The organism is Parafannyhessea umbonata, assembly GCF_900111255.1.
GTDB lineage: Bacteria > Actinomycetota > Coriobacteriia > Coriobacteriales > Atopobiaceae > Olsenella_J > Olsenella_J umbonata_A.
Genome location: NZ_FOGP01000001.1, coordinates 56,009 through 97,217, shown reverse-complemented (window position 1 = coordinate 97,217; position 41,209 = coordinate 56,009). Strand labels below are relative to the sequence as shown.

Annotated in this window: 41 protein-coding genes (1 of these 41 only partly in view); 4 read left to right on the top strand and 37 right to left on the bottom strand. The window is 61.1% G+C overall.

Translation table 11 applies throughout. The features are described from left to right. Positions 1-121: 121 nt before the first annotated feature. The 9 genes from cas2e to BMY31_RS00440 all read right to left on the bottom strand — a co-directional run bounded on the left by cas2e (position 122) and on the right by BMY31_RS00440 (position 11,050). On the bottom strand, positions 122-481 hold the full coding sequence (cas2e, locus tag BMY31_RS00480; RefSeq protein WP_091007334.1) for a type I-E CRISPR-associated endoribonuclease Cas2e: 360 nt from the start codon (positions 479-481) through the stop codon (positions 122-124). Next, complete coding sequence (gene cas1e / locus BMY31_RS00475; protein ID WP_091007331.1) at positions 481-1,461, bottom strand: type I-E CRISPR-associated endonuclease Cas1e; 981 nt, start codon at positions 1,459-1,461, stop codon at positions 481-483. The genes cas2e and cas1e overlap by 1 nt, the downstream gene beginning before the upstream one ends. 22 nt (positions 1,462-1,483) lie before the next feature. Continuing rightward, positions 1,484-2,167: a type I-E CRISPR-associated protein Cas6/Cse3/CasE gene (gene cas6e, locus BMY31_RS00470; protein WP_091008021.1), complete on the bottom strand. Its 684-nt coding sequence runs from the start codon at positions 2,165-2,167 to the stop codon at positions 1,484-1,486. A 25-nt stretch (positions 2,168-2,192) separates the two neighbouring features. Next, positions 2,193-2,945, bottom strand: coding sequence for a type I-E CRISPR-associated protein Cas5/CasD (gene cas5e, locus BMY31_RS00465; RefSeq protein WP_091007329.1), 753 nt, complete (start codon positions 2,943-2,945; stop codon positions 2,193-2,195). A gap of 2 nt (positions 2,946-2,947) precedes the next feature. Further along, on the bottom strand, positions 2,948-4,078 hold the full coding sequence (cas7e, locus tag BMY31_RS00460) for a type I-E CRISPR-associated protein Cas7/Cse4/CasC (protein WP_091007326.1): 1,131 nt from the start codon (positions 4,076-4,078) through the stop codon (positions 2,948-2,950). Positions 4,079-4,106: 28 nt separating this feature from the next. Beyond that, positions 4,107-4,733 carry a type I-E CRISPR-associated protein Cse2/CasB gene (casB, locus tag BMY31_RS00455; protein WP_091007323.1) on the bottom strand — a complete coding sequence of 209 codons (627 nt, stop codon included), beginning with the start codon at positions 4,731-4,733 and terminating at the stop codon, positions 4,107-4,109. 5 nt (positions 4,734-4,738) lie between these two features. Beyond that, positions 4,739-6,457: a type I-E CRISPR-associated protein Cse1/CasA gene (gene casA, locus BMY31_RS00450; protein ID WP_091007320.1), complete on the bottom strand. Its 1,719-nt coding sequence runs from the start codon at positions 6,455-6,457 to the stop codon at positions 4,739-4,741. 142 nt (positions 6,458-6,599) lie between these two features. Continuing rightward, complete coding sequence (gene cas3, locus BMY31_RS00445) at positions 6,600-9,671, bottom strand: CRISPR-associated helicase Cas3' (protein WP_180371312.1); 3,072 nt, start codon at positions 9,669-9,671, stop codon at positions 6,600-6,602. A 347-nt stretch (positions 9,672-10,018) separates the two neighbouring features. After that, the gene (locus BMY31_RS00440) at positions 10,019-11,050 is read right to left on the bottom strand and encodes an ATP-binding SpoIIE family protein phosphatase (protein WP_091007313.1); all 1,032 of its coding nucleotides are present in this window, start codon (positions 11,048-11,050) and stop codon (positions 10,019-10,021) included. Between BMY31_RS00440 and BMY31_RS00435 the strand changes: the two genes are divergently transcribed. Beyond that, positions 11,049-11,333, top strand: a complete 285-nt coding sequence (locus BMY31_RS00435) for a HigA family addiction module antitoxin (RefSeq protein ID WP_091007310.1) — start codon at positions 11,049-11,051, stop codon at positions 11,331-11,333. The two genes, BMY31_RS00440 and BMY31_RS00435, sit on opposite strands and share 2 nt — an antisense overlap. 121 nt (positions 11,334-11,454) lie before the next feature. Here the strand turns inward: BMY31_RS00435 and BMY31_RS00430 are convergent, their stop codons facing one another. From BMY31_RS00430 to BMY31_RS00420, 3 genes are all read right to left on the bottom strand, one after another. Further along, positions 11,455-12,867 (bottom strand): PTS transporter subunit EIIC, encoded by a 1,413-nt coding sequence (locus BMY31_RS00430; protein WP_091007307.1) that lies wholly within the window; start codon positions 12,865-12,867, stop codon positions 11,455-11,457. A gap of 165 nt (positions 12,868-13,032) precedes the next feature. Next, entirely contained in the window at positions 13,033-13,953 is a 921-nt protein-coding gene (locus BMY31_RS00425; RefSeq protein WP_180371311.1) for an alpha/beta hydrolase, read from the bottom strand. Positions 13,954-13,991: 38 nt separating this feature from the next. Further along, on the bottom strand, positions 13,992-14,891 hold the full coding sequence (locus BMY31_RS00420; protein WP_159443949.1) for an alpha/beta hydrolase fold domain-containing protein: 900 nt from the start codon (positions 14,889-14,891) through the stop codon (positions 13,992-13,994). Positions 14,892-14,987: 96 nt separating this feature from the next. Here BMY31_RS00420 and BMY31_RS00415 point away from each other — a divergent pair, with 96 nt between their 5' ends. Further along, positions 14,988-16,025: a LacI family DNA-binding transcriptional regulator gene (locus BMY31_RS00415; protein WP_091007301.1), complete on the top strand. Its 1,038-nt coding sequence runs from the start codon at positions 14,988-14,990 to the stop codon at positions 16,023-16,025. A 32-nt stretch (positions 16,026-16,057) separates the two neighbouring features. On the opposite strand, the gene BMY31_RS00410 is transcribed toward BMY31_RS00415, so the two are convergent. The 14 genes from BMY31_RS00410 to BMY31_RS00345 all read right to left on the bottom strand — a co-directional run bounded on the left by BMY31_RS00410 (position 16,058) and on the right by BMY31_RS00345 (position 28,489). Further along, entirely contained in the window at positions 16,058-16,975 is a 918-nt protein-coding gene (locus BMY31_RS00410) for an ATP-binding protein (RefSeq protein WP_091007299.1), read from the bottom strand. Between the two features lie 143 nt (positions 16,976-17,118). Continuing rightward, entirely contained in the window at positions 17,119-17,409 is a 291-nt protein-coding gene (locus tag BMY31_RS08990; protein ID WP_091007296.1) for a type II toxin-antitoxin system RelE/ParE family toxin, read from the bottom strand. After that, on the bottom strand, positions 17,410-17,679 hold the full coding sequence (locus BMY31_RS00400) for a type II toxin-antitoxin system RelB/DinJ family antitoxin (protein WP_078686320.1): 270 nt from the start codon (positions 17,677-17,679) through the stop codon (positions 17,410-17,412). Between the two features lie 688 nt (positions 17,680-18,367). After that, complete coding sequence (locus tag BMY31_RS00395; protein ID WP_078686319.1) at positions 18,368-18,841, bottom strand: PTS sugar transporter subunit IIA; 474 nt, start codon at positions 18,839-18,841, stop codon at positions 18,368-18,370. A gap of 24 nt (positions 18,842-18,865) precedes the next feature. Then, a complete protein-coding gene (locus BMY31_RS00390) occupies positions 18,866-19,750 on the bottom strand; it encodes a class II fructose-bisphosphate aldolase (RefSeq protein WP_078686318.1) in 885 nt (294 codons plus the stop codon). Positions 19,751-19,812: 62 nt separating this feature from the next. After that, entirely contained in the window at positions 19,813-20,361 is a 549-nt protein-coding gene (locus BMY31_RS00385) for a hypothetical protein (RefSeq protein ID WP_180363863.1), read from the bottom strand. Between the two features lie 109 nt (positions 20,362-20,470). Then, on the bottom strand, positions 20,471-21,886 hold the full coding sequence (locus BMY31_RS00380; RefSeq protein ID WP_091007293.1) for a PTS galactitol transporter subunit IIC: 1,416 nt from the start codon (positions 21,884-21,886) through the stop codon (positions 20,471-20,473). Positions 21,887-21,952: 66 nt separating this feature from the next. Further along, entirely contained in the window at positions 21,953-22,243 is a 291-nt protein-coding gene (locus BMY31_RS00375) for a PTS sugar transporter subunit IIB (protein ID WP_078686316.1), read from the bottom strand. 88 nt (positions 22,244-22,331) lie between these two features. Next, positions 22,332-22,853 carry a YjbQ family protein gene (locus tag BMY31_RS00370; RefSeq protein ID WP_078686315.1) on the bottom strand — a complete coding sequence of 174 codons (522 nt, stop codon included), beginning with the start codon at positions 22,851-22,853 and terminating at the stop codon, positions 22,332-22,334. 3 nt (positions 22,854-22,856) lie between these two features. Next, positions 22,857-23,561: a triose-phosphate isomerase gene (locus tag BMY31_RS00365; protein WP_078686314.1), complete on the bottom strand. Its 705-nt coding sequence runs from the start codon at positions 23,559-23,561 to the stop codon at positions 22,857-22,859. A gap of 333 nt (positions 23,562-23,894) precedes the next feature. Beyond that, positions 23,895-24,653 carry a GntR family transcriptional regulator gene (locus BMY31_RS00360; protein ID WP_091007290.1) on the bottom strand — a complete coding sequence of 253 codons (759 nt, stop codon included), beginning with the start codon at positions 24,651-24,653 and terminating at the stop codon, positions 23,895-23,897. Between the two features lie 148 nt (positions 24,654-24,801). Further along, positions 24,802-26,415, bottom strand: coding sequence for a helicase HerA-like domain-containing protein (locus tag BMY31_RS00355; protein WP_091007287.1), 1,614 nt, complete (start codon positions 26,413-26,415; stop codon positions 24,802-24,804). Positions 26,416-26,561: 146 nt separating this feature from the next. After that, the gene (gene rsmI / locus BMY31_RS00350) at positions 26,562-27,449 is read right to left on the bottom strand and encodes a 16S rRNA (cytidine(1402)-2'-O)-methyltransferase (protein ID WP_078686311.1); all 888 of its coding nucleotides are present in this window, start codon (positions 27,447-27,449) and stop codon (positions 26,562-26,564) included. Further along, the gene (locus tag BMY31_RS00345) at positions 27,446-28,489 is read right to left on the bottom strand and encodes a glycoside hydrolase family 5 protein (protein ID WP_091007284.1); all 1,044 of its coding nucleotides are present in this window, start codon (positions 28,487-28,489) and stop codon (positions 27,446-27,448) included. Before BMY31_RS00345 ends, rsmI begins: the two co-directional genes overlap by 4 nt. 264 nt (positions 28,490-28,753) lie before the next feature. On the opposite strand from BMY31_RS00345, the gene BMY31_RS00340 reads away from it, so the two are divergent. Both BMY31_RS00340 and BMY31_RS00335 read left to right on the top strand, forming a co-directional pair. Then, positions 28,754-29,530, top strand: coding sequence for an SDR family NAD(P)-dependent oxidoreductase (locus tag BMY31_RS00340; RefSeq protein WP_078686309.1), 777 nt, complete (start codon positions 28,754-28,756; stop codon positions 29,528-29,530). A 199-nt stretch (positions 29,531-29,729) separates the two neighbouring features. Continuing rightward, positions 29,730-30,431 (top strand): YczE/YyaS/YitT family protein, encoded by a 702-nt coding sequence (locus BMY31_RS00335; protein WP_078686308.1) that lies wholly within the window; start codon positions 29,730-29,732, stop codon positions 30,429-30,431. A gap of 6 nt (positions 30,432-30,437) precedes the next feature. Here the strand turns inward: BMY31_RS00335 and BMY31_RS00330 are convergent, their stop codons facing one another. The 11 genes from BMY31_RS00330 to BMY31_RS00280 form a co-directional block, all read right to left on the bottom strand. Then, positions 30,438-30,860, bottom strand: coding sequence for a 6-pyruvoyl trahydropterin synthase family protein (locus BMY31_RS00330; RefSeq protein ID WP_091007282.1), 423 nt, complete (start codon positions 30,858-30,860; stop codon positions 30,438-30,440). 71 nt (positions 30,861-30,931) lie between these two features. After that, positions 30,932-31,201, bottom strand: coding sequence for a hypothetical protein (locus BMY31_RS00325; protein ID WP_078686306.1), 270 nt, complete (start codon positions 31,199-31,201; stop codon positions 30,932-30,934). A gap of 250 nt (positions 31,202-31,451) precedes the next feature. Next, a complete protein-coding gene (ricT, locus tag BMY31_RS00320) occupies positions 31,452-32,996 on the bottom strand; it encodes a regulatory iron-sulfur-containing complex subunit RicT (protein WP_091007280.1) in 1,545 nt (514 codons plus the stop codon). Further along, on the bottom strand, positions 32,975-34,129 hold the full coding sequence (locus tag BMY31_RS00315; RefSeq protein WP_091007278.1) for a DNA polymerase III subunit: 1,155 nt from the start codon (positions 34,127-34,129) through the stop codon (positions 32,975-32,977). Before BMY31_RS00315 ends, ricT begins: the two co-directional genes overlap by 22 nt. Then, the gene (gene tmk / locus BMY31_RS00310) at positions 34,119-34,808 is read right to left on the bottom strand and encodes a dTMP kinase (RefSeq protein WP_078686303.1); all 690 of its coding nucleotides are present in this window, start codon (positions 34,806-34,808) and stop codon (positions 34,119-34,121) included. The genes BMY31_RS00315 and tmk overlap by 11 nt, the downstream gene beginning before the upstream one ends. 23 nt (positions 34,809-34,831) lie before the next feature. Further along, positions 34,832-37,414 carry a DNA topoisomerase I gene (locus tag BMY31_RS00305; protein ID WP_091007275.1) on the bottom strand — a complete coding sequence of 861 codons (2,583 nt, stop codon included), beginning with the start codon at positions 37,412-37,414 and terminating at the stop codon, positions 34,832-34,834. A gap of 82 nt (positions 37,415-37,496) precedes the next feature. Beyond that, positions 37,497-38,300: a twin-arginine translocase subunit TatC gene (gene tatC / locus BMY31_RS00300; protein ID WP_078686301.1), complete on the bottom strand. Its 804-nt coding sequence runs from the start codon at positions 38,298-38,300 to the stop codon at positions 37,497-37,499. Continuing rightward, on the bottom strand, positions 38,300-38,899 hold the full coding sequence (locus BMY31_RS00295) for a Sec-independent protein translocase subunit TatA/TatB (RefSeq protein ID WP_078686300.1): 600 nt from the start codon (positions 38,897-38,899) through the stop codon (positions 38,300-38,302). Before BMY31_RS00295 ends, tatC begins: the two co-directional genes overlap by 1 nt. 61 nt (positions 38,900-38,960) lie before the next feature. Continuing rightward, positions 38,961-39,281, bottom strand: coding sequence for an STAS domain-containing protein (locus tag BMY31_RS00290; RefSeq protein ID WP_078686299.1), 321 nt, complete (start codon positions 39,279-39,281; stop codon positions 38,961-38,963). Positions 39,282-39,311: 30 nt separating this feature from the next. After that, on the bottom strand, positions 39,312-40,265 hold the full coding sequence (locus tag BMY31_RS00285; protein WP_180371310.1) for a tetratricopeptide repeat protein: 954 nt from the start codon (positions 40,263-40,265) through the stop codon (positions 39,312-39,314). 107 nt (positions 40,266-40,372) lie between these two features. Beyond that, positions 40,373-41,209, bottom strand: the 3' portion of a protein-coding gene (locus tag BMY31_RS00280; RefSeq protein ID WP_091007269.1) for an aminotransferase class I/II-fold pyridoxal phosphate-dependent enzyme. It continues 450 nt past the right edge of the window; 837 of the gene's 1,287 nt are visible here — the last part of the coding sequence; its start codon lies beyond the right edge, outside the window — the gene reads right to left on this strand; its stop codon occupies positions 40,373-40,375.

The window sequence follows — 41,209 nt, the reverse complement described above, 5'->3', positions numbered from 1 at the left end:
GACCCCCGGGATCATCCCCGCATGTGCGGGGAGCACACTAATTCAACAGCAGATGATATACGAAATTCCCATTTCTAATTCGGTTTTCAAGGTTCATTAATAGCGTATGTTTAAAGCGCTCCTAACAACCATACTTTCGAGCCTTGTGATGCTTACTCGCATTGCTCCATCCCCTAGGGGGTACCCCAACCAAAGAAGTTCTCTCCAAACCGTTGGGGCGTTGGATCAGTTCAACCCCCTCGCAATCGACGGGCTTCCAGTCGGACTGAAGAACCTCAAAAGCAAGACGTTGCTCGTTTTTGGCTGGATAGACCATAATCGCACGTCCACCCTTCACGAGAGAGCAAACGCGCTCCCACAACCTTTCTCTCACGCGAGCGCTAATGCGACCGACAAAGACTCCTGGCGCTATTTCAAGAAGCCATCTTGTTAAATCGCCTCTAAGACCTGGGGGACAGGCTGTGAGAACAAGGACAACCATTACTCCGCTTCCTCTGAATAGGATCTCCCTGATGGAACCTCGCCCAAAGCTTCGTCCCAAAGCGCAACATGATCTCCCTCCGGCAACGAATCGTCCTCATGCGACACTCCCAACAAAGCTTTAATGTCATGAACCATCTTGCGAATGATCTTTTCATCGAAGAACGAATCACGCATGTTTCTTCGGGTCGCCGCCCCAACATCTTTCGGCGTCAGCGCCACCGTCTTAAACGCAACGGGAATCGACGTCTCGGCCTTATATAAATCAGCAATGTCATACACAAACGAGTTTTCATGTCCGGTATGCACAAAGCCCAAGCCCGGAGAGCACCCCATCGCGATTATGACGGCATGGGTCAACCCGTAAAGACATGCATGCGCAGCGGAGAGCGCCTTATTTATATCAGTCGAACTCTCAAACGAGTGGGGATCATAATCTCTTTTGTCCCAAGGGACACTTGTCCTTTGGGACCATTCCCGATATGTCCTTCGAATGCGAGCTCCCTCTCGCCCTCTGAGCTGCTGCATTGTTAGGGAGCTCACGTCCTCGTTGGGAAATCTCATCTGATACATGGAGCGCGCTACGGCTATACGACTGCGCCTGTTTGTCGAAAGCTCCGCTTGTCGTTGCAACAAAGAAGACGAATGGGTTAGAGGCTTGCCCGAAGCATACATCCGTACGCCCCTCTCGCCCACCCACACAACAGTCGACCCACTCTCACTAATGACCGTCATCGCATCATGAGTAACGCTTGTTCCTGGCCCAAGCATAAGAACACTCAAGACGGCAGATGGTATGTGAATCGTGCCGTTCTCGTCATGAACTGTAATAGCGTTGTCAGCTCGATTAATTCGACAATGCTCAAAGTATAGAAAAGAAAGCCGATCATCGACCCTCGCCAAACTTGCAATGTCCGGAGGAGGCGATCCAGATCGCACCAAGCCATCCGCTCCCGAAGTTGAACCATGCGAATCCGTCATAACGCCTCCTCCGAACGGCGGCCTAACCCGCAGATCGTCTTACCGGCGCAATTGTCATGAGGCCGCAGCCGAACCCCTTTGCACGACCAAGGCCATGGCACAAAGCTTGCTTGAAGGCATCCCCGTCAGTCACACGAAGAAGCCCATCGAACCTCGCCGTCGAAAGGGTTACCATTTCGCTCCCTCGAGCGAAACGCTCAATCTTTCTGTGCGATACGTTTACACGAGGCGCGCCAGATTCGCCCTGTAGAACCTCGAATCCATTACGAGCGGCACGGGCGGCAAGCCAGTCAACCTGTTGGCCAACGGTGACATGCCCCATCGTCTTTCCGACGACAGAAGCATTTGATCTCAACCCACAATCTCGCGCGACCCTCCGCGACGGATTAGCCTTAAGGCGAAACTGCCAAACCTGCCCCTCCTGAATAGACGAAATGACGGGCGAGTAGTCCTTACATTCCCACTGCGTTGTCGTGGGCCAGCCAACCTGTTCGCACAGATGCGAGAAATCAGGACGGTCGGGGCTCACGACATAGAGCCATATAACATCCTTATCGTGTGTTGACGCATCGATCCTCCAAAGGATTCGACCATCAGGTGACAGCCGATTCGCGCCTGGGGCAAATGCATGCTCCACCGCAGCGTGAATCCTATAAGGAGAACTAATCAGCCGCATGGCCTGCGCTCTTTCAACATTCAGCGGCATACGAGAAATGAACACAAGAACCCTCCTAGAAAAAGCCCATCGGGTCATGCTCGTCAAACAAATCCCCAGAGGTTACCGAAGACCGAGAAACGCGATTCCCTGACTGCGACTCATCCTCAACGGTGCGATTCGACAAACTTGCCGCATCAACAGAGAACCTGTAAACGGGTCGGTTGGCGTACCGCCTCCCCGTACCGCTATAACTCAGAGGAAAATCAGACTGGCTAACACAAGGTTCTCCATCACGCGCATCAACTGACACTTCAAGCGCATCGCCAACATGAGCTCGTTGATAGCGGCTCGACGCAATCCACGGATGCTTTTTGAGCGCGACGCGTACGTCTTCGAACTCATCGAAGACCCCAATCTTTATTGGGGAGTCGGGAGGGCATGAACGACGCCCAAGAAAAAGCGGCCAAACAGGAGAGTCGAGTGCATCAGCAATCTCGCATAGATGTTCCGGATTGCCCTGCAACGCAACAAGAAACTTTGCATCCGCAAGATAATACCTCGTCGAAAGCGGCATTGTCTTCTTACCGTCAAGAGACCGCTCGGTTTGAAAATCAGAAAGCAACTGCCCCGGTTGATCAGCTCGAACACCAAATTCGAGCGAAGCAATGTCTTCAATTGATTCTTCTCGTGATCTCCCGAGCGCGGCCGCCAATAGCCCCACAACGCCACTTTTCGTTGGCTCTCTACGAGTCGTCCTCATAACAAAACGCGAAGAGTCTCCCCAGGCCTGCATGGGACCAGATAGCCTCAAAAGCAGTACGCTCATTTCTAGTCACCCTCGCCATAAGCCATAACCTCATCTTCAACGGCCGCGAGCATTCCGACGAAATCGGTCTCCTCCCCATAGCTCCTCAGCTGCTCGCCGCCGCCATCAGTAGCAAGCCACATCGCCCTCTTCGGAGACTGACCAAATGAGGTCTCGAACGAACGAATCGAATCCGCCAACTTCTCCTCTGCCTGATGACTGATCGAAGAGTCTGCCGTTGCGCGAACAGGCACTTCGAACGCTGAAACGGCATTGATTGGTCCGCCATTACGAATGGAAACGAGAAGAGCGTTGGGGAGAGTCTTATTCGCAAACGAGTTCTGCTTGCCCGTTGGCATGGATGTCGCAAAGGCCTCAATGAATGCCCTTGCACCACATGCCGCGGCCTTCACATCGCCAAGCTGGCACAGAAGCGAATCAACATTAACTGTTGCGTAGCGATACAGAGTTGACGAATTGAAGCCGTTCGTCTCGATCATCGCCGCGCCGGCGTTGTCCTCTGAAACGCAATCGTCTATAGCAGTAAAGAAGTCATACTCCTGCGTAATCTTGTCGACAGAGATAGCATGCGCCACCTGTGCGGCCGCGTCGACATTCAGGTCGGGCGAATCAGCAAGCATTCGCCCGAAAAGGGCGATATCCAGGGCCTGGGTGCCGTGAAATGCAGCAGAGACCTCTTTCTTGAGCTCCTTGGAAATAGAAGACGGGTCCTCGCCTGCTCCAAAATGATTAACGGCAATGTCAGCAAGCTTGGCAATCTCCGAACGAGAAATAAAAAGAAGGTACTCAGTGACTGGACTACCAGAATCGGACCCAGCCCTCTTCGACTCCTTTACCTTTACCCCTGCAGCCTTTAGGACGGCCTCGGCATAATCCATGGCCCTCTCTGACATCTCTGGAGAAACCTCGGTGATCTTGTCCGCAACCAAGGACACCGCCTTCTTCGTACGCACACCAAGCTCGTCGGCACCAAGCATCGAGGGGAAAGACTCGCGCATCGCACGCTTCCATGCCTGACTTGATACCCTCGCGCGAAGCGCTCCGCCATAGATGGCCGTCTTAGGCGTTCCGGTATCATCGCGGTTGATGTTGCAGGGCGGAACATTCTGAATCGCATAAACATCGATAAACATGATTTCCTCCGGTTTCGTACTAATCCCACTAGTTGCTTGTGTCGCAAGCGTCCTGCTTCCTCGGAACGTAATAGTCGCGGGCCCACCCCATGAACACACGATCCCGAGCAGAGCTTTTCTGAATGAAGTAGATGTCTCTCGCCAATCTCCCGTAGTTGAGTTTCACGCCCTTCGATTTCATTAGTGATATGAGCGCGCGTAGCCCAGCCTCGACCCCCTCGAATCCTGTTGCGGATTCAATCGTCGACATCCTTCGGAGAACACCCGCCTCGCCCTGCGGCTCGCTTCCAACTTGATGCGAGATGAGGTAACAAGCGCGCCCAAACGAACCAGATGTCCAATCCATAGATGAGGGGGGAATTGCGACACCAACCACCTCAGATTGCTGATGAATCGCGTACAGCTTCATCGCACACCTAATTGCTCGAAGCGCGTCTTCCTCGTCGACCCTTGACGTGCAAAGTTCCGGAAGACCGGAGAACACGTCATCTCCAACGACCATCCACGACCCCATGCCGGGCTGGCCTAGCCTTCGAAGGCGCGCGAGTGTAGCTCGGGATGAGGAAGACCCTGCGAGGTAAGATTTCTGCAGCATCAGCACCTTACCGTTCACAAAGCGCTCGACAATGTCTGCAACGGTCTTGCAGTCGTTCACGTCTGTCACTCCCCTTTCGAAGGCTTTTCGTCGCCAGAAGGCGAGCGCCCTTCGGCATCGTCCCCAACGCTAGGCTTGCCAAGTATTTTGCTTAGCTTCGCCATTAACTCGAAGTACGCCCTTCCGACCGACATGTTGTCGTGCATCGCGAACAAGGAGCCGCACGAGGAAGAAACGTAATCCTTGGCCATCGACGCAAGCTTCGCTCGCACCTGGCTACGCCAAGCGTTGCAATAGCTAATCGCGTCTTCATCCTGAGTGAAGGCCACCAGTTTTCTTTTGAAAAGCGCGTCAAGTTCTCCGTACGCCTTTTCTCGAACCGCATCCTGCATGACCCTTATTTCCTTAGGATCAGCTAAGCTGCCAGACGCCCTGCTAGCTCGGGAGACAAAACGTGCGAGCTCGGTAACTGCCTCATCTGTCTGATTGACAACCTCAATTGCCTTCAGGCATTCAGGTGACTCGTAACGAAGCATTGACACGGGAAAGCTGAACTCGTCATCGATGCCATTAACAATGACACTGCTTTGCGTTCCGTACTCTATTCCCTGTGCATGGAGCGAGACAATTGAGCAGCTGTCCTTAATGACTCCACGACGAATTAGTAGGTCAATCCAACGTACGACACCAGGGCGTAGGTCCGTGCCATCTTCGGCACCGCCCGCAACCAAGAGAGATGACATTCCTCGCCATAGCAACTTGGTCGAGTCATGGATTCGCGGCATCAACGGAACGTAAGGCGTGCCAAGCTTTTTTTGTTGCTGCTTACTCTCGCGCCATGCCGTCATGGTCTCAACGTTCTGCTTATCAACCAGCGTTGTAATGTCCCCATAGCAAGAGATTAGATTCGTCACCTTCCCCTGGCGCTCGTCGCGAACCAACCTCATGCGACGCGACTGCCACGTAAATAGGGACACGGGTCCAATCGGTTCGCCGGCGTCGGCATTTCTGAGGTCGGAGCTGGCATTGCTCATCTCCCACGGAGCCCTGTCGTCCTCGTTTCCGAATAACTCAGAGTTCTTTGAACGCTGGGGATCAAAGAGGACCCAATTGAGCATAAGGGTCCGAAAAAGACTGTCCCCTTCGAGATACACTCCGCCCTCGCCCCCAAGCAAGCCTGTTCCAACGGCTCCTTTGGGCGCGTATACCTTTCCGGACTTCGAGTGAGTATTACCTTTTACGGGTGACTTAATCCCAGCTGCGTCATAGGACTGGACAAAGATGAGCCACCTTGCAGCTTCTGCATACGAAATGCCATCAAGCTGATTGCGATTGCGAACTGAAAACAAGTATTTTTCTGGCTTCGGAACATCCGCCAACAGCTCACCGATCGGATCAGGCTCCTTCCCAATGTATTGCAATCCCCGAACTTGGAAGAACGGATTATCCGCGTCGAACAAATCAAAGGCACTCTTGTACTGACTCAAGTAGTCATTAATAACGTCGAGGCTAAACTCGCCTTGATTCCAAATTTCCCGCCACATCTCAATAAGTTCGTCGTCAGATTCGGGTGTAAAGAGATGAGACCTATAAAGGATCGCAACCATCAATCGGACGATAGGCAGTGTCTGCTGCGGCATGTCGCCAGTGATGCATCGAATGCTGGAAGCCCGCTCAAACGCCTCCGTCAGAGACACTACGCCCGCAGACCCATTTGATAGCACCACGGGAATCCATGGCTCCTCAAGCAGATTGAATCCGCGCAATGCTTCAATACCGTCCATGCTTCGTCCTCCTTTCTCCTTAGCTAACCGGACAATCGATCAAACCCCATTTAGATGGGGAACACGTTGACAGGAACATCAACACTGGAGCATTCCACATTAGTGGATGAACCAAGATTAGAACGTGTTAATGTTTCTACCTTCAACTCCCCGCTATTTGGCAGGCAATTCCTCCGCGAGCGGTGTAGGTGACCTTATGGCCATGAATTCGAGCCACAAAGGAACCTGCGCCTTCGTCGAGCGGAAGAACGAGTCGACCAACAAGCCAGGGCGACTCCTGCCAAGCCCCTACATACATCGAGCATGCATCCTCAAGTTCAAGGATGAGACTCTCGAGCTCACCTGCGGGACAGAGGGAAAGAGGAAGACGCACCGAAGACTGCGCCACCACTTTTGCGAGAGCCGGAGGAGGAACGGTGTCGATCGGGACTGAGCCCCCTTTCCGTACGCCATGTCTCTCGTCGCCTACCCACGGAAGAAGAGCCAGCCCATCGCCCGTACGACGAAGCAACAAAACATCGACAGATTCCTGAGTATCGCGTATAGCCCTGCTACCCGCATCAAAATCCGCTTCCAGTTCCGTAGTCGAATGGGTCGCGGCCATTTCTATGAGCGAGTAACGCTCACGTTGCATCCGTGCCGCAGACTGGATGCGACACTGATTGGCCCTGCTCTTCTTTCTGCCGGCGTTCATGTCACGCTTCCGACATGCTTCAACCCACTTCGATTTCCACGCATCTGGAATGAGCGTTCGTATACCCGTGGAATATGCCGTCTGTACAAGATGTGATATGTCCTCTGGAATTGAGATCGTCGTCGTCCGACTCCCCTCGTCAATATCAAGCGCGGCCAACGATTCATAGAGCGACGCGGCGTCATAGACACTTGTAATGCCCGGCTCAAACCGTGGTATTCCACCCCAACCAGATACACCCGTGAGGTAGCACTGCGGCGTACGCAGCGCACGCGGCCTTGACGACTCACCGTTCCCACGAAGATGACGATGCATCCTTCCCATTCTCTGCAGCAGCAAGTCGACGGGCGCCACATCGGTTACGAGCACGTCAAAGTCGATATCCAGCGATTGCTCTAGAACCTGTGTACCGACAACAATAAGAAGCCTGGGCCTTAGCCCATTCTCAATAGTCGATGCTGGGCCAAGCAAACCACGGATTCTCTCCTCTATCGCCATTCGATCGATATCGACAAAGCGAGAGTGATCCAGAATCACGGCATCCTGTCCGAACAACTTACCTAGACGATCGGCCGCATTCTGCGCTCGAGAAACGGTGTCACATATTACGCCCGCGCAACCACCCTCCGAAAGAAGGTTAGACAGCAGCTTCTCAACTGGCATGCTTGCCTCATCGTGAACGAACAGCCTTACATCACAGCGACGCCCTGAAGAAGCGCATCGCGCCCACTCCACCGTGACGTCACTCGTGTAGGTAATGAGGGGATAAGCCTCTTCCGGCAGCTTGTCCAAAGGTCTGCTTTCCGCGTTAGGCGCCTGCCTACATTCCCTTCGCCCAATCTTGTCCTTCCATGACAGGGCAGAACGGCGTGACGTGAGGGGCAATTCAAGTGACGACCGGCGTCCGCGCAGATAGGATTCCGTCATATCAATTCGCTGCTTGTGAGGTAGAGTCGCAGACAAGAGAATGACAGGCGTTCCCCAGTAACCAAGCCATTCCAATGCGCGGCGTAGATACTCTTGCATATAGGCGTCATAAGCATGGCACTCGTCAATAATCACCACTTTGTTTGCCACTGCAATATGCCTCATTGAGAGGTGCCTCATGTTGAGTGCTGCCATAAGAACCTGGTCAACCGTACAAACGACAAAATTTGAAAGCATGCCCTTCTTGCGACCGAACATCCAATCGGATGCAAATGCCGACTCCGTTCGCCATGACCTGTCAGGCATACGAGCCTCTGCATCCCTTGGCTCCGAATGCTCCCAAGCGTCGACGGACAGACATGCAGAGCGGGACCTTTTTACGATTCCGCTGAACTCCTCATTGAGCCGTGACTTCCCATGCGCGAGGAAAAGACTCTTACTCGGCAAGTCACCATGAGGAAGTCGGTCGAGCCAGTTGTGCACCCTCGCAAACATTGCGTCAGTGGTCGCCATGGTAGGCAGCGCAACACAAACTCCGCCTCGACCAAAGCGGGCAGCCAAGATCTCTGCGGCAGCTAGCGCCGCTTCGGTTTTCCCCTCCCCCATAGGCGCCTCGATTAGCATCAAACCTGGCGTCTCGAGGCGTTGAGCGATCTCTATGACTTCTTCTTGGATTGGATGTGGCGTCGCTGAAGCCGGGAGATCAAACCTCTCGAACAGAAGTCTTCCCGAGTTCGTCTCAGGCAGATACTGCTCGCTCCATGCGGGAGCAATAGATAAATCATTCCAAGCCTTGCGTAGTCGGCGCTCAAATGCAGGCCAAAAGCCGTCGTCAGCGTCACCTAGCCCGCCACAATCAAGTGGAATAAGAGGGAAGACTTCTCCGTCACTTGCCATCCAATCGGCCATAATGACGAGCCCCGTAAGCAAACTGGCAATTGGAACGGGTAAGACGCAATTGGAAAGATGGCTAAAGGTCGTCGCATCTAGGCGCGCCACGTTGAGCATAAACTCAACCAGCTCTCGATGTACCGCTTTCCACCCATCGGCCCCCTCCCCCGAGATTCCAAGCTCGACCTCAGACAGACTGGCGTCGCGAACAACACCAGAATCAGGGAAAACGCCGTGATGGGAGCCAATTACCGACGCATAGGAAGCAGCCACGCGCGCATCCCATCCACGGTCGCAAAAGAACTGCTCTAGCAACACCTGCCCTGCAACCGCATGAAGAGGATGGCGAACGCTAGCAAGGTCGGGGCGAATGTACAGACCAGCATGCTCAGGCTTCCAGGCAAGACTGCCGGGAAAACCCTGACCACTCGCGACCGGCTTTGACTGAAAGAGGGGCGTTGCCTTGCCCAAATCATGGACGGCTGACAAAAAAAGATAGGTCTTTCGAGCAAGCTCAAGGTCTCCGCCAACAAACCGTGCAATTGATTCCTTTGTCCCCTCGGGAAGCCATCTATCCCAGAGAAGCCCCGCCACCCCCAAAGCGTCGAGAAGATGGACGTATAACGGCAACCAAGCATCCCCTGACTCGCGGTCTGACTTCGCCCAAAGCGATTTCGCCTTATTAGAAAGAGCCTGTCGCACGCCTACATCGCCTCGCATCTGAAAACCAGATCAGCATGGAACAACAAAACCTGCGCCTGCAGCACTGACTATAGTGCCACCGCGACCGGACATTAATTATTGGCGTTCGTAGCCTAGACATCAGATGTCAAAGCAAGGACCGAAATACCCTCGATCGTCCGAGGGTTTCAAGAATCACCAAAATCTAATTGTTTAAGTGGGTTGCTGCATCAACGCCATCAAGATCTCTTAAGGAGATAATCCAGCCCACAGGAACCGCAGTTTGCAAAAAAAGACTCTCCCGTAATCTGGCAATAGGCAACAAGCGAGGGGCCGTTGCGCATGCAGGCAGCAAAGATTGGGTTCCACTAGGAGAGTACCGCGATCAAGAGAATGTTGAGCCCGTCCTCGTAGCGGTAGCTCACGTCGCTCGCGAGGTCGCGCACGAGACGCATGCCCATGCCGCCGAACTCGAGGTCCTCGAAATCGGGGTCGGGCGCCTCGGCCGTAGTGAGGTCGAAGGCGTCGCCGTCGTCGACGAGGGTCACACTGAGGCCCGCAGGCATCTCCTCCACCGCGTACCAGGCGTGCGTTGCGCCCGAGTACGACACGACGTTCGCGAAGGCCTCCTCCACCGCCAGGGTCGTGCGGCGCTTGAGGGGACCGTCCGCGCCGGTGGCAAAGATCGCCTCCTTGACGATGTCCATCGACGTGATGTCCGCAGGCACCTCATGAGCACCGGCAATGGGGAGGCTCTTCTCGGCGGGGGTTGGAGGCGTGTGAGTGAGGGCGAGGGCTGTGAGGTCGTCGAACTGCTCGCGGCCGGCGGCGTGGGCGTCGACGATCTGGGTCGTGGCGTCGACCACGGACTGGGCCGAGGCGAAGGGCGCGCGGGCGGAGAGGCGCTCGGCGAAGGCGGCGTCGCCGAGGAAGGCCTTGTTCTTGTCGACCGCCTCGGTCACGCCGTCGGTGAAGACGAGGAGGGACTCGCCGGGCGCAAGGGTCACGGTCTCGTCGACGAGCTCGATGTCGTCGAAGAGGCCGAGCAGGGTGCCGTTCTGCTGCTTGAGCGGGCGGGCCGCCTCGCCGACGACGAGCGGCGTGACGACCGTCGTCAGCGCCTCGGCGCACACGAACGACGCCACGGCGCCCACCAAGCCCAGCGCGTGCGTGAGCACCCAGATCAGCGGCAGGTACAGCACGGTGTTCTCGAGCGCGATGAGCGACAGCGCCATCGTGCGGCACTGCACGACGTTGAAGTGGTACAGCAGCACGTAGTTGACGGACATCGGCACGAAGCCGATCACGTACGGGCGCACGAGCCAGTCCGAGCCGGCCACGCCGCCGCGAGGACTATACTTCTGTATGGCAGAAGCATTGCCGATGAAGGAAGGTCTCATGGCCAGCGTTCGCGACTACGCATCCACCCCCGGCGAGGTCCTGCTCGAGGAGTTCCTCGAGCCGAGGGGCATCTCGCAGTACCGGCTTGCCAAGGCGATCCACAAGCCGCAGTCGGCCATCTCCGACATCGTGCACGGCCGCCGCGCCGTCAGCGTCGAGATGGCGTACCTGCTGGGCAAGGCCCTGGGAACGAGCCCGCAGTTCTGGCTGAACCTGGAGATGACATATCAAATCAAGACGTTCGACCCAAAGGGGCTGCCGCCGGTGGAGGCGCTTGCGTAGCGGACAGGGTTGGTGACGACGCCACTGCGCCCACGGCTCATTGCCCTCGAGACGAAAACGGCACCCCGCAAGAATCTGCGGGGCGCCGCCAAAGGGGGGGCAATGTTTTTGGGTCGCTCGGCTACTCGACGTCGAACGCCTCGGAGTCGGAGTCAAACCCGGTGAAGTAGGTCACAGCTGCGGCAACCACGGCGGAGAGGATTGCGCATCCCCAGCCGGCGATGAGGTTGAACTGGGTGCCGCCGGCGAAGGCCAAGGCGCAGACCACGTTGGAAGAGGGCACCAGGCTTGCGGAGACGACGCCGAGGATGCCCGCGACGAGGCCGCCCGTGAAGCCACCGGCGATGAGGCCGAAGAAGGGCCTCTTGTAGCGGGTGCAGATGCCGTAGATGGTCGGCTCGGAGGTTCCCGCGAGGATCGCGGTGATGGCGTACTCAGCCGCGAGCGCCTTCTGCTCCTTGTTCTTGATGCGCAGCATTGCGCCGATGGCGACGCCCATCACGGAGAAACTCGCGAAGACGAGCGCGGGGCCGCCGAAGCCGTCGTAGCCCTGGGTCGCGAAGACCTGGAAGAGGGTGACGATGAGCACCATGTGCATGCCGGTCATGACGAGGATGGGATAGAGGCCGGCGATGATCGCGATGCCGAGGGGGCCGATGACGTTCTGGAGCGCCAGCAAGCCGCCCACGAGGTAGCCGCCCAGGAACGCGCCGGCAGGCCCGAGCACACACAGCGAGATCGGCAGCATCACGAGGATGGTGATCGCCGGGGCGAAGACGCCGCGGATGGAGCTGGGCATCTTGGCGTTGAGGAACCTCTCGATGTAACCCATCACCCACACGGAAAGGATGACCGGGATGATCGTGCTCGAGTAGTTCTGCACGTTGCAGGGGATGCCGAAGACGGTGAACGGAGTGCCCTCGGTGGCCATGGCCACGAAGGTCGGGTGGATGAGAATGGCGCCCATCACGATGCCCAGGACGGGCGTGACGTTGAACTTAACGGCAGCCGTGTAGCCGACGACGCAGGGGAAGAAGTAGAAGGCGGCGTCACCCACGAAGGTGAAGAGCTTCATGAGGTCGCTGTCGGCGGGCAGCAGGTTCAGGAAGTCCGGGCCGAGCAGGCTCGTGATCATCTTGAAGAAGGCGCAGGCGACAATCGCGGGGATGGCGGGGCCCATCGTGCCGGAGAGGCCGTCGAGGATGGCCATCCCGACGCCCTTGGGCGTCAGGCGCTCCTTGGGAGCGTCGAGGTTCTCGTCCACCTCACCCGCGCCCTCGAGGCCCGTGCCGGCCAGGACGGCATCGTAGACGCGATCGACGTCGGGACCGATGACCACCTGAAGCTGGGCGTTGGCGTCGACCACACCCAGGACTCCGTCAATCGCCTTGAGGGCGTCCTTGTCGGCCTTCGCCATGTCTCGTAGGTTGAAGCGAAGGCGAGTGGCGCAGTGGAGCACCTTGGTGATGTTGTCCGCACCACCCACCTGCTCCACGATCCTCTCTGCCAACGCGCAGTAATCCTTGCCTGCCATCGTGTGACTCCTTTGCGAACCAAGACAACGAACCGGTACTGAACCAAACTGCTATTGTGGGAACGTTCCCATGTCATTTATATGTTTCTTGACCAGCAGTGTCAACAACTTTTTGGGGAACGTTCCCATTATTTCGCCACGCACTCTCAGCAGGGGTTTCCTCCCCTATTCGTGGCTGTAGTCCCCCTCGGGGGCACCAAGCTCGAGCCAGCGGCGGCACGCCTCGACCCACGCGGCGTTGTCCGGCCAGACGTCGTCTTCGACCGCAGCGCTCGTGGCGTCGCACAGGCTCGTGCCGTGGGGTCCCCTCTCGTAGAGGTGCAGCTCGCACGGAACGCGCGCCGCCTGCAGCGCCGCGACGAACGCAAGCGTGTCACAGGGGTCGACCACGACGTCCTGCGTGGTGTGCCACACGAAGACGCGGGGCATGTCCTCTCGCACGTGAAGCCTTAGGTCGATGTCCTCGACCTGCTCCGGCGTCGGTGCGTCCGTACCAAAGATGCCCCGGGAGATCATCCCCAGGGTGGGCAGCATCTGCTCGGGAACCTCGTCCGCGCCCCTCAGGAGCGGGCGCGCGCTGATCATGGGGTAGCCCATGACCACGCCCGCAGGACGCGCCTGACCCGCAGTGGCGCCAGCCCTGGCGAGGAGCTGCGGGTCGTCGAAGCGCTCCGCCAGGCTTCCCGCCAGATGGGCACCCGCCGAGAAGCCCATGCAAAAGACCCGGCTCTCGTCTATGTCCCATTCCCGGGCGTGCTCGTGAACGATGCGCATGGCCTTCATGAGGTCGACGAGCTGCTCGGGGACGCGAGACGCCTCGTCGACCTCCGGGTCGCCTCCCGTCTCCTCGGCCCGACGCACGACGTAGTGCTTGTAGCGGACGACGAACGACTGGTAGCCGAGGCCCATCCACCGGGCCGCGACCGGCTCTCCCTCCTTGGTCGCCAGCGTGAGGTAGGCGCCGCCGGGACAGACCAGCATGGCAGGGCGCTTCTTTTTGCGCTGGAGGCGGATCGCGGGGTCGAGGACGTACGCGCAGAGCGTGGCCGTGCCGTCATCGCGGAGCGGGAACTCGAGGTACTGCATCGTCTTCTCCTTGTCTGCGGGGACGTCTGCCCCGCCCCTTAGTGCGCCTTGATAAACCGAGCGATTCGACCCCATGCGTCGGAGGAGTCGTCCGGGCGGTACTCGTTGAGGTCTGCGTGGGTGAAGCCGTGCTCGGCCTGCGGGTAGTTCTTGTAGTCGACATGGGTCCCCCGGGAGACGAGCAGGTCCCGGAAGTCATCGGCCTCGCCCTTGAGCGAGTCGAAGCCCGCGACGTTGAGGAGCATGTCGGGCCAGCACACCTCCGGGCCGGCCTCGGTGGGAGACGCAAGGGGCTCCCCCATCTGGTTCAGGTCGGCATACTCCCAGGCAATGTACTGCAGGCTCCGTTCGTTGGCGATCGCGCGACTCGAGTCGAGGGCCTCGCGGGAGAGGCTCATGCGAAGCACGGGGTAGTTCATCGCGAAACCGACGATGGGGAAGTCGCCCTGGCGGGACGCCATCTGAACCATCGCCGCGGCGATGTTGCCGCCCGCCGAGGAGCCCACGGTCATGAAGCGGCCGCGCGCGATGTCGAGCTCCTCCGCATGGCGGTGGCACCAGACCATGGCGTCGTAGCTGGCGGTGTACGTCATCGGGTACTTATGCTCGGGCGAGCAGGGGTAGTCCACGTTGACGACGACCGCCCCGGACCGGTCGGCCATGAGCCTGCAGTACGGGACGTCGAGCTCCCAGTAGCCAAGGCAGAAGCCGCCGCCGTGGAAGTTGAAGACCACCACGTCGCTCGTGCGCTCGCGAGGGTAGTAGAAGTAGAGGTCGAGCCAGCCCGCGTCGGTCCACACCGAACGCTTCACGCTCGTGTCGTTGACCCGGAGCTCGTTGCAGTACGTCCGGTACCGCAGCTCCTTTCGCATGCGGTATGCGTAGACGTCCTCGTCCTTGACGGACGCGATGTACGACAGCTCGCGCTCGCTTGCCATGCCTCTTCCCCACTCCTCACTGCGCCGTGGCGCCTGATCGCTCTTACAAAATGGGAACGTTCCCATTAATGGCTATCATCGCCGTTGCGGGTAGGGATGTCAAGGCCTCATTGGGAACGTTCCCGGAGGCTATGGTATTATGGCCTCGGACGATCAGGAGAGCCCATGACCATCAATGACATCGCACGCCTCGCTGGCGTATCCAAAAGCACCGTCTCCCGCTACCTTACGGGAGGGAGCGTCTCGAAGAAGAGCGCCGAGAAGATCGCGCGCGTCATCGAGAGCACCGGCTACGTCCTCAACGCCTCCGCCTCGAAGCTTCGCTCACAGCGCAGCAGGCTGGTGGGCGTCCTCGTGGACGGCATCGACGCGCGCGCGGTCACCCGAATCCTGCGCGGCATCAACGACAGGCTCCACGAGCTTGACTACCTCCCCTTCATCGTCATCGACAACCACGACGAGGACCACAAGCTCGCCGGTATGCAGGCCTTGGTCCGCCAGGGCGTCGACGCCATCATCTTCGGGACCGCACAGCTCACCGACGAACACGCCCGCTTCATGCTGGGAGCAGATGTCCCCATCATCGTCTTGGGTCAGAGAAGCGATGCCTTCCCCTTTGCGAAGGTGGACGACTACGCAGGCGGGCGGCTGATGGCGGAGCATGTCATCGAGCAGAAGCCAAAGCACCTGGTTTACCTCGGCTTTCCAGGATACGATCGCGCCGGCCTCGAGAGGTGGCACGGCTTCGTGGACGCGTGCGGCAGCGCCGGAGTCGGCGTCGAGTACCTGGAGTGCGGCTACGAGCGAGAGGCGGGGTACCACCTCGCCGAGCAGGCGCTCGCAAATGGAACCGACTTCATCGTGGGAGCCTCCGACACCATCTGCCTCGGCGTCCTGCGCTACCTCGGCGAGCACGGCATGAGTGCGCCCAAGGACGTGAGGCTCGCGGGTTTCGGCAACTACGAGGAGGGAAGCCTCCCGATGGTCTCCCTCACCAGCGTTGGCTTCGACTACCTCGCCCTCGGCCGAGACGTCGCGCGCAAGGCGGTCGACCTCATCGAGGGCGAGGATGTCCCCCACGAGAGCGTCGACTACCCCATGGAGATCCACGTTCGAAACTCGAGCCTCGCCTAGGCTTCCCCATCACAGGAGACGTACGTCGCCCGCTACCCGAAGCCCTTGCGCAAGCATACGGCTCGCTGCACGGCCGCGCCCATCTCGGCGGCATCTCCCTTCCACATGGTCAGGCAGAAGCGCGAAGAACCTGACTTCAAGTGCGCGGAGCGCATGCCCTGACGACTGAGCGACTCCTGGATTCGCGCGAAACCTGCGCCCCTGTTCCCGACGATGAAGCCGCGCTCGGGGTAGCCCTCGGGGTAGGGCACGCTCTCGAGGATGCGCGAGAGGAACTGGTTGCGGCTGGAGGAGGCGCCGTAGGTGCCGATGTTGTCGACCGTGACCATGCCGTAGAGGCCGCCCGGGCTGATGATCTCGATACGATCGGCGAACATGTTGACCTGCACCTGGGAACCGAGCGCCTCGGGCGAGTAGTCGCGGTGCATGAGGGCGTTCGCCACGGCCTCGCGAACGGCGACCTCGGGGTACTCGGGCACGTCTATGCGCGAGCCGCCGACGACGTAGGAAGCAATGCGCATGTTGCGGCGGACGGACGCGAGGGTCTCGGCGACCATCACGGGGATGGGACCGATGACAGTGCGGGAGTCGAGGAAGCGACCACCCGCAAGCGGATCGGACTTCGGGCCCCAGAAAGCGATGAAGACAATGTTGGCGCGAGGGAAGTGGTCCTGCGGATGGTGGCCAAGTGCCATGAGGCCGGCGAGCGTGGGGCGGACGGTGTCGGCGTCGTCGCGCTTGGCGGCGCCGAGCGCAAGGAGGATGTCCTCGTCCGAGAGGTTTTCAAAGACGTGCGATGAGGTGGCGCGCTCGCGAGCGAGAAAGCCTGACAAGAGGTCAGGGTCAAGCTCGTCGACAGTTGCGTCCGGGACAAGACGAGCGTCATGGGTCGACTGGGTGCGCTCCGCCGTCATGCGGTCGAGCTCGCCTATTCTGCCATGTGCGCTCATGAGACCTCCCCTTCTATAGAAAAGAGACGTACAAGAACTCCGGGGACCACCTTTAACAAGAAGCTGACCCTCAGGTTCATGCGAGGCCAAACAATGGTCTAATTACTCATCGATATAAGAGCGCAGATCCCAAGGCCATCGATTCATTTGAATAGCTCATCGTAAGATCCGGTTCTCTGAAAAACGACAAGGCCGTTACCGATCTTCCAAATTACAAGCCAGTCTCCAGCGTTTGCGACGTGGCACTCATTGCTGCCCGACCACGACCCCCTAAAGGAGTGCATGTTATGCCGCTGCTTTAAAACTCGCTTCGACTCATCGGTATCAGCAAGAACTAGATTGATCACCTCGCCAAGTGGAGCGATGTCACGGTGTTTCCTCACAAGCGCCTTAACATCGCGATTGAATCTTGAGGTGTACCGCGCGCCGAGCAATTACAGGCCCATCGATTCAAACATCTCGGATGCCGACCCATATCCGGCGCCGCCGGCAGCAATAATCTCATCAGCCTCGCGAATCGACTCCAAAGAAGCTGCGTTGGGCTCCGGGTCAGAAAGATTGAGTGGAATTCTGTTTTCGCGAATCATCTGCTTATAGAAAGCGCGCGTAACGGAAGAAAGGTCAAAGCCAAAGTGCTCCGCAATACGTGCGGCATTCTCCTTGATGTCAGAGTCAACCCGAATGGTTACGGACGATGCGGACATGGCGCCTCCGTTTCATGTTGTAATAACAACGTTGTTATAACGCCTTGCATATTGGCACACAAGGAACATCGTACGAGCGGTGCAGCAACTCACTCACGAACCCGTTCAGTTTGCTGACACGCAAGTGCCGCTGCACGATGTCGGCCACCTTGTCGATGAACTCTTCGTCTACATCAGCCAACATGCTCTCCTCCGCAGTAAGAAAACACACCGTACGACAGTGTCGCGACACGCGTGCGACACTATGTCGCATCGTTATCCTGGCCCATGTCGTGCAGCACATACCGATGGGGGTCGCGCGCTCTCTTATACCTGTCACTATGTCGCGACATCAAGTATGCGGTCTGTCGCATTGGTTGGCGCGACGTTCACTCACGGCGGACATCAACAATCAAAGGCGGAACCGGGGAGAAGAGACATGCTCTTCTCCCCGGTTCCTGAGGCGATGGTGCGTCGATGCAATCCCGCGCGGATGGGGTCGCGCGGGTCGCGGCCCATGGAGGAGGGACCGCGATGGGGTGTGCACGGGGTCGTGCAGGCTGGCTGCGATGGGGGGCCACATTGTGCTTGCTGAGGGAACAACCAGTCGAGAGGTGAAGCGAAGTCTCCGGGCGCGGGGGCGGGTCGGGTGCACCACGTCCGGCGAGCGGGGCGTCCGGCGGAGGAATCTGGTGCGGTGGCGCCGAGCCTAGCAGCGCTTGGTGATGGCCTCGATAATGCCCTCTGCGCTGTCCCGGCTCATGATATCGGCCGTAGCCTCCTCGTCCATGAAGATGCCCATCATAGCCTGGAGCACGGCAACCTGGTCCTCAGCGTGGGCGAGGAGTCCGAGGTTGATGATCAGCTCCGTGTGGACGGGATGGTCCACCATGTCGGCCATGGGCGCGAAGTCGATCGTCGTCTTGGGCTTGATGACCGCGATGTAGGGCTTGACGATGTTCTCGGGATCGACGTGAGGAATGGCGATGCCGATCTTCTCGAACTGGAGCCCCGTAGGGAAGCTCTTCTCGCGCTGCGTGATGGCGTCGTACCAGCCCTCCTTGACGTAGCCCATATCCTGCAGCTTCCGCTGCATCTGCTTGAAGAAGTCCCACTCGTCAGTAGCCTCGAAGTCAAAGAAGACAAGCTCGGGCCTGAAGAGAGAAGTGTCTACCTGTGCCATGTGTAACCTCCTGATTGCGCCGGCCTAGGCAATGGGCCTGGCACCGTTTGCAAATACCTCGATTACGTGCTTGAAGTCCTCGTACATGCGCTCGTACGCGGCCATCGTCATGTCGTGCCAGTACACGACGGCCTCGCCCGGGTTCTTGGCCTCGTAGTCGGCGATGACGTCGCGCACGGCGTCGCCCGCGTACTTCACGCCGTAGGTGTAGTAGTTAATCTTGCGGATGCCGGCGTCGATGGAGTGGTGATAGTCCTCGTCGGAGACGCCGGAGCCTCCATGCATGACCAGAGGGACGTTGGCGCGCTCGCGGATCTGCTCGAGCACGTCGTACGAGAGGTGTGGCTCGCCCTTGTAGATGCCGTGCGACGTGCCGAAGGAACAGGCCAGGATGTCGAGTCCCGTGCTCGCGATGAAGTCCTTCGCCTGGTCAGGATCGGTGTAGACCGCCTCGGAGACGTGGTCGTTCTCGTGGCCGACGCCGTTCTCGCGCGTGCCCATGGAGCCGAGCTCGCACTCGAGGCCGCAGTCGAAGGCCGAAACCATATCGGCAGCGCGGGCGGAGTTGGCAACGTTCTGGTCGTACGGGAGCATCGAGCCGTCAAACATGGCTCCGGTGAAGCCCATCTCGAGCGCACGGCGCATGTACGAGAGGTTCTCGCAGTGGTCGAGGTGCACGCAGACCATGGCGCTCGAGCGCTCTGCCAGGGCAACGATGGCGGGTCCGATGTAGTCGAGAGGAGCAAAGGGCTCATGTCCCTCGGCGTGGCTCAGGATGACGGGAAAGCCCGTCTCTTCCGCGGCGTCGAGCGCCGCACGCGTCGCCTCGAGGCTCGGGACGTTGAATGACGCGATTGCCATGTTGTTCTGCTCGGCAATGGCGCAGATGTCGCGAAGGTTCACAATCATGTCGTTCCCCTAACAGGTAGATGGTCGAAAACTGTCTCTATCTCGGCACGGCGGCGCGAAGCCTAGCCGCGCTTTGTCTTCTTTTTCTTGCGGGCGGGGACCTTGCCGTTCGAGTCCCCGTGGACCGTGCGGTATTCCTCGCTCGAACGGCGCGCGCGAGCCTTGAGGCTGTTGGGATCGAGCTTGTACTCGAAGTCCTCAATCCACTGGAAGAGCTCCTTGCCATCGTTCATATAGAGCAGCTGCAGCCAATACCTGCCACGTAGGAGGCCGCCGCCGTTGACGCGGACGTACACCTTCGCGTCCCCACCGACCTCTCGGACGTTGAAGGACTTGATGTCCTCGAAGGCATAGCGGTCAGTCCTGCCGAACGCGCAGAAGGAAATCGAGTCGTCGTCGACGATGACGTCCTGCGGGTTGGCGATGGCAACGAAGGTGTTCCACGTCTGATAGCCCGCGACGATCAAGATGAGGACGCCGAGCGCCGCAGGGATCAGCGAGATGACACCAATGATGCTCAAGATGGAGATGACGCATAGTGCCAGGCAGAACGCTCCCGTAGCGGTCACGGAGACGTTGAACTTCGCCTGGTCATACCTGTATCTCTTCATTCGATCTCCCATAAAGAAAGAGGCGGGACTCCTGTACAGAGTCCCGCCTCTGCTGGAGCAAGTGAAACGGACGAGTGATCAAAACCGAACGATGTAGCGAGTCCCTTCGCTACTTGGCGTTGGCCTCGGCAGCCTCCTCGTGAATCTCGGCAGCCTCAGCGATGATGCGCTTGCGGTTCCAGAGAGCCAGGGCGAGGACTGCGACGCCGGGGACGGCAAGGCCGATGCCGTTGCCGAGCTGGCCAAGGCGAACGATGACCCATGTGAGCGGGTTTGCGCCATCGCAGATGGAGGAGATGGCGGCCGCGCCACCCATGTCAAAGTTGACGTTTGCGGCAGCCTGGGTGATGAGCGGCGAGAGGTCGGTCGCGATGTAGAGGCCAACCGCCAGGACGACGATGCCGCAGAGGATGCCGCGGAAGCCATTCTGGTGAACGATGGGGGTCACGAGAACGAGCATGTAGGGAATGCAGGCGAGGTCAGCAAGGGGCATGACCTTGTTGCCAGGAAGAACGAAGGACAGGGCGATGCAGAACGGGACGAGAATGAGCGCCATCGTCAGGGTCACGGGGTGACCGGTGCCGACTGCGGAGTCGAGGCCGATGTAGATCTTGCCACGGTTCTGGAAGTGCTCGGAGATGAAGGTGGAGGCAGCGTCGGAGATGGGGAGCAGGCCCTCCATCAGGAGTGCGGCCATCTTCGGGATGAGCACCATGACGGCGCCCATGTAGACGGCGGTGCCGAGGAAGGACGGGATGGCAGCGCCCTCGGCGTCGACGCCAGGCAGGAAGCCATAGCCGGCGAGGATGCCGATGATGAGGCCGATGATGGAGCCGAGGAGAATCGGGTCGCCGAAGACGCCGAACTTCTTCTGCATGTTCTCGACGTTGATGTCGATCTTGTTCAGGCCGGGAATCTTATCGATGAGCTTGTCCATGGCCCAGGCGATGGGCGCGTAGGCGCCGGCAAAGCCGTGAGGGATGGAGACGCCGGGAAGGCCGAGGGACTCCTCGACGAGCGGAGCGGTGACGTCGCCGATGATGAGGACGATGACCTCATTGATGATGGCGGCAGCGATGCCGAAGGCAACGTTGTTGGTGATGATGGCAACGAGAGCGCCCGTGAAGGCGAAGTGCCAGTAGTTCCAGATATCGACGTCAGCCGTCTGCGTGGTGTTGGTGACCAGCATCACGATGTTAACGAGCAGGCCGAGCGGGATGATGATGGTGCCGACGACCGAGCCCATGGCGATTGCGGAGGCCGCGGGCCATCCGACGTCGATGACGGACAGGGAGAGGCCGAAGCGCGTTACCATTGCGGTAACCGCGCCGGCGAGGTCGGTGCCCATGAGCTGGTTGATGACAAGGTTAAGGCCGATGAAGCCGATGCCGACCGTGAGGCCAGCCTTAAGGCTCTTGCCGAAACCGCATCCAAACAGGCAACCGATAATCGTGAGGACGATCGGCATGACGACCGAGACGCCCAAGCTGGACAAGCCAGTAAAGAAAGCAACGATTGCATCCATGATAGAAAGCCTTCTACTCATGGCGAGGACGCTGCACGCCCCCGCCCCCCTTAGACTTCGGCGGCGCTAGGCGTTCTGCGCCATGAAATCAAGAACCTGTTTCTCGGCAGAAGCGCGGCCCATGCCGGTCAGGAAGGGAATGCCCGAAATGAAGGGGCAGTCGATTCCGCCGGGCTTGACCGTGGTGGCAATGACCAGGTCCGCGCTGGCGGACTTGCCGACGGCGTCGGCTATGGAGCAGGTGGTGATGTTGAACTTGCCACTGTAGCCGTTGTCGTTAAGCAGGTCCTTGATCTTTGCGGCCACCGCCGTAGAAGTTGCGATACCAGAGCCGCATGCCAGAAGAATGTTGACCATTTCTTCCTCCTCTCTACAAACGTTCGTCACTTGTCCAATTAGTAGGCTCACACGCATTCCGCAGTCGCAACCGCGGGAAAGCGCGGTACTACTCTCCGAGTACGATCACGCGAAGCTTGCGGGTGCGCTCGCGCGTGCGGTCGTAGTCGACGAAGAAGATGCTCGCGAGACCATTCATCTGGAGTTCGCCGTTCTCAACCTCGAGGGTGACGCTGCCACCGATGAGGGTGCTGCGCAGGTGGCCGTCACCGTTCCAGAGATAGCGTCGGTCGCCGCCGGGAAGGTAGGAGTCGACGTTGGGCCAGGACTCGACCTCGTCGAAGTGGCGCATTCCCGGATAGTTGTAGGTGGTCCAGTCATGCTGCTCGGGGAAGACCCTCTGGAGGCCGTTGTTGAGGTCGACCTGGAGGAAGGTGTCGCCCGCGGGGTTGTAGTCGTGGTCGAACTCCTCGGTGAACACCGCGCAGGTGGTGTGCTGGGAGATGCAGTTGACCACGCCCTCCTTGATGCCGCTGGCCTTAACGATCTCGCGAACCTGATCGGTCACGTCGACGTAGGTGGGCTTTCCCTCGAGGGTCTCGACAACAACGCGATCCTTGTAGACTGCCATGGCCTAGGCCTCCTTTTGAATGTCGTTGCGGACGCGGTCGAGCGCCTCGAACATCTCTTCGAGGACGGCAAACGGGTCGTCTGCCGCGACGATGCCGGAGGTGCCGCCCGTCGCGTCGCCGCCGTAGATGATGGCGTCGTAGACGTCCTGGCCGGAAGAGATGCCGGCGGCCTGAAGGACCATGGTTTCGGGCGAGACGGACTTCACGGCCTCGGTTGACTGACGGATGTAGTCGGGACCCGCAATCTTGCCGGTGCCGATGAGCTCGTTGAGCTCGCAGGTCATGATGTCGGGATGAAGCTCGGCGATGGCGCGGGCCTCGTCGACGGAGTCGGCGCAGACGCAGGTGAGGATGCCGACCTCGCGCGCACGCTTGATCGTCTTGGCGAGCTCGCCGACGGTCATCGGATTCTCGGCGTGGTTGAGGAAGGTTGCCTTAACGCCAGCTGCAGCAAGCGCCTCGGGAAGGATGTGCCCCATGCCGCGGCCAGGCTTGAGGCTCTCCATGTTCTGCGCGCAGGGAATGAGGTGCGGGCAATTCTCTGCCACCCAGGCAAGGTCGATCAGCTGAGCGGTGAAGAGGCTCTGGAAGTTGTACCTCTCGCACAGCTCGTCAGTCTTCTTGGCGAGCTTGCGCAGCTCCTCGCCGTAAAGGTACGACTTGGGATTGACGACGAAAAACGGGCGACGCAGAACGATTGTTTCCATACCGAACTCCCATGTAACGAACTGAACATCACAAACTCATCATAAAGTTGTTCAACTCAAGTTGTACAAGTCATGGGGGCCGTCAGTCACCTTGGTGATGCGCATGCGTGTATTCGGATATCACAAATCAATTTGTAAACAGCCACATAAACAGTAATTCATATCTAATACTTCCAGATTTTTATTAGTTGAAATTTACCTGACATCTAGCCATGCCAACCGCCCCAACGGTAGCCATCTGTTCCCCAGCGGTAGATTCTGTCTACAAAAATGAGGACAAGTCCTTCTTGGCGAACTTGCCCTCATACCTGCTGTTATTCTGAATCATCGCAGCTAGACTGCCGTTGTACCCGTAACTGTCTGTCCAGGCTTGAGCCAGGTCCTTCCCCACGAGACGGGACGGTTGTCACTCAGCATGACAACTTGCTCAAGAACGAGGATGGCCGTGGTCTCGTCGCAGTCCAATATCGATGCGTACTTGGGACCAGCGCTTCGGGCGCTGTATGTCATATTCGACTTCTTGATCTTGCGTCCTGAGCAGTGCTCGATGGCATCGAACATCGTCTCGTGCTCGAAGTCGTGCGAGGCGATGCCGGGACACTCGACGGTGGAGATCCAGTTTTCCTGGCAGAGCATGGGCTCCCCGTCGACGATGCGCACGCGCTCGATGTAGAAGGCGCCGTAGCCCGGCTTGATGTCAAGGGCTATCTGCATCGCAGGAGGCGGGACCTCGACTTTCGCCCTCACCACGTGCGTCTTGAAGGACTTGCCCTGCTCGGTGAGGGATTGTGCGAGCGAAAGGGGGAAGCTCCCGACGTTGTGCGTGATGTCTGGCTCCGAGACGAAGGTGCCACGGCCGTGCGCCTGCTTGAGCAGGCCCTCCTCCGCGAGGATCTTTATGGCATGGCGGGCGGTGCCACGCGCGATGTCGAACTTGTCCATCAGCTGATGCTCCGAGGGAATCCTCTCCCCCGGCTCGAGCTCATGGTTGTAGATCATCCTGCGGAGAAAGTCGGCAACCGTAACGTAGCGCGGAACGAATGAAGAGCCGCCCGCACGCCCCGACGCAGAAGGCGAGCCTCCTGCCGACATTCCACTTGCTGTCACACGCTCAGACACGTACCACGCACCCCAATTGCAATGAGAAGGCGTCAAACACCGTTCATGTACAAGATAACTAAAAAATCGTGTACAAGTTCAAAAAATGGGCCACCGCGCCAAATGCCGTCGTTCCGGCGCGCTAGAGCCGAAGCGTTCCAAAGATGCCACGCACCAGCTGGCGCGACGCCTCGCGTCCGATGGCGCCCAGGATGGAGCCGGCCGTACGACGTATCTGGGCATCCCTGCGCTCCTGCTGTCGCTCAAGGGTCCGCTGCTGGCGCTCGAGCTCCTTGCGCTGGCGCTCCATCTCGCGCTCCTGGGCGCGCTCGGCCTTCTCGGCGGCCTTCTGGCGCTCCTTCTCTTCCCTCTCGGCTACCTTGGCGCGCTCCTTCTCGAACTCGGCCCGCTCCCTCTCGAGCTCGACGCGCTCGGCGGCGAGCCGCTGGGACTCCGCCTCCTCGACCTTCATGCCGTTGATGTCCTCGAAGGCCGACTGCCTGTCTATGGCGGTTCCGTACTTGCCCATCAGGTCAGACTGCGCCGTCACCGCGCCGCGCAGAACCTCGGGGTCGGCCGCGTCCATCTTGCACTGGGGAAACAGCACCCGGGCGCTCTCGACAACCGTGGGCGCGCCCTTCTCGTCCAGAAAGCTCACCAAGGCCTCGCCGGTGCCGATCTCCTGCAGCGCAGCCGCGCTGTCAAACGAAGGGTTGGCCCGGAACGACGCGGCGGCCGCGCGAACGACCTTCTGCTCGGCCGGCGTGTAGGCCCTGAGTCCGTGCTGGACGCGGTTCGAGAGCTGTGCGAGCACCTCGCCCGGAACGTCACTGGGGCTCTGCGTGATGAAGTACACGCCCACGCCCTTCGAGCGGATAAGCTTGACAACCTGCACGATCTTGTCGCCAAGCCGCTTGGGCATGTCGTCGAAGAGCAGATGAGCCTCGTCGAAGAAGAACACGAAGCGCGGCTTGTCGGGGTCCCCCACCTCGGGGAGCGTCTCGAACAGCGTCGAGAGCATCCAGAGCAGGAACATCGCGTACACCTGCGGCGTCCGGACGAGCCTGGCCGCGTTGAGGATGTTCACGTAGCCGCGGCCGCGCGGGTCGCACTGGAACCAATCATCCAGATCGAGGTCGGGCTCGCCGAAGAAGACGTCGCCTCCCTGGTCCTCGACCGCAATCAGGGCGCGCTGGATGGCGCCGACCGACTGGGTCGAGACATTGCCGTAGGTCACGGTGTACTCGCCGCGATGCTCGGCCACAAAGCCCAGCATCGCACGCAGGTCCTTGAGGTCTATCAGGAGGAGACCCTGGTCGTCAGCCACGCGAAAGACGATGTTGAGCACGCCCTGCTGCACGTCGGTAAGGCCGAGCAGCCTTCCAAGAAGCATGGGGCCCATCTGGCTCACGGTGACGCGGACCGGGATGCCCTCGCCACCCAGCGGGTCCCACACGCGCACGGGGCATCCCTCGAACGAGACGCGCTCGGGGGCAAGCCCGAAGCTGTCCTCGCAGCGCTTGCGGATGAAGTCGCTCATCTGGCCGGCCTCGGCCATACCCGTGACATCGCCCTTCACGTCGGCCACGAAGACGGGCACGCCCGCCTGCGAGAAGCCCTCCGCCATGACCTTGAGCGTGACGGTCTTTCCCGTGCCGGACGCGCCGGCGATCAAGCCGTGCCGGTTCGCCTGGCTAAGAAGCAGGTAGCAGGGTTTTTCTCCCTGGGCCATCCAAATCCTGTCACCGTCGAGCATGGGAGCTCCTCACCCGTGGAAGCCGTGCCCACGCACATGAGCGAGTCACCCCTTATGGGCGGCGTGACGTGGGCCTTTGACCCATCATAGTTCGCGGCGCAGAAGCCCGAAGACGCCTGTCGGCCGAACGGCGCAGGGCGCTGGGCCTACTTGTACGAGGCCTGCTCCTGGGCAAGAATGGCGTCGTAGGCCTCGGCCTTGCTCATCGAGAAGAGCTTTGCCAGGCGCTTTGCCAGCGCGCTCTTGTGCTCACCGGCCTCGAGCCCCTCGGTGATGGCCTCCTCGAGCGAGGCGGGAGCGGCGGAGACCTGCCGGGCACGTGCGTCGAGCTCGACGGCGCCAGGGGCGCCGATGACGATGACGCACTCCCCCTTGAGCGACTCGCGCGCGCCAATCTCCTTCGAGACCTCGGGCGAAGTCCCGCGAACGACCTCCTCGTGCAGCTTTGTGAGCTCGCGGACCAAAGCAACCTTGCGCTGGGGAAAGACCTGGGCGATGCGCTCGAGCGTTGCGGCCGCGCGGCGGGGTGACTCGTAGACGACCAGCGCGCCGGGCACCATCGCCAGCGCCTCGAGGCGCGCGGTCATCGCGCCAGCCTTGCGGGGCAGGAAGCCCTCGAAGAAGAAGTGGTCCATGGGCAGTCCCGAAGCGACGAGCGCGCACGTGACCGCAGACGGGCCGGGGATGACCTCAACTTTGACGCCGTGGTCCAGCGCGGCGTCAACCAGGCGCTGGCCGGGATCGGACACGCCCGGCATGCCCGCGTCGGACACGAACGCCACTCGCTGGCCTGACTCGAGGCGCCTCAGGACGGAGTCGACCTTCTGCGCCAGGACGTTCTCGTCCGCGCGCTCGAGCGAGACGTGAATGTCGAAGCGGGTCAGCAGCTTGCTGGTGACGCGCGTGTCCTCGCACAGAAGCAGGTCGGCGGACGAAAGCGTCTCGACCACGCGGGGCGAGGCGTCACCAAGGTTGCCAATGGGGGTCCCGACAATGGAAAGCACGCCACAGCTGGGCTCCGCTTGTACCGTCACGCGAGCATCCTCCGCTCAAACGACGCGAGCGAGACTCGCGCGTCCCATCCATCCAGGCGCCCGGAGGTCTTCCACGTCTGGAAGAACCATCCCGCGCAGGACGAGAACGACGAGATCTGCTCTGAGATGTAGATGCGCTCGAGGGCGATGCGTCCCTCGGGCGTCGATATGGTATCAGAGAAGGGCATGGCCCCGGACCAGCTGCCAACCATCACGGGCAGGCCGCTGCGCGCCAGCGACTTGATGGACTCGCGCGAGCGACGCGAGAGCTCGCGGATGGCCGCGGGACCCGCACTCTTGATGTTGTCGCTGTAGTGGAACAGCGCGGAGTCGATCCACACGTTCCTGTAGCGCCTGGGCGCCATGAAGCCGTCCCACGCGTTCACCCGACCGCCGTCGTGGATGACGACGACGGGGTCTTCTCCCGCCTCCTGGCGGACGGCGTCGTAGGCTTCACGGTAGTAGTTGCGCAGGCGGTGGAGGGGAACGCCCGGCTCGACGCTGAGGCCGCGTCGCAGTTGGAGCTTTGGCGCGTCGGCAACCTCGAGCCCTCTGAACGCCGCGCGGGTACCGTAGCGCTTCGCAAGGGCCGCTATGACGCTGACCATGTCATCTTTGTAGTGCGAGAAGTCGTCGTGGCCCCGGACGATGGAGTCGGTCGCGTCCTCTGCCCCGGGCTTGATGTCGAGGTCCAGAATGATCTTGAGCCCGATCTCGTCGGCCCAGTCGAAGGCCTCGTCCACGAGCTCGATGCAGCCGATGTAGGGACCGGGGTTGGGACCGGCCTCGCCAAAGACATACCAGGGCACCGGGAGGCGCACGCAGTTGAATCCCCTGGACGCGATCTGGACGAAGTCCGACTGGGTGACGAACGACGCGCGGTGACGGTCGATGCGCTCGCGATACTCGTCCTTCCCGATGGACCGCACCAGCTCGCCCTCGTCCAGGGCGCCCGAATCGACATACAGGGAGGGGGTGACCCACATGCGCAGCGTAAGCCAACCAGACAGATTCACGCCGTGCAGCGCCCGCGAAGCCATAGCCATCCCCCCTTGCGACCACGAATTGAGTAGTTCGAGTATACGCACTCGATGAGGCAAGTAATGCGCGGTCGCCACCAGACGGAGCCTTTTTTGAACGGACGTGTCATCAAAACATCACATTGCAGGCAGCATTTGCGCCCGTAGGGCAAAGCAGCTCGCCCACCAGAATCCCCGTGAATGAATGAAAGACCCACGGGTAGCCTGTGAGCGTTGACACAATCGTGCCATCATCGGTCGGCAATCAGCAAGGAGGCATTATCCATGGATCGTAACTACTTCGACCTCAAGGACCACGTCGCCATCGTCACCGGCTGCTCTGGAGGCCTGGGCGTCCAGATGGCAAAGGCGCTCGCTTCTCAGGGTGCGACCATCGTGGCAACCGCTCGCCGCGAGAACAAGGTTCAGGAGGTCGCAGAGGAGATCGCCGCAGAGTTTGGCGTTCCCACCTGGTACTACAAGTGCGACATCACCGACACCGACGTCGTTAACCAGATGGTAGACGCCGTCTACGAGAAGTTCGGGCGCATCGACATCCTCGTCAACAACGCCGGCACCGGCGCCGTCGCCCCCGCAGAGGACATCACCGACGACCAGTTCGGCAACGAGATGCAGATCGACCTGTTCGGCACCTTCCGCGTTGCGCGCGCGGTTGCCAAGAAGGCCATGATTCCCGCCAACTACGGCCGCATCATCAACATCGCTTCCATGTACGGCCTGGTGGGCAACAAGGTTGCGGGCTCCGCACCCTATCACGCGGCAAAAGGCGGCGTCGTCAACCTGACGCGCGCACTCGCGGCCGAGTGGGGCAAGTACAACATCACCGTCAACTCCATCTGCCCGGGCTACTTCTACACGCCACTCACGCAGGAGACGCTCGACTCCGAGTTCTTCCAGCAGAACGCCAAGACGATGATCCCCGAGGAACGCTACGGCAACGAGGGCGAGCTCGACACCGCCACCCTCTTCCTGGCGTCTCCCGCCTCGTCCTACGTCACGGGCGTTCAGCTGCCCGTCGACGGCGGCTACACCTGCATGTAGCTAGCGCCAAACGTGGGAAGGCACACGCCTTCCGCAAGAGAAACGCAGGGGCGCCGGACAGTGTCCGGCGCCCCTTTTATGTCACCAAAACACATAAATCAATGCATTGTATGAAGAGAAAGACCACATACTTGCTCCATTTTTTTAGAGCTTTGATTTGTTAACGTTTAAAAAACAATTGAATGTAGAGAGGAGCTATATGAGCATTGCCGAGAGAGTAAAGCGCTACGTCATCATGGTTTCGGGACTCTTCTTCATCGCATTGGGAGTCGCCTTCAGCACCAAAGCGGGACTTGGGACGTCACCCCTCTCGGCCATACCCTACACGCTCAGCACTCTCCTGCCGCAGGCGAGCTATGGTGCCTACGTCGGAGGATTCAACGCGCTTCTCGCCCTGGCGCAAGTCCTGATTCTGCGTTCCAAGTGCAACTGGTTCGACATCGCCCAGCAGCTGGTGCTGTGCGCGATATTTGGAAGCTTCGTCGACGCCGCGATGCTCATCATCTCGTGGCTCAGCCCCAGCGTTTACCCCCTGCAGGTCGTGATCCTGGCCCTCGCCATCGCAAGCCAGGCCTTCGGATCGTACCTGCAGCTCATCAGTCACGTGGGACTTATGGCCGCAGACGGCCTCTGCCGTGTGCTCACGCAGGTCACCCACAGTGACTTTGGCCGCATCCGCGTCATTACGGACTCCAGCATGGCGGCGACGGCGCTCGCCATGAACCTGGTAGCCTTCCACAGGCTGCTCTGCATCCGCGAGGGCACCATTGTGATGGCCGCGCTTACCGGCACCATGGTCCACCTCTTCAGCAAGTGGCTCACGCGCTTCGAGCACGTCCTGATTCCCCAGAACTTCGCAAGCGCGGACGACGAGCACCCCATCCTGGGCAACGAGGGTTAGCGGACGCTATTCTCCAAAGTAGCTGGCGCAGTTGAGCGGCGTCTCGTACACGTCGACCTGCGCGACGGGGATGCCCTCCTGCTCCAGGCGTCCGTAGAAGTAGCGCGCCAGGTTTTCCGCGGTGGTGCGGAACGGAAGCATCTTGAGGGTGAAGCCCTCCCCCTCCAGCGCGTCGACGGTCGCCTGTTTGAGGGTGCCCTCCTCCACCAGGAACATGTGGTCGAACTCGCCGACGATGGAACGCAGCGCCTTTTTGAAGACGCCAAAGTCCAGCACCATGCCACGCATCGTTCCCTCCGTCTGAAGGGACTCCTGGCGGGCATAGGCGACCACACGCCAACGATGGCCGTGGAGGTTCTCGCACTTGCCATAGTAGTCGGCCAGAAAGTGTGCGCCGTCAAAGCTTGCTTCCGTCTTGAGTCCAAACATGTCCGCTCCGCATCCGCGCGCCGCGGCCGTCCGCGGCGCGCACCCGTCTGTACGCAACCATTGTGCCATGCCTAGCCCAGGTAGCTCGGCCTGACCTTCGCCTCCACAAACCAGCGGGGATCCTCGTAGTACAGGTAGGTCTGCCTGCCGTCGACCTGGATGCTGTAGCGCAGCCCCTTCGCACCGGTTCGGCGAGAGTACGCATGGCGCACCCCCAGCACTCGGTCGACCTCGTAGCGTGTGTCGTCGTCCCACACGATGCAGAGCGGGACGACGCGTCCGTCGACGTCGGTCGACGAGACGACCCTGACGTAGTGCTTCCTTCTGTCGTCGTAACCCATGGTCCTCGCCCTCCCGAAGCGCGGCGCACGAGCATCCGCCTCGCGACGCCACCTCATATAAGAACATATGTTCGTAGTATTGCAGACGAGAAGGACATGAATTCAAGACGGCGCCACAACGGGGGTGTGGAGTCCCGCGAGCAGACACGAAGAGGGAGGCCGCCCGCAAAGGCGACCTCCCTCGCAGCCACGCAGAACGTCCCGCGAGGCCTTATGTCGTTGCGGTCAGGGCACAATCGGACGAGCCGGCCTATTCGGCAGGGGACGCGCCCTTGCCACCGCCGTTGGCGTTTCCGTCACCCTGCGAGCCCCTTCCATGGCCGCGATGGCGACGACGCCTCTTGGGCTTCTCGGCGCCCTCCGCAGGCTGCGGCTGCTGGCGCTTGCTACCCTGTCCCGAACCCTTGTGGGCGGTCTGAGTCGTCTGTTGCCCACCGTGGTCTCCAGGGCGACGTCGCCTCTTGGGAGCGCCCTGGGAACCAGACGTGCCCTGCTCGCCGCGGCCCTTACCGTCACTGCGCTGCTGCGCGCGCGACGCCTGCGAGGCCTGGTCGCCCGAGGCGGAGTGGTGATGGCGCCTGCGGTGGGACCTAGCCTCCTTGGGCTGCTGGCTCTTCTCGGCCGTTCCCTGTTGATCGGCAGCGGCGGAAGCAACGGTGCTCTTCTTGCGACGACGACGCGGGCGTGCGGGAGCCTCGGAAGCGCCCTCCTCGCCCGACTTGCGCGCGCGCCTAGATGCGCCCGGCTGGTCGTTGGACCCGGTCTCGTCCTGCGACTTGCGCGAGCGGCGGCGCTTGGGCTTCGATTCGACGAAGATGTCGGCGGCGTCGAAGGTCTCTGCAGGAGTGACGCCCATCTGGCGGTCGAGCTCGGCCAGCGCCATCTGCACGTCAGGCGAATCGAGCCTCTCGAGCGCCTGGCGGGTCACGGTGTCGGGACGGCAGGCGCAGCCCAAATCGCGACTCTTCTTGTGGGCGGCCTCGGAGGCCTCCATGTCGGCTAGCGGCACGCGCACCTGCTTGCCGTTCTCAAGGCGAAGGCAGATCTGCTCCTTGGGCGTGTCATACTCGACAATCTTCGCCTTGCCAAGGGGCGTCTCGATTACGGCGTTGCGCTTGGGCGCACGCTGCTTGAAGTCGCGGTAGGCCTCGAACTCGTAGCGCAGGCAGCACATGAGGCGACCACAGGCGCCAGAGATCTTGGATGAGTTGAGGGGCAGGTCCTGCTCCTTGGCCATGCGAATCGAGACCGGCTCGAACTGCGTGCCAAAGCGCGAGCAGCAGAGCTCCTGCCCGCAGTGCGCAAAGCCGCCGACGATGGCGGCCTCCTCGCGAACGCCAATCTGACGCATGTCGATGCGCTCGTGAAGCTCACGGCTCAGGTCACGAACGAGCTGGCGGAAGTCGACGCGCTCCTCCGCCGAGAAGTAGCACACGACCTTGCCGCCGCCAAAGAGGTACTCGACGCCGATGGGCTTCATGTCGAGCTCCGACTCGTGCACGAGCGCGCGGAAGGTGGGGAATGCGTCCTCGCCCCTCTGGGCAAGCATCTCCGCGCGCGAGAGGTCGGCATCGGTCGCAATGCGCTCGACGGCCTTGAGCTTGCCGCCCTCGCCGATGACCTCGCACAGGTGCTCTTCGCTCACCTCGCGCGCGTCCATCGTGGCAAGGCCGATCTCCTGGCCGCGCTCCGTCGCGCAGATCAGGTGGTCACCCTCCTGGGCGCCAGTGTCCCTGGGGTCAAACCACAGGTCATGAGCAGCATATTTGAACTTCACCGAGATGACGGTGGGCATGCAAGTGCCTCCTTGACGGAAAGAAGCATGACCTCGAGGGTCAGCTGTGGCGATACGTTTCTGGTCAGGTTGTGAGACGCGCGCGTGATGGCGTCGAGCGCCCTGACGGTTGCTTCGGTGCACGACGAGGCCGCTATGCGATCGACCACGTCGGCGGCGTCCTCGTTTACGATTGGGGTCGAGACGCCCTCGCAGCGCAGCAGGACGTCCCTCAGAAGCGAGTCCGCGGCCGCAAGCGCCTCCATCATACCCGAACGCTCGCGCGCGGTTAGCTCGCGCTTGTTCGCGTCCTCGATTCGCTTCATGGCCGACTTGGCAAGGTAGTCGGAGTTCTCGTCGAGAGCCTTCTCCTGAGCGTCCCTCAGGTCGCCAAGCGGAACGCGAACTGCCTCGACTATCTCCTTGGCCGCCTTGAGCACGTCCCAGGAGTCGTCACGCTCAAGCTCGCCCAGGACCCTGACGACGATCCTGCGGACCTGTCGGCGATCCATCGACTTCAGGAACTCCGCCGCACGCTCCGGGGTCTGCGCCACGGAGAGCGCGATCCTGGCCTCGGTGGCCGTCGCGCCACAGGCGAGCTCGACGGCCTTCTCGGCCGCGTCCGGCGAAACGATCGAGAAGGGAATGACCTGGCAGCGCGAGACGATGGTGGGCAGGACGCTCGCCACGGTACGCGCAATGAGGATGAACACGACGCCCGCCGGCGGCTCCTCAATAGTCTTGAGCAGGGCGTTTGCAGCCGTCCCCCGAAGCATGCCAACGTCGTCGAGAACGTAGACCTTCGACGATGCACGCACGGGCGCCAGCGAGACGTCCTCGATGAGATCACGCACCTGCGAGACCAGATAGCCCGAGACGCTCTGCGGGGAGAGCCATCGGACGTCGGGGTGCGTGCGGTGCGCGACACGAATGCACTCGTCGCAGCTGGCGTCTCCGCCATTGGGGCAGACCACGCACTGCGCGATGGCGCAGGCCGACTCCTTCATGCCCGAGCCCGGCGCACCGACGAACAGGTAGGCGTGGCTCAGGCGCCCCTCGGCCACCGCAGCCGAGAAGAACCTCTGTACGCGGGGCTGCTGTGCCAGGGCCTCGAGGGCCTTGGGGGCCGCGGCCGCAGAGACGTTAGCGGACATCGCCGACACCCCTTTCGAAGGCGCCCCTTGCGTCGTCTGTCACCAAAAGAACATCCGAGAGCGCATCGCGCAGGCGCAAGAAGACCTCATCCGGGCTTCCCGAGGCGTCGATCACGCGCAGGCGCCCGCCCTCGCGCTCGGCGAGCCTCAGGTAGGCCTCGCGAACGCGACGCTGGAACGCGAGCCCCTCCTCCTCGAGTCGATCGGCACCGTCCTTGGTGGCTCGTGCGAAGGCGCGGGCGGGATCGATGTCGAACACGACGGTGGCGTCGGGCTTGACGCCGCAGCTGCCGAGCTCGTTACAGCGGTCGACCAGCGTCTCGTCAAGCTGTCGCCCGCCTGCCTGGTATGCATAGGTGGAATCGTAGAACCTGTCGCACAGCACGACGGCACCGCGCTTGAGGGCAGGCACGACGGTTTGCCTCACCAGCTGCGCGCGGGAAGCCTCATAGAGCAGAAGCTCGCACTCGTCCGTCATGGCGACGTTGTCGGGGTCGAGCAGGATGGCTCGGATCTTCTCGGAAATCGGCGTTCCCCCAGGCTCTCGCAGGCGCACCACCTCGCGACCCATGGCCTCGAGAGAGCGTGCGAGCGCGTCGGCCTGGGTGGTCTTCCCGGCACCGTCGACGCCCTCGAGCGTTACGAACGCACCCCTGGTTGTGTCAGCAGCAGAGCTCAAGTCCTTCTCCCCTCAGAACCCGGCTACTTGGAGGAGCGCTTGCCGCCCTTGGAGCCGCCCTTGGAGGCACTCTTCGAGGTGCTCTTCGACGAACTCTTGGCCGTGCCCTTGGAGCCGCCCTTGGTCTTGCGGCTCGTGCCACGGCCCTTGGCCGCGGCCTTCTTCTCCTTGCCGGGGCAGTCCATGTTAACGCAGATGCGCCACGGGCCACGCTGGGTGACGACCTCGACGATGGGGGCACCACAATCCGGGCACGTCTCGCCCGTAGCGTGGAGCTCGCCGCGCTGGGGCAGCGGGTAGCTGACGCTGCAGACGTCGTAGTTCTCGCAGCGAATGAAGCGCTTGCCCGTGCGCTCGCTCTTGTGGGCGATGAGGTCGCCGTGCTTGCCGGCGGCGGCGCAGACGGGACACTCGCCCACCTTGACGTCGGGCTCGCGGTTGGTCTCGCAGGCGGGGTTGACGCAGATCTCGTACGCGCGGCTGCGGAAGGGCTGGCACTTGATCCGGGGCGCGCCGCAGACGGGGCAGACACCCTGCTCCCCTTCGATGGGGATGACCTTCACGCGGCTGGGGACGGGATAGGTCACGTCGCAGTCGGGCCAGCCCATGCAGCCGATGAAGCTCGAGCGGTTCTTGGCGGAGGTCTTCATGACGAGGTCCCTGCCGCACTTGGGACAGACGCCCACCTTGGCGTCGGCGGTGACGGCGTCGGCGATGGCGTCGCCCAGGTCGTCCTTGTGCTCGATGAGGGCGTCGATCATGCCGGACAGCAGCGTGCGCGAGTGCCTGACGACGTCGTCCTGCGTGTCCTCGCCGGCGGCCACCCTGGTCATGTCAGACTCGAGGACGGCCGTCATATCGGGGCTCGTGATGTGAGGCGCGTACTTCGTGAGGGCGTCGATGATGGCCATGCCCAGCTGGCTGGGCTCGCACGGGTCGTTCTTGAGGTACTTGACATCGTAGAGTCGCTGGATGATGGAGGCACGCGTGGACTTCGTGCCCAGACCCCTCTTCTCCATCTCGGCGATGAGACGACCCTGGCTGTAGCGCGCCGGAGGCTCGGTCTGCTTGGCCTCGAGGTCCATCTTGCGAACGTCGCAGGAGTCCCCCACCTCGAGGGCAGGAAGCTGCTCGTCCTTCTTCATTCCGTAGGGGTAGATCGCTCGGAATCCCGGCTTGACGAGGACGGTGCCCGAAGCGGAGAAGGGCTCGCCTTCCACGTCGAAGGAGAACTTGGTGCTCTCGGTGACCGACGGCTCGGAGAGCGTCGCCAGGAAGCGGCGGGCAATCAGGTTGTAGAGCCTCCAGGCGGGACCCTCGAGCTTGTCGGGATCGGCTGCGCCGGTGGGGTAGATGGGCGGGTGGTCCGTCGTCTCCTGCTTACCGCGGGTTGCGGTCAGGCTCTCCTTCGACAGGAGGTCCGTGCAGACGGGACGGTACTGAGGCACGGCCGAGAGCGTCTTGACAACATCCTTGAGGTCGAGCGACTTGGGATAGACCGTGTTGTCGACGCGCGGGTACGAGATGAGGCCGTCCATGTAGAGGGACTCGGCAAGACGCATGGTGCGTGCGGGGCTGATGCCCTCGGCTGCCGCGGCGGTCTGCAGCGACGTGGTGTTGAACGGCACGGGCGGCTTGTTGGTGCGGCTCTTGCGCTCGACATTGGTGACGGTGGCAACCTTTGCGTCGCGCACGTGGTCGAAGGCGGCGTTCGCCTTCTGCTCGTCGGTAAAGCGAGCCGTGGCATGCGTGACTTTGAAGCCGTCGTCGTCGGAGCCCTTGGGGGCGAGCGCGCCAGAGAGCACCCAGTAGTCCTCGGGGACGAACGCGTTGCGCTCACGCTCCTTCTCGACCACGATGGCAAGCGTCGGCGTCTGGACGCGGCCTGCCGAGCGCACGTTGCCGAGGCCGCCGAAGCGGGCCATCGTGAGGTAGCGCGTCAGGACGGCGCCCCAGATGAGGTCGATGTACTGGCGGGACTCGCCGGCATCGGCGAGGTTCTGGTCGAGGTCGACCAGATTGTTGAAGGCATGCTCGATCTCAGGCTTGGTGAAGGCGGAGTAGCGGGCGCGCGAGACGGGCGTGTCGGGCGCGACCTCGCGCATCTGGCGCAGGGCGTCGGATCCGATGAGCTCGCCCTCGCGGTCGAAGTCCGTCGCGATAACGATGGAGTCCGCCTTCTTGGCAAGGTTCTTGAGCGCGCGAATGATGCCCTTCTCGGCTGGCTGCTTCTCGATGGGAGCCCAGATGAGATACGGCAGGCTGGGGACCTTCCATCCCTTGATGTCAACGCCATCCTTGAGGAAGGGCTTGCGTTTGGTGTCGTAGGGAGGACGCGCCAGGGTATCGGGTAGGCTAGCGGGCAGAATCTCGCCCTCAGCGGTAACGGCGGTCCAGCCTTCCTTCTTGCTGTAGTGAAGCTCGCGGGCAAAGTCGGGAGCCAGGATGTGACCCCTCAGACCGATGTTGACCCACTCCTCGCCATCGACCGTAAAGCGATAGACGGGGGTGTCATACACCTTGTCCTGCTTGGGCTTACCTGCATTTGCAAGAAGCCTCGCAATCTGCTGGGCAGCATCGTTCTTCTCGGTGACTACAAGCTTCAACGGGACACCAAACCTTCTTGTCGAATCAATTCCTTATGGTTCCTCTTATACCCGATTGGCGCCTCTCGGCGCCAATCGAAGCTTACATGTTTGCCATTTCCTGCTCGTACTTGTGGTCCGAGTACTCTTCTCTGGTCCACTTGAGCGACTCCTTGCCATCGCGTGCTATGAGCACGTAGCGCGCAACCGCAAGCGCGACCTCGTAGAGCGAGATGAGCGCCGCGAACATGAGGACCATGGTCACGGGTGAGGCATCCGGGGTGACGACGCCGGAGAGGATCATCAGTCCGACGTAGATGTAGCGCCACTGGGAGCGGAAGGTCTTGTACGGAACCAGGTGCAGAATGGACAGGTAGAAGATGACAAGGGGAAGCTGGAAGGCAAGGCCGAAGCCAATCTCGAGCATCATCATGATGTTTAGGTAGTCGACGGCGTCGGCGATGACGCCGGCGAACTCGGTCGACTGGTCAATCATCCAGCCGACCGCAGCGTTCTGGATGATGAAGTAGCAGAAGATCATACCCAGGAAGAACAGGGCGACCATGGCCGCAACCGTGGGCACGACCCACTTGCGCTCGTTGGGCTTAAGCGCAGGAAGGAAGAAGGCCATGACCTCCCAGATGATGATCGGCGTGCAGATGATCATGCCGAAGAAGAGCGCGACCTTGAAGCGGATCGTGAAGCCGCCCAAGACGGACAGGACCGTGAGCGAGGTGCCCTCGGGAAGCGAGGAGCGGATGGGGTCGATCATGATGTCGATCAGCGTGGGCGTAGCGGCATAGACGACTACGGCCGTGATAATCAGTGAGACCACGATGATCGTGAGGCGGCGCCTCAGCTCGCCAAGGTGATCCATAAGGGGCATACGTGCTGGTCCGATAGGCATTACTGCTCGCCTCCCTCTGCGTCCTGGCTCTCTGCGTCAGCCTCATCCTCCTTGGCCTTGGGCGCGTGCGCCTTCGGCATCATGGCGTAGAGCGCGGCCGCGCTCGTGTCAGGCTTGGCGGGCTCTGCCGGCTCGGGAGCCTCTGCGGCGGGAGCGGCATCGTCGGCGTCGGCATCAGAGTCAGCGCCGTCGGAGCCCACCTGCTCGGAGCCGTCGGCATCCTTGGCCTCCGCGGCGGCCTCAGCCGCCTCGCGCTCGGCCTTCTCCTTTGCGAGGCGCGCCTTGCGCTCCGCGAAGGTCTCGGTCTTCTTGGTGGAAGTCTCCTCGGCGTCGTCGTCGAGGTCGGCATCCTCGTCGAACGCATCGGCGCGGGCCTTGGCACGTGCGCGCTGCTTGTCATCGAGCGGCTCGTTCATGGCCTGGTTGAGAGGATCCATCACCTCGGTCTGAACGACCTCGGTAAAGCCTTCCTGTGCCTCCCTGAACTGCCTGAGCATACGCCCAATCGTCCTGCCCATGCCAGGAAGCTTGTCGGGGCCGAACAGCAAGAAGCCGAAGACCACGATGATCACGAGCTCTGTCTCGCCAATACCAAACACGCGCACACCTCCCGCGGTGTAGTCACTTACTTACAAACGATGAACGAATTGCGCCGGACGCCTACTCGGCAAAGTCGCCTGCGCCCAGCTCGCCCTCGACCCCCAGCATGCCCAGAACGCGCGCGACGTTCTTCTGCTGGTTGGTGACGCTGAGGGCCACGCCCTCGTCGCGTCCGTGGTGGGCAGCGCCCACAAGGACGCCGATGCCGGTGGAGTCGATATAGGGAACCTCGGCGAGGTCGACCACAATGCGCTCCGGCGCCTTCTTGAGCGCCGCATCGATCGCGTCACGGAGCTCGGAGGCGTTGGACACGTCGACCTCTCCCTCGGCGTGGACGGTAATGGTCTTGCCGCTTTCGACGGCGTTGATCTTGATGCTCATACTTCTCGCTTTCCTATTGGCAGAGCCGCGCTAGAGAGATCCGGCGCCATTGAGCGCGTCGGAAAGACCCTGCGAGGTCTGGCCGATGCCGAGCGTCTGCTCGGTCTCCTGATTCTGCTTCTGCTGCATGGCGACGAGCCTCTTGCCCGCGAAGGACTTGGCGCCGTACTCGTCGTTGGCGTCGACCTCCTTGGCCTTCTCGTAGGCCTCCTTCGCCTTGCCCTGGTCTCCGGTAGCCTCATACGCAAGGCCAAGGTTGGCCCAAGCGGGACCGTAGTCTGGGTTGTCGATCGTGGTCTGGGTGAGGTCGGCGATGGCCTGGTCGGACTGGGCCGAGTACAGCTCGCACAACGCGCGGTTGACCTTGACCGAGGCGGAGTCATTGAGGGCGAGGTACTGGTCGTAGTACCCGATGGCCTTCGCGAAGATGTCCAGGACGTGCCTGGCGTCGGTCTCGGTGGGGATGCCGTTCTTCACGGCGAGCTGGCTTGCGTTGTAGCCCCAGTTCATATAGGTGTTACCCAGGTTGAGAAGGGCGGCAAGATTCTGGGGATCGCTCGCGAGCTTGTCCTCGAGCGGCTTGGCGACGTCAGTGAAGGCGGCGTCGAGGCCATCCATGGTGCTGGTGTCGTACTGCTTGGAGGAGCCATCATCCGACCCGCCGTCGTCAGAGGTCTGGCTCTGCTCCTGGCTCGCGGTAGACCCGCTGTTCGCAAAGATGGCCGACAGCGACGGCAGCATCATCGAGATGGCCATCACGACGCCGAACACAACAACGAGAACGGCCATCCAGCGCTGCTTGGAAGACTGCTTCTTTCGAGACGCAGGTTCCCCGGCATCGAGGTCGAACACGCTGACGCCATTGTTGCCCTCGCCCTTGGCCTTGGCCTTGGCCTCGGACTTCTTGGGGCGCTTCTCGCCAGGGCGCAGGACCTTGGCAGAGGACGAGAACTTCGCGCGGCGACCGTTTTTGGAGCTAGCCATAAGAGACACCTTTCTTAACCCATTCACACAGCTGCACATTCTACAAAAACTCGTCGCGCGTCAAGCTCCGCTTCGGGCGAGCGCAGATGTGCACTGACCCCTCCGCGCTAGGCGCGCTTAGCCCGTGCGAGGCGGGCCGAGACGAGCCTCACCGCGATGACGAAGATGTCGAGCGCCTGCCCCAGCTCTTCGAGGGACGGATAGGTGGGGGCAATTCGGATGTTGGTGTCGTGCGGGTCGTCGCCATAGGGCCAAGTGGCGCCCGCCGGCGTGAGCTTTACCCCAAGCTCGGACATGAGGGCCACGATCTTGCGGGCAGAGCCCTCGGGGCCGTCAAACGACACGAAGTAGCCGCCGTGGGGGTGGGTCCACTTGGCGATGCCGAGGTCGGCCAGACCGTCGGTAAGCTTCTGCTCGACCAGCGCGAAGCGAGGCGCGACGATTGCCGCGTGCTTTGCCATGTGGGCCTTGACGCCATCGAGGTCCTTGAGGAACAGGACATGGGCGAGCTGCGAGAACTTCTCGGGACTGACGCGCGACACGCCGAAGGCCTTGCGGACCTCGGCCATGTCAGAGGCGGAGGCGGTGACGAACGCGATGCCGGAGCTGGGGAAGGTCACCTTTGCGGTAGAGCCGAACTCATACACGAGGTCGGTCGCGCCGGCGTCGGCCAGGGCGTCAAAGACGTTCAGAAGCGCGTCGTCCTTCTCGCCGAAGCCATGGACGCAGTAGGCGTTGTCCCAGTAGATGCGGAAGTCGGGGGCGGCGGGCTTGAGCGACGCGAAGCGACGCACCACCTCGTCAGAGTAGGTGACGCCCGTCGGGTTGGCGTACTTGGGGACGCACCAGATGCCCTTGACCGAGGGGTCGCTCTCGACAAGGCGCTGCACCATGTCCATGTCGGGACCGTCCTCATGCATGGGGACGGGGATGTTCTTGATTCC

Coding starts and splice junctions, on each gene's coding strand:
- BMY31_RS00290 (WP_078686299.1), bottom strand. CDS start 39,281: ATGAGCATCAAGATCAACGCCGTCGAAAGCGGCAAGACCATTACCGTC.
- BMY31_RS00315 (WP_091007278.1), bottom strand. CDS start 34,129: ATGTCCGCTAACGTCTCTGCGGCCGCGGCCCCCAAGGCCCTCGAGGCC.
- cas5e (WP_091007329.1), bottom strand. CDS start 2,945: ATGAGCGTACTGCTTTTGAGGCTATCTGGTCCCATGCAGGCCTGGGGA.
- BMY31_RS00340 (WP_078686309.1), top strand. CDS start 28,754: ATGGATCGTAACTACTTCGACCTCAAGGACCACGTCGCCATCGTCACC.
- cas7e (WP_091007326.1), bottom strand. CDS start 4,078: ATGTTTATCGATGTTTATGCGATTCAGAATGTTCCGCCCTGCAACATC.
- BMY31_RS00415 (WP_091007301.1), top strand. CDS start 14,988: ATGTCAAGGCCTCATTGGGAACGTTCCCGGAGGCTATGGTATTATGGC.
- BMY31_RS00285 (WP_180371310.1), bottom strand. CDS start 40,265: ATGGCTAGCTCCAAAAACGGTCGCCGCGCGAAGTTCTCGTCCTCTGCC.
- BMY31_RS00380 (WP_091007293.1), bottom strand. CDS start 21,886: ATGGATGCAATCGTTGCTTTCTTTACTGGCTTGTCCAGCTTGGGCGTC.
- BMY31_RS00390 (WP_078686318.1), bottom strand. CDS start 19,750: ATGATTGTGAACCTTCGCGACATCTGCGCCATTGCCGAGCAGAACAAC.
- BMY31_RS00385 (WP_180363863.1), bottom strand. CDS start 20,361: ATGAAGAGATACAGGTATGACCAGGCGAAGTTCAACGTCTCCGTGACC.
- BMY31_RS00370 (WP_078686315.1), bottom strand. CDS start 22,853: ATGGCAGTCTACAAGGATCGCGTTGTTGTCGAGACCCTCGAGGGAAAG.
- BMY31_RS00400 (WP_078686320.1), bottom strand. CDS start 17,679: ATGTCCGCATCGTCCGTAACCATTCGGGTTGACTCTGACATCAAGGAG.
- BMY31_RS00360 (WP_091007290.1), bottom strand. CDS start 24,653: ATGTCGGCAGGAGGCTCGCCTTCTGCGTCGGGGCGTGCGGGCGGCTCT.
- tatC (WP_078686301.1), bottom strand. CDS start 38,300: ATGCCTATCGGACCAGCACGTATGCCCCTTATGGATCACCTTGGCGAG.
- BMY31_RS00335 (WP_078686308.1), top strand. CDS start 29,730: ATGAGCATTGCCGAGAGAGTAAAGCGCTACGTCATCATGGTTTCGGGA.
- BMY31_RS00435 (WP_091007310.1), top strand. CDS start 11,049: ATGGCCAGCGTTCGCGACTACGCATCCACCCCCGGCGAGGTCCTGCTC.
- BMY31_RS00410 (WP_091007299.1), bottom strand. CDS start 16,975: ATGAGCGCACATGGCAGAATAGGCGAGCTCGACCGCATGACGGCGGAG.
- BMY31_RS00420 (WP_159443949.1), bottom strand. CDS start 14,891: ATGGCAAGCGAGCGCGAGCTGTCGTACATCGCGTCCGTCAAGGACGAG.
- BMY31_RS00355 (WP_091007287.1), bottom strand. CDS start 26,415: ATGCTCGACGGTGACAGGATTTGGATGGCCCAGGGAGAAAAACCCTGC.
- ricT (WP_091007280.1), bottom strand. CDS start 32,996: ATGCCCACCGTCATCTCGGTGAAGTTCAAATATGCTGCTCATGACCTG.
- BMY31_RS00345 (WP_091007284.1), bottom strand. CDS start 28,489: ATGGCTTCGCGGGCGCTGCACGGCGTGAATCTGTCTGGTTGGCTTACG.
- casA (WP_091007320.1), bottom strand. CDS start 6,457: ATGGACGGTATTGAAGCATTGCGCGGATTCAATCTGCTTGAGGAGCCA.
- BMY31_RS00395 (WP_078686319.1), bottom strand. CDS start 18,841: ATGGCACAGGTAGACACTTCTCTCTTCAGGCCCGAGCTTGTCTTCTTT.
- BMY31_RS00325 (WP_078686306.1), bottom strand. CDS start 31,201: ATGGGTTACGACGACAGAAGGAAGCACTACGTCAGGGTCGTCTCGTCG.
- cas6e (WP_091008021.1), bottom strand. CDS start 2,167: ATGCCGCTGAATGTTGAAAGAGCGCAGGCCATGCGGCTGATTAGTTCT.
- BMY31_RS00365 (WP_078686314.1), bottom strand. CDS start 23,561: ATGGAAACAATCGTTCTGCGTCGCCCGTTTTTCGTCGTCAATCCCAAG.
- BMY31_RS00375 (WP_078686316.1), bottom strand. CDS start 22,243: ATGGTCAACATTCTTCTGGCATGCGGCTCTGGTATCGCAACTTCTACG.
- BMY31_RS00430 (WP_091007307.1), bottom strand. CDS start 12,867: ATGGCAGGCAAGGATTACTGCGCGTTGGCAGAGAGGATCGTGGAGCAG.
- BMY31_RS00440 (WP_091007313.1), bottom strand. CDS start 11,050: ATGAGACCTTCCTTCATCGGCAATGCTTCTGCCATACAGAAGTATAGT.
- cas2e (WP_091007334.1), bottom strand. CDS start 481: ATGGTTGTCCTTGTTCTCACAGCCTGTCCCCCAGGTCTTAGAGGCGAT.
- BMY31_RS00425 (WP_180371311.1), bottom strand. CDS start 13,953: ATGCAGTACCTCGAGTTCCCGCTCCGCGATGACGGCACGGCCACGCTC.
- cas1e (WP_091007331.1), bottom strand. CDS start 1,461: ATGACGGATTCGCATGGTTCAACTTCGGGAGCGGATGGCTTGGTGCGA.
- BMY31_RS00330 (WP_091007282.1), bottom strand. CDS start 30,860: ATGTTTGGACTCAAGACGGAAGCAAGCTTTGACGGCGCACACTTTCTG.